This window comes from bacterium (assembly GCA_028821235.1).
Lineage (GTDB): Bacteria > Actinomycetota > Acidimicrobiia > Spongiisociales > Spongiisociaceae > Spongiisocius.
The window spans coordinates 56,429-113,552 of sequence record JAPPGV010000017.1 but is presented as its reverse complement, the minus strand read 5'-3'; the positions used below and the strand labels follow the sequence as shown (position 1 = coordinate 113,552).

The 57,124-nt window shown below is 67.5% G+C and carries 55 protein-coding genes and 1 tRNA gene (2 of these 56 cut by a window edge); 16 read left to right on the top strand and 40 right to left on the bottom strand.

Going from position 1 to position 57,124, the window contains the following annotated elements; translation table 11 throughout:
- The 13 genes from OXK16_02100 to cofG all read right to left on the bottom strand — a co-directional run.
- Nucleotides 1–1,112, bottom strand: the 5' portion of a protein-coding gene (locus OXK16_02100; GenBank protein MDE0374739.1) for an integrase arm-type DNA-binding domain-containing protein. 55 nt of this gene lie to the left of the window's left edge; only the first 1,112 of its 1,167 coding nucleotides appear in the window; the start codon lies at nt 1,110–1,112; the stop codon falls past the left edge of the window.
- Between the two features lie 273 nt (nt 1,113–1,385).
- Nucleotides 1,386–1,459, bottom strand: a tRNA-Lys gene (locus OXK16_02095).
- A 10-nt stretch (nt 1,460–1,469) separates the two neighbouring features.
- Nucleotides 1,470–2,090 (bottom strand): RdgB/HAM1 family non-canonical purine NTP pyrophosphatase, encoded by a 621-nt coding sequence (rdgB, locus tag OXK16_02090; protein ID MDE0374738.1) that lies wholly within the window; start codon nt 2,088–2,090, stop codon nt 1,470–1,472.
- Entirely contained in the window at nt 2,087–2,797 is a 711-nt protein-coding gene (gene rph, locus OXK16_02085; protein ID MDE0374737.1) for a ribonuclease PH, read from the bottom strand. Before rph ends, rdgB begins: the two co-directional genes overlap by 4 nt.
- A 19-nt stretch (nt 2,798–2,816) precedes the next feature.
- Nucleotides 2,817–3,560: an MBL fold metallo-hydrolase gene (locus OXK16_02080; GenBank protein ID MDE0374736.1), complete on the bottom strand. Its 744-nt coding sequence runs from the start codon at nt 3,558–3,560 to the stop codon at nt 2,817–2,819.
- Between the two features lie 29 nt (nt 3,561–3,589).
- Nucleotides 3,590–4,630: a DNA-processing protein DprA gene (dprA, locus tag OXK16_02075; GenBank protein ID MDE0374735.1), complete on the bottom strand. Its 1,041-nt coding sequence runs from the start codon at nt 4,628–4,630 to the stop codon at nt 3,590–3,592.
- Nucleotides 4,627–6,159: a YifB family Mg chelatase-like AAA ATPase gene (locus OXK16_02070; GenBank protein ID MDE0374734.1), complete on the bottom strand. Its 1,533-nt coding sequence runs from the start codon at nt 6,157–6,159 to the stop codon at nt 4,627–4,629. Before OXK16_02070 ends, dprA begins: the two co-directional genes overlap by 4 nt.
- A 348-nt stretch (nt 6,160–6,507) precedes the next feature.
- Nucleotides 6,508–6,855: a YraN family protein gene (locus tag OXK16_02065; GenBank protein MDE0374733.1), complete on the bottom strand. Its 348-nt coding sequence runs from the start codon at nt 6,853–6,855 to the stop codon at nt 6,508–6,510.
- Between the two features lie 113 nt (nt 6,856–6,968).
- Nucleotides 6,969–7,520, bottom strand: coding sequence for a signal peptidase I (gene lepB / locus OXK16_02060; GenBank protein MDE0374732.1), 552 nt, complete (start codon nt 7,518–7,520; stop codon nt 6,969–6,971).
- Nucleotides 7,521–7,674: 154 nt separating this feature from the next.
- Nucleotides 7,675–8,016 carry a 50S ribosomal protein L19 gene (gene rplS / locus OXK16_02055; protein MDE0374731.1) on the bottom strand — a complete coding sequence of 114 codons (342 nt, stop codon included), beginning with the start codon at nt 8,014–8,016 and terminating at the stop codon, nt 7,675–7,677.
- Nucleotides 8,017–8,363: 347 nt separating this feature from the next.
- Nucleotides 8,364–9,029 carry a tRNA (guanosine(37)-N1)-methyltransferase TrmD gene (gene trmD / locus OXK16_02050; protein ID MDE0374730.1) on the bottom strand — a complete coding sequence of 222 codons (666 nt, stop codon included), beginning with the start codon at nt 9,027–9,029 and terminating at the stop codon, nt 8,364–8,366.
- Nucleotides 9,030–9,083: 54 nt separating this feature from the next.
- Nucleotides 9,084–10,973 (bottom strand): 5-amino-6-(D-ribitylamino)uracil--L-tyrosine 4-hydroxyphenyl transferase CofH, encoded by a 1,890-nt coding sequence (cofH, locus tag OXK16_02045; GenBank protein ID MDE0374729.1) that lies wholly within the window; start codon nt 10,971–10,973, stop codon nt 9,084–9,086.
- Nucleotides 10,970–12,115: a 7,8-didemethyl-8-hydroxy-5-deazariboflavin synthase CofG gene (gene cofG, locus OXK16_02040; GenBank protein ID MDE0374728.1), complete on the bottom strand. Its 1,146-nt coding sequence runs from the start codon at nt 12,113–12,115 to the stop codon at nt 10,970–10,972. The genes cofH and cofG overlap by 4 nt, the downstream gene beginning before the upstream one ends.
- Nucleotides 12,116–12,190: 75 nt before the next feature.
- On the opposite strand from cofG, the gene OXK16_02035 reads away from it, so the two are divergent.
- A complete protein-coding gene (locus OXK16_02035; protein ID MDE0374727.1) occupies nt 12,191–13,837 on the top strand; it encodes a SulP family inorganic anion transporter in 1,647 nt (548 codons plus the stop codon).
- 62 nt (nt 13,838–13,899) lie between these two features.
- Here OXK16_02035 and rimM read toward each other — a convergent pair whose 3' ends face one another.
- From rimM to ffh, 4 genes are all read right to left on the bottom strand, one after another.
- Nucleotides 13,900–14,391 (bottom strand): ribosome maturation factor RimM, encoded by a 492-nt coding sequence (rimM, locus tag OXK16_02030; GenBank protein ID MDE0374726.1) that lies wholly within the window; start codon nt 14,389–14,391, stop codon nt 13,900–13,902.
- An 88-nt stretch (nt 14,392–14,479) separates the two neighbouring features.
- A complete protein-coding gene (locus tag OXK16_02025) occupies nt 14,480–14,728 on the bottom strand; it encodes a KH domain-containing protein (protein MDE0374725.1) in 249 nt (82 codons plus the stop codon).
- Nucleotides 14,725–15,147 (bottom strand): 30S ribosomal protein S16, encoded by a 423-nt coding sequence (rpsP, locus tag OXK16_02020; protein ID MDE0374724.1) that lies wholly within the window; start codon nt 15,145–15,147, stop codon nt 14,725–14,727. The genes OXK16_02025 and rpsP overlap by 4 nt, the downstream gene beginning before the upstream one ends.
- Nucleotides 15,148–15,150: 3 nt before the next feature.
- Nucleotides 15,151–16,620: a signal recognition particle protein gene (ffh, locus tag OXK16_02015; protein ID MDE0374723.1), complete on the bottom strand. Its 1,470-nt coding sequence runs from the start codon at nt 16,618–16,620 to the stop codon at nt 15,151–15,153.
- 136 nt (nt 16,621–16,756) lie between these two features.
- Here ffh and upp point away from each other — a divergent pair, with 136 nt between their 5' ends.
- The 7 genes from upp to OXK16_01980 all read left to right on the top strand — a co-directional run bounded on the left by upp (nt 16,757) and on the right by OXK16_01980 (nt 24,640).
- Nucleotides 16,757–17,377: a uracil phosphoribosyltransferase gene (gene upp / locus OXK16_02010; protein ID MDE0374722.1), complete on the top strand. Its 621-nt coding sequence runs from the start codon at nt 16,757–16,759 to the stop codon at nt 17,375–17,377.
- Nucleotides 17,374–17,685, top strand: coding sequence for an MGMT family protein (locus OXK16_02005; GenBank protein ID MDE0374721.1), 312 nt, complete (start codon nt 17,374–17,376; stop codon nt 17,683–17,685). The genes upp and OXK16_02005 overlap by 4 nt, the downstream gene beginning before the upstream one ends.
- Nucleotides 17,682–18,980, top strand: coding sequence for a thymidine phosphorylase (locus OXK16_02000; GenBank protein MDE0374720.1), 1,299 nt, complete (start codon nt 17,682–17,684; stop codon nt 18,978–18,980). The genes OXK16_02005 and OXK16_02000 overlap by 4 nt, the downstream gene beginning before the upstream one ends.
- A 113-nt stretch (nt 18,981–19,093) precedes the next feature.
- Nucleotides 19,094–19,852 carry an electron transfer flavoprotein subunit beta/FixA family protein gene (locus OXK16_01995; GenBank protein MDE0374719.1) on the top strand — a complete coding sequence of 253 codons (759 nt, stop codon included), beginning with the start codon at nt 19,094–19,096 and terminating at the stop codon, nt 19,850–19,852.
- Nucleotides 19,853–20,803, top strand: a complete 951-nt coding sequence (locus OXK16_01990; protein ID MDE0374718.1) for an electron transfer flavoprotein subunit alpha/FixB family protein — start codon at nt 19,853–19,855, stop codon at nt 20,801–20,803.
- Nucleotides 20,804–20,844: 41 nt separating this feature from the next.
- Entirely contained in the window at nt 20,845–21,843 is a 999-nt protein-coding gene (locus tag OXK16_01985; protein ID MDE0374717.1) for an ATP-dependent DNA ligase, read from the top strand.
- A gap of 190 nt (nt 21,844–22,033) precedes the next feature.
- Nucleotides 22,034–24,640 (top strand): MMPL family transporter, encoded by a 2,607-nt coding sequence (locus tag OXK16_01980; protein ID MDE0374716.1) that lies wholly within the window; start codon nt 22,034–22,036, stop codon nt 24,638–24,640.
- Here OXK16_01980 and OXK16_01975 read toward each other — a convergent pair whose 3' ends face one another.
- Both OXK16_01975 and OXK16_01970 read right to left on the bottom strand, forming a co-directional pair.
- Entirely contained in the window at nt 24,641–25,669 is a 1,029-nt protein-coding gene (locus OXK16_01975; protein MDE0374715.1) for an iron-sulfur cluster-binding domain-containing protein, read from the bottom strand.
- Nucleotides 25,666–26,721 carry an ATP-dependent DNA ligase gene (locus tag OXK16_01970; protein ID MDE0374714.1) on the bottom strand — a complete coding sequence of 352 codons (1,056 nt, stop codon included), beginning with the start codon at nt 26,719–26,721 and terminating at the stop codon, nt 25,666–25,668. The genes OXK16_01975 and OXK16_01970 overlap by 4 nt, the downstream gene beginning before the upstream one ends.
- Nucleotides 26,722–26,932: 211 nt before the next feature.
- Here OXK16_01970 and OXK16_01965 point away from each other — a divergent pair, with 211 nt between their 5' ends.
- Nucleotides 26,933–27,580, top strand: a complete 648-nt coding sequence (locus OXK16_01965; GenBank protein MDE0374713.1) for a hypothetical protein — start codon at nt 26,933–26,935, stop codon at nt 27,578–27,580.
- Nucleotides 27,581–27,606: 26 nt separating this feature from the next.
- Entirely contained in the window at nt 27,607–28,197 is a 591-nt protein-coding gene (locus OXK16_01960) for a MarR family transcriptional regulator (GenBank protein MDE0374712.1), read from the top strand.
- Between the two features lie 9 nt (nt 28,198–28,206).
- Here the strand turns inward: OXK16_01960 and cdd are convergent, their stop codons facing one another.
- The 12 genes from cdd to recG all read right to left on the bottom strand — a co-directional run bounded on the left by cdd (nt 28,207) and on the right by recG (nt 40,646).
- Nucleotides 28,207–28,602, bottom strand: coding sequence for a cytidine deaminase (gene cdd, locus OXK16_01955; GenBank protein ID MDE0374711.1), 396 nt, complete (start codon nt 28,600–28,602; stop codon nt 28,207–28,209).
- On the bottom strand, nt 28,599–29,642 hold the full coding sequence (gene ftsY / locus OXK16_01950) for a signal recognition particle-docking protein FtsY (GenBank protein ID MDE0374710.1): 1,044 nt from the start codon (nt 29,640–29,642) through the stop codon (nt 28,599–28,601). The genes cdd and ftsY overlap by 4 nt, the downstream gene beginning before the upstream one ends.
- A gap of 292 nt (nt 29,643–29,934) precedes the next feature.
- A complete protein-coding gene (gene smc, locus OXK16_01945; protein ID MDE0374709.1) occupies nt 29,935–33,387 on the bottom strand; it encodes a chromosome segregation protein SMC in 3,453 nt (1,150 codons plus the stop codon).
- 104 nt (nt 33,388–33,491) lie between these two features.
- Nucleotides 33,492–34,322 carry a bifunctional DNA-formamidopyrimidine glycosylase/DNA-(apurinic or apyrimidinic site) lyase gene (mutM, locus tag OXK16_01940; GenBank protein ID MDE0374708.1) on the bottom strand — a complete coding sequence of 277 codons (831 nt, stop codon included), beginning with the start codon at nt 34,320–34,322 and terminating at the stop codon, nt 33,492–33,494.
- A complete protein-coding gene (gene rnc / locus OXK16_01935; protein ID MDE0374707.1) occupies nt 34,315–35,001 on the bottom strand; it encodes a ribonuclease III in 687 nt (228 codons plus the stop codon). Before rnc ends, mutM begins: the two co-directional genes overlap by 8 nt.
- Entirely contained in the window at nt 34,998–35,978 is a 981-nt protein-coding gene (gene plsX, locus OXK16_01930) for a phosphate acyltransferase PlsX (protein ID MDE0374706.1), read from the bottom strand. The genes rnc and plsX overlap by 4 nt, the downstream gene beginning before the upstream one ends.
- Nucleotides 35,979–36,024: 46 nt before the next feature.
- A complete protein-coding gene (gene rpmF / locus OXK16_01925; GenBank protein ID MDE0374705.1) occupies nt 36,025–36,216 on the bottom strand; it encodes a 50S ribosomal protein L32 in 192 nt (63 codons plus the stop codon).
- A gap of 46 nt (nt 36,217–36,262) precedes the next feature.
- Complete coding sequence (locus OXK16_01920; GenBank protein MDE0374704.1) at nt 36,263–36,778, bottom strand: DUF177 domain-containing protein; 516 nt, start codon at nt 36,776–36,778, stop codon at nt 36,263–36,265.
- 27 nt (nt 36,779–36,805) lie between these two features.
- Nucleotides 36,806–37,342 carry a hypothetical protein gene (locus tag OXK16_01915; protein MDE0374703.1) on the bottom strand — a complete coding sequence of 179 codons (537 nt, stop codon included), beginning with the start codon at nt 37,340–37,342 and terminating at the stop codon, nt 36,806–36,808.
- On the bottom strand, nt 37,330–37,806 hold the full coding sequence (coaD, locus tag OXK16_01910; protein ID MDE0374702.1) for a pantetheine-phosphate adenylyltransferase: 477 nt from the start codon (nt 37,804–37,806) through the stop codon (nt 37,330–37,332). The genes OXK16_01915 and coaD overlap by 13 nt, the downstream gene beginning before the upstream one ends.
- 40 nt (nt 37,807–37,846) lie before the next feature.
- Nucleotides 37,847–38,419, bottom strand: a complete 573-nt coding sequence (rsmD, locus tag OXK16_01905) for a 16S rRNA (guanine(966)-N(2))-methyltransferase RsmD (protein ID MDE0374701.1) — start codon at nt 38,417–38,419, stop codon at nt 37,847–37,849.
- A gap of 13 nt (nt 38,420–38,432) precedes the next feature.
- On the bottom strand, nt 38,433–40,646 hold the full coding sequence (gene recG / locus OXK16_01900; GenBank protein MDE0374700.1) for an ATP-dependent DNA helicase RecG: 2,214 nt from the start codon (nt 40,644–40,646) through the stop codon (nt 38,433–38,435).
- A gap of 78 nt (nt 40,647–40,724) precedes the next feature.
- On the opposite strand from recG, the gene OXK16_01895 reads away from it, so the two are divergent.
- The gene (locus OXK16_01895) at nt 40,725–40,937 is read left to right on the top strand and encodes a cold shock domain-containing protein (protein MDE0374699.1); all 213 of its coding nucleotides are present in this window, start codon (nt 40,725–40,727) and stop codon (nt 40,935–40,937) included.
- Between the two features lie 61 nt (nt 40,938–40,998).
- Nucleotides 40,999–41,232 carry an Lrp/AsnC ligand binding domain-containing protein gene (locus OXK16_01890; GenBank protein MDE0374698.1) on the top strand — a complete coding sequence of 78 codons (234 nt, stop codon included), beginning with the start codon at nt 40,999–41,001 and terminating at the stop codon, nt 41,230–41,232.
- 31 nt (nt 41,233–41,263) lie between these two features.
- Here OXK16_01890 and OXK16_01885 read toward each other — a convergent pair whose 3' ends face one another.
- Nucleotides 41,264–42,463, bottom strand: a complete 1,200-nt coding sequence (locus OXK16_01885; GenBank protein ID MDE0374697.1) for a hypothetical protein — start codon at nt 42,461–42,463, stop codon at nt 41,264–41,266.
- A 142-nt stretch (nt 42,464–42,605) separates the two neighbouring features.
- Here OXK16_01885 and OXK16_01880 point away from each other — a divergent pair, with 142 nt between their 5' ends.
- Nucleotides 42,606–43,859, top strand: a complete 1,254-nt coding sequence (locus OXK16_01880) for an aspartate aminotransferase family protein (GenBank protein ID MDE0374696.1) — start codon at nt 42,606–42,608, stop codon at nt 43,857–43,859.
- A gap of 48 nt (nt 43,860–43,907) precedes the next feature.
- Here the strand turns inward: OXK16_01880 and OXK16_01875 are convergent, their stop codons facing one another.
- The 5 genes from OXK16_01875 to OXK16_01855 form a co-directional block, all read right to left on the bottom strand.
- Nucleotides 43,908–44,792, bottom strand: a complete 885-nt coding sequence (locus OXK16_01875) for an EamA family transporter (GenBank protein MDE0374695.1) — start codon at nt 44,790–44,792, stop codon at nt 43,908–43,910.
- A 79-nt stretch (nt 44,793–44,871) separates the two neighbouring features.
- Entirely contained in the window at nt 44,872–47,229 is a 2,358-nt protein-coding gene (gene ppsA / locus OXK16_01870; GenBank protein MDE0374694.1) for a phosphoenolpyruvate synthase, read from the bottom strand.
- 66 nt (nt 47,230–47,295) lie between these two features.
- On the bottom strand, nt 47,296–50,178 hold the full coding sequence (locus tag OXK16_01865) for a UPF0182 family protein (protein ID MDE0374693.1): 2,883 nt from the start codon (nt 50,176–50,178) through the stop codon (nt 47,296–47,298).
- 42 nt (nt 50,179–50,220) lie between these two features.
- The gene (locus OXK16_01860) at nt 50,221–51,417 is read right to left on the bottom strand and encodes a hypothetical protein (protein ID MDE0374692.1); all 1,197 of its coding nucleotides are present in this window, start codon (nt 51,415–51,417) and stop codon (nt 50,221–50,223) included.
- Nucleotides 51,418–51,492: 75 nt separating this feature from the next.
- Nucleotides 51,493–52,542 carry a PDZ domain-containing protein gene (locus OXK16_01855; GenBank protein MDE0374691.1) on the bottom strand — a complete coding sequence of 350 codons (1,050 nt, stop codon included), beginning with the start codon at nt 52,540–52,542 and terminating at the stop codon, nt 51,493–51,495.
- A gap of 204 nt (nt 52,543–52,746) precedes the next feature.
- Between OXK16_01855 and OXK16_01850 the strand changes: the two genes are divergently transcribed.
- Nucleotides 52,747–53,334: a biotin transporter BioY gene (locus OXK16_01850; GenBank protein ID MDE0374690.1), complete on the top strand. Its 588-nt coding sequence runs from the start codon at nt 52,747–52,749 to the stop codon at nt 53,332–53,334.
- A gap of 8 nt (nt 53,335–53,342) precedes the next feature.
- Here OXK16_01850 and OXK16_01845 read toward each other — a convergent pair whose 3' ends face one another.
- Nucleotides 53,343–53,789, bottom strand: coding sequence for a molybdenum cofactor biosynthesis protein MoaE (locus tag OXK16_01845; protein MDE0374689.1), 447 nt, complete (start codon nt 53,787–53,789; stop codon nt 53,343–53,345).
- 115 nt (nt 53,790–53,904) lie between these two features.
- Between OXK16_01845 and OXK16_01840 the strand changes: the two genes are divergently transcribed.
- Together OXK16_01840 and OXK16_01835 are read left to right on the top strand one after the other, a co-directional pair.
- The gene (locus OXK16_01840) at nt 53,905–54,999 is read left to right on the top strand and encodes a zinc-dependent metalloprotease (protein MDE0374688.1); all 1,095 of its coding nucleotides are present in this window, start codon (nt 53,905–53,907) and stop codon (nt 54,997–54,999) included.
- A gap of 54 nt (nt 55,000–55,053) precedes the next feature.
- Nucleotides 55,054–55,509, top strand: coding sequence for a redoxin domain-containing protein (locus OXK16_01835; protein MDE0374687.1), 456 nt, complete (start codon nt 55,054–55,056; stop codon nt 55,507–55,509).
- 188 nt (nt 55,510–55,697) lie between these two features.
- Here the strand turns inward: OXK16_01835 and tatA are convergent, their stop codons facing one another.
- Nucleotides 55,698–55,919: a twin-arginine translocase TatA/TatE family subunit gene (tatA, locus tag OXK16_01830; GenBank protein MDE0374686.1), complete on the bottom strand. Its 222-nt coding sequence runs from the start codon at nt 55,917–55,919 to the stop codon at nt 55,698–55,700.
- Between the two features lie 87 nt (nt 55,920–56,006).
- A protein-coding gene (locus OXK16_01825; protein MDE0374685.1) for a hypothetical protein crosses the window boundary here: on the bottom strand, nt 56,007–57,124 show its 3' portion. The gene runs 199 nt beyond the window's last position; only the last 1,118 of its 1,317 coding nucleotides appear in the window; the start codon falls outside the window, past its right edge; it ends in the stop codon at nt 56,007–56,009.

Below are 57,124 nucleotides of genomic sequence, written 5' to 3'. Positions count from 1 at the left end.
ACGTCCCCTCGCGCGTAGGCTTGCTCGGCAGCCGACCCGATCCGATGAGCCAAGCACAACTCTGCGATCTCCCTGGGCACCGACTGGTCAGCGGCCCAATCTCGGAACGTGCTGCGGAATCCGTGCAATGTACCGCCGAGATCGAGACCGGACACTAGCTTCGACAGCTGCCAGGGTCCGAGTTCGCCGCCCTTGGCGCTCGGGAACACGAACGCCGCGGGGTCGGACGGGTCTCCGTACTCCGCAGCCTCGGAAAGGACGCTGAGAGCCACAGAGACAAGCGGAACGCGGTGCTCACGGCCCGCCTTCATCCGTTCGGCCGGAATGATCCATATAGCCGCCTGCTGGTCTATCTCCGTCCAGTGAGCACCCCGTACCTCCCCGGAGCGAACTGCGGTTAGGATCGCAAACTCTGTCGCCATCCGCACCGGCGGATGCCCCGCCGCCGCACGGATCCTCCGCAGCGCTACGGAGGCCTTACGGTGAGGAACAGATGCGAGATTCTTCCTCGGGCCGTTAGTCTTTGGAAGTGCCTTGGTGATGGTGGACCCTGCCGGATCGTCTCCGCGGTGGCCCTCCGCTATGGCCCATGCCATCACGGCCGAGATGCGTTGCCGTACCCGCTTGGCCGTGGTCGGTTTGGTTGCCCAGATCGGTGTGAGGATCGCCATCACATCAGCGGTGGTGATCTGGTCGACGCGCTTCGATCCCAATGCCTGATACACATAGTCATTGAGTGACTGGCGCCACTGGTCAGCTGATCGACTGCCGGGCTTCCACTTCGCCCCGTAGAGTCCGATCACCACCTCGGCGGCGGTTTCGAATGTGGGAATCTGCTGCAGGTTACGCTCGTATCTCGGGTCCCCACCCTGCCTTGCGACCTTGCGATACTCGAACGCAATACGCCGCGCTTCGGCCAGGCTCGTGTAGCGGACAGCTCCGAGTCCGTAATCACGTCTTCGACCCTGAACAGTCCCCCGCCACACCCATTGCTTCGACCCTCCGGGGGCAACTCTCAGAACGAGACCGTCGCCGCGTCCGTCGTAGTACTTGCCCGGCTTGATGACAGACCTCACGAACTGTGCCGTGAGTGCCTTCCTGTTCCTGGTCATGTTCCGTTCCATTTCTGTTGCCTCGGTCCGTTGCCAGGCAAGTCGTGGGACAATACGAGGGATTGAGAGAGTCCGCGCGACTCAAAGATCCTGGAGAATTGCCAAGGATTGTACCTCATCTTGTCCCTCATACAGATGAGACTACCCGCAACATCCGGAAACCTCAAGCAACGAGGTGAATGAGTGGTGCAGTCCGTGTATCTCTATACCAAACCACCCTCTGACCTGGGACGTTGCAACTAACTGCTACATGATGAAACAGAGAGAAACGAGTGGGTCGCCCGGGACTCGAACCCGGAACCTGCGGATTAAGAGTCCGTTGCTCTGCCAGATTGAGCTAGCGACCCACGGGCCACTCTAGCGATGTGTCTGTGAAACAACCAGGCGTTCTCCGGCCGCCAGGGCATCCGTGAGGGCCTGGATGGCCCGAGCCCGGTGGCTGATCTGGTCCTTCTCCTGCTGATCCATCTCGGCCAGGGTGCGGCCGCCCACGTCGAAGACCGGGTCGTATCCGAAGCCTGCGGATCCGCGCCGCTGCAGGGCGATCTCACCGACCAGCTCTCCCTCCGCGACAACTTCGGCGCCGTCCGCCAGGATTGCCACCACCACGGTGCGGAAGCGGGCGGTCCGATCCTCCACGCCCCGCAGGGCTGCCAGGAGTGCGTCCACGTTCGATCGGTAGGTGGCATCCGGCCCCGAATACCGGGCCGTGTGGACTCCCGGCGCTCCGCCCAGAGCGTCCACTTCGAGACCCGTGTCGTCAGCGATCGAGGGCAGGCCGGTGCTCCGCGCCACCTGGCGGGCCTTGAGGAGGGCGTTGCCCTCCAGCGTGGGTGCGTCCTCCACCACATCGGGCCACTCCAGCCCGCGGACCACCTCGCCGACCAGGCCGCGGCGGGTCAGCAACGCCTCCAGTTCGGTGATCTTGTCCGGGTTCTTGGACGCCACCACGGCGCGGTCTATGACCGGATGGCTCACCCGGCCACCAACTCCGCCTGGAGGTCTGCGATCCGGGAGATCCCCGCCGCGGCCAGGTCCAGGAGCTCATCCAGCTCGGCCCGGCTGAACGGGAGTTGTTCTGCGGTGCCCTGGACCTCCACCAGCAGGCCACGCCCGGTCATGACCACGTTGAGGTCCACCGAGGCCGCCACGTCGTCCTCGTATTCCAGGTCGAGCAACGCCACGCCTCCCACCAACCCCACCGAGATGGCGGCCACCCGATCGAGCAGCGGGTTGGCTGCCAGGCGCCCCTCGGATACAGCCCATTCCAAGGCGTCGTGAAGGGCGATCCATCCGGCGTTGACCGCCGCCGTGCGCGTTCCCCCGTCGGCCTGGATCACATCGCAGTCCACCACGACCATGGTGTCGGCCATCTTCCCCAGGGCCACCACCGCGCGAAGGGAACGACCGATGAGGCGGGAGATCTCCTTGGGCCGCCCTGATGTATAGGAACCCCGCGAGATGCGCTGGTTACCGGATCCCGGGAGCATGGCGTACTCGGCCTTCACCCATCCCCGGTTGGTATTCCGCATCCAGGGCGGCACCTTGTCCGCGATCGAAGCGGTGGCCAGCACCACCGTCCGACCCATCTCGATCAACACCGAGCCGGGGGTCATCTCCGTGTAGCCCCGGGTGATCCTGATCGGCCGCAACTCGTCGGCCGGTCTCCCTCTCGAGCCGGTCATATGCACACCACCCGGCCCATCACACCGTCATGCGAGCGCCGGGCACGGCCAGCGCCACCCGGCCATCGAACTCGGACTCCGCTTCCGACAGGATCCGGTCGGGGTCCTCATGGGCGGGGATGTGTGTGAGCACGAGACACCCCACTCCGGCTGCCGCGGCCATGGCCCCGGCTTCGGCGCCGGTCATGTGATGGGGGTAGGAGTCGGGGCCCCTCCGGCCGGTCATGGTGGCCTCGGCCAGCAACATCTCGGATCCCGCCGCGTGCGAGGCGACTGCGTCGCTCGGGCCGGTGTCGGCGGTGTAGGTGACGGAACGGTCTCCCGCCGAAACGCGCGGGGCCAGGGTGGGCGGAGGATGGTTGGTCCGCACCATCGAGACGTCCATCGATCCCAACCGGACCGAGTCGCCGTCGCCCGCGGTGACGAACTCGAAGGCGCTGTCCAACGCGGCCGGGTGCTGCAGGAACGCGGCCAGCGCTTCCGGCAGGCCATCCGGGCAGACCACCCGGATCCGGCCTCGCCGGCCCGGACCGTAGGCGATCGAGTGGTACATGGCGAAGATGTCGGAACAGTGGTCAGGATGACGATGGGATAGGAACACGGCGTCGATCTCCATCGGGTCCAGCTCCCTGCACAGGGCCAGGTAGGTGCCCGGCCCTGCGTCCATCCAGAGATTCGTCTCGCCGTCCGAAACCAGGTAACCGGAGGCGGGACGCCCGGCGGTCGGATAGGTGCCGTTGGCGCCCAGCACCGTCAATAGCATGGCTCCAGCGTAGCCAAGCGGACGGGGCCCTACTCGCGGCGCCCAAGTGCCACCACCATCCCGTCGCCGTCGATCGTCACCGCCCCCTGAGCCATCAGGCGCCCTAGCTCGGCCATGCCTGCGACAGGGTCTTCGCCCAGCGTCGCAAGGAACTCGGCCACGGGAAGGCCCGGGTCACCGACTGCGGAAGATGCCTCGGCCGGCGTGGCGCCGGGTGCCGGCCCGATGGCCAGCTCCAGGCCCTCCACCAGGTCGTCGGCGTCTAGGACGGGAACGGCGCCGTCCCTGATCAACAGATTGCATCCCAGCGAGCTGAGCCTTCCTACATCACCCGGAGTGGCGAAGATGTCGCGGCCCTGCTCGAGGGCCATGCGGGCGGTGACCAAGGCACCGCCCTTGGCGCCGGCCTCCACCACCACCACCGCATGGGCGATCCCCGATATGAGCCGGTTCCGGGGCGGGAAGCGCCAGCCCAGCGGGCGGGCGCCCGGAGGCGCCTCGCTCCACACCGCACCGCCAACCTCAAGAAGCGACATCCCGAGGTCGCGATGCAGGCGCGGGTACCACACGTCCACCCCCGAGCCCAGCACGGCGATACCCGGCGTGGGACCGCGCAGCGAACCGCGGTGGGCGGCGCCGTCGATGCCCTTGGCCAGCCCGCTCACCACCCACCAGCCGGCTCGGGACACCGCCTCTCCGTATCTCTCCGCCAGACGTCTCCCGTAGGTGGTGCAGGCGCGGGTGCCGACGATCGCCACCGCCTTGCCCCGGAACGGCGCTCCCTTCCGGAAGAGGAACAGCGGGGCGTCCTCCAGGTCGGCTAGTCGGCCGGGAAAGCCCTCACCGCCTGGAACGAGAAAGTCGATCCCGGCCCGGCCGAGTTGCTCCCTCCGCTCGTCCGCAGGGACGGCCGCCGCTTCCCTGGCGAAGGCCGGGACCGACAACTCGCCGATCTCGATCTTCCTGAGCACCCGCGTCGGGGTCCCGGCCTTGCTCACGAGGTTGCGAAGCCGATCGGGGTGCATGCCGACATGGGCCAGCCTGATGAGGGCGTCGGGGTCGTAGGTCATACCAGCCCCCTCAGGGCCAGCGCCTCGGCGGCATGGGGTTCCTCGACGGCGACAGATCCGGCGAGATCCGCGATCGTTCGGGACAGGCGCCGGACCCGGTCGAAGCCCCGCCCCGTGAGGCTGCCGTGCCGGAGGGCGCCCTCGACCAACCGCTGGGCGCCGACGGCCACCTCGAGCGAGTCGAGGCCGGTCCGGCTCAGGCTGCGGTTGCTGGCACCGCGTAGCTCCTGTGCCTCACGGGCCGATGCGATCCGCTTGGCCACCTCGCTGGAGGGCTCCTCGGGCGGGCCGATCATGGCGTCCGGATCCACCCTGTTCACCTTGATGCGGATATCGAAGCGGTCCATCAGGGGCCCCGACAGGCGCCGCCTGTAGCGCTGCTTCATGCGGTCCGAACACGAGCACCCATGCCGGTTGTCACCGTCGTACCCGCAGGGGCACGGGTTGGTAGCAGCCACCAACTGGACCATGGACGGGAACGTGACCGAGACACCCTTGCGGGCGATGGTGACCTGACCCTCCTCCAGCGGCTGGCGAAGTGCGTCCAGCAAGCTGGGCGGGAACTCCCCGAGCTCATCCAGGAAGAGCACGCCGCGGTGCGCCATGCTGACCTCACCCGGCACCGGTATGCCCGATCCTCCGCCGATCACGGCTGCCGTGGTGGCCGTGTGGTGCGGCGAGCGGATAGGAGGCTGGAACAACGCCGGCCTCGGCCGCCCCGCTGACGACCAGACCTGCGCCACCTCCAGGGCGGTGCGCTCGTCGAGCGCCGGCAACACGCCCGGCAGGCATCGGGCCAGCATGGTCTTGCCTGATCCCGGCGCGCCCGACAGGAGCAGATGATGACCTCCCGCGGCCGCCACTTCGAGCGCCCGCTTGGCCAGCGGCTGGCCTCGAACCTCCGAGAGGTCGGGCATGGACACGGTGGGCGGCTCGGCCGGCGGCAGCGGCGGCCGGAATTCACCCTCTCCCAGCGCGGCCGCAATCGCGGCTCCCAGGGATCCCACCATCCGGACCTCGGCTGACGAGACAGTGCTCGCCTCCTCGGCTGCGCCCGGGGGTAGGAGGCACGGAACTCCCATGTCCGACGCCACGATGGCCGCTCCGAGCCCGCCCCGAGCAGGCCGGATACTCCCATCGAGAGCCAGCTCGCCCAGGGCGACCACCTGGCAGGCACCCCTAGGGATCTCGCCGGCGGCGGCCAGCAATGCCAGCGCTATGGGGAGGTCGTACGCGCTCCCCGACTTGGGAAGGTCGGCCGGCGCCAGGTTCACCGTCACCGTCTTCGGCGGGAATCGGTAGCCGGCCACCGACATGGCCGCCATGACCCGGTCCTTGGCCTCCCGAACCGCGGTATCGGGCAAGCCCACCACGTTCAGACGGCCCTTCTCTCCTCCTCCGACATGAGCCTCCACCTTGACGGCGCGCGCCTCTACGCCGACCAGGGCTACGGAGTTGGTTGATGCGAACATGACCCGAAGCATGGGGAGGGGCTGTGACAGGATTCTCCAGAACGCGAAAAGTTCCATCTCAGGCGCGGGGACCGACGTGAGGCGAACGCCGGGATAACATCGCGGCATGGGATTCAACCCCTTCCGCAAGCAGGAACGTCGGGCGGCCGATGTGGTGATGGTGGTGGGAGCCATCGCTGTGACGGCCGCCCTGGTGGCATGGGCCTTCCTGGGCGGCTGAGCGTCCGTCCGGTCCAGCCCTCCTCGGCTCTCAAGCCCTACGAATGCGGGGGTTGCGGGCAGACGATCCCGAAGGGGAGGTACCACGTCGTGGTGGTACCCGAAGAGGCCCCGGACCTGCGCCGGCACTGGCACCGGGGATGCTGGAACAAGGAGCGGCGCCGCGTCGGAGGCCGAAGAGCGCTCCTAGGCGACCCGTGGGTGCCACTCGACCCCCACACCGTCGTCCCCGACCACGACAGTGACCAGATCGACCCGGCGGATTCCTAGCGAACGAGCCATCCGCACCACCTGCCGCGCCTTGCGGTCGGTGAAGTTCCACCGGGGATGCTCGCCCGGCACCTCCGTGCCGCTCTTCACCTCCACCACGAACCGCCCGCTCCGGTCCGCCGCAACCAGATCGACCTCTCCCCGGCCGATCCGGATGTTCCTCTCGAGCACCCGGACGCCGTTCCGCTCGAGGAACGAGGCCGCCAACCGCTCCCCGAACGCGCCCAGGCGGCGCCCGTGAGTGCTGAAATCGCTGTCGCTCATATGAGTCGAGCCTCGGTCCGGCAGTACGGCCAACCTAAGGCACGCCAGTGACAGGTAGTAGTCGATAGTCAATATAACTAGCAACTAGCAACTAGCAACTAGCAACTAGCAAGTTACAGGCCTTCCAGACGAGACACGGGCCAGAACCGGATGAAGGCGCGGCCCACGATGGTGTCAACCGGGACCGGCCCGAAACTCCGGCTGTCGCGGCTGTTGTCGCGGTTGTCGCCCATCACCCACACATGCCCGTCGGGTATGTAGATCGGGCCGAGGTCGGCCATCCGCGCCCCGGGCGGCACGTAGGGCTCGTCCAGCACCAGCCCGTTGACTACCACCCGGTTGTCCCGGACCTCCAGCCGGTCCCCGCCTACCGCGATCACCCGCTTGATCAGGTCCTCCACGCGCGCCACCCGGATGCCGACCGCCTCGACAACGTGGCGAACCATGCTCTCCCAGATCGGCTCGGGCGGATCCTCGTACTCCATCGGCATGTCGAAGACGATCACCTCGCCCCTGTCAGGGCCATCGAGAACGTAGGCGATCCTGCTCACCAAGACCCGATCATCGATCTCCAGCGTGGGGATCATGGACTCGGAGGGGATGAAGAAGGCCTGGACGAGGAAGACCTTGACCAGTACCGCCACGACCACGGCCAGGAACAGCACGCCTGCGGCCTCGCGCGCGAAACGGCCGCCGTAGCGACGCCCCGGTGAGGGTGCGGGCGGGGCGTGTGCCCGTGATGGGGCAGGCTCCGTGCCGGGCCCGCTGTCCGCTTGCACGGGGTCTCGCACTTCAGGCCGCGGGCGGGCGGGATGTCTCCTAGCGCTTCTCCTTGATGCGCGCCGCCCTGCCTACCCGGCCTCTCAGGTAGTAGAGCTTGGCGCGGCGGACCTGCCCGCGGCGGGTCACCTCGATCTTCTGGACGATGGGGGCGTGAACCGGGAAGATACGCTCCACTCCGATACCGAAGCTGATCTTGCGAACGGTGAAGGTCTCCGAAAGGCCGCCGCCGTCCCGGGCGATCACCACTCCTTCGAATATCTGGATGCGCTCCCGACCGCCCTCGACCACGCGAACGTGTACCTTGACCGTGTCGCCGGGACGGAAATCCGGTACTTCTTCGCGCAGATGGGCGCGCTCGACATACTGGAGGTCGTTCATCGAGGTCTCCTTACGATCGCGATCCTGCCGGACCCGCGACCCGGCTGCTTCGTGAGATCGTGGGTCTGCCGGACAGGGTAAGCAGCCCGGGCAGTTTACCCGGTTCCGAGAGCCGATTCCAACAGGGACCGGCCGGAGCGTTCCTAACCCCAATCATTCATGGTGGGGGTCTGTCCAGGTGACGAGAATGGATGCTACGTACTCCTGGCCTGGGGTTACAACCATCTGACAGCCCCGTCTTGCAGTTGGTGCGGAATCAACCACAGGGTGAGGTGTGGCCGCTTGCGAATGATGTGGTTGAAGTGGCCCGATCCGCGTTGGTTTGCTGGGGACATGAATAATCAGGGTTAAAGGAGCAGGTCGGGGCGCCGTTCCCGGGTTCGGCTCTCCCGTTGTGCCTCTCTCCAGGCCTCGATCCGGCCGTGGTCGCCCGATACGAGGACCTCCGGAACGGCTCGACCCCTGAAGACCGCTGGTCGGGTGTACTGCGGTTCCTCGAGCAGGCCATGGCGGAACGACTCGTTCTCCAACGACCGGGGATTGCCGAGCACGCTTGGGAGCAGGCGGGCCACCCCTTCGATGACGGCCAGCGCGGCGGCGTCTCCTCCGGCCAGCACGAAATCACCCAGCGAGACCTCCTCGTCGATGAACTCCTCGACGAATCGCTCGTCCACCCCCTCGTAGCGGCCGCATACCAAGGTCAAGGCCCCGTACCCCGCCAGCCGGTCGAGCGTGCTCTGGCGGAGCGGCCGCCCGGCCGGCGTCAGCAGCACCTTGTGGGTGTGGAGCCGGCTCTCGATGGCATCAGCCAGCGGCCCGGGCATGAGCACCATGCCGGCGCCACCGCCGAAGGGAGCATCGTCGACCTGGCGATGAACGCCGACCCCGTACTCGCGGAGGTTGATGAGGCTCAGCTCCATGGCGCCGGATTGCACGGCCTTGGCGACCACGCCCACCCCGGTCGGGCCGGTGAAGAACCCGGGGAACAGGGTTATGACCGCCACGTCGATCATGGTTCCCTCACTCCGTCTCGATCCCGAAGAGACCGGCCGGGTGACCGTCCGTCCTCAGATGCGAGGCCGGACCCGGCCCTCGACCGCCTGGTAAAGGGTATCGCGCCGGACCGGGCTACGTCCGGCCCCCTCGATCACCGCCTCGAGTTCCGCCGCACCGACCTCCTGGCCGTGTGACGCCCCTGCGGCGCGCGAGATCGTCTCGTTCATCAACGTGCCGCCCAGGTCATTGCAGCCGGCCGAGAGCAGCCGGGCGGCGCCGTCCGTGCCCAGCTTCACCCACGACGCCTGGATGTTGGGTACCAGGCCATCCAGGGCCAGGCGGGCAACCGCGTGAACCAGGACCACCTCGTCCCAGGTCGGGCCCGGCCGCGCCCGTCCCCGGAGGTAGATCGGGGCTCCCATGTGGACGAACGGGAGCGGCACCAGTTCCGTGAAGCCACCGGTACGCCGCTGGATCTCCCGGATGACCTCCAGGTGGTTGGCCCAGGACACGGGGTCGTCGATGTGGCCGAACATGATGGTGGAGGTAGACCTGAGACCCAGCTCGTGGGCGGTGAGCATCACCTCGGCCCACTGTGACGTGCGGATCTTGTCAGGGCACAGGTGTTTGCGGACCCGGTCGTCGAGAATCTCAGCTGCAGTCCCCGGCAACGTGCCGAGACCGGCCTCCTTGAGCATCTCCAGGAACGCCCGGATCGGCATGCCGAGGGTGTCCGCCCCCTGCCACACCTCCAGTGGCGTGAAGCCGTGGACATGCATCTCCGGCACCGCCGCCTTGATCGACGACAAGACGTCCACGTAGAACCGGCCGGTGAACTCAGGATGTATCCCCCCCTGGAGGCACACCTCGGTGGCGCCGCGCGCCGCCGCCTCGGTGGTGCGGTTCACCACCTCCTCGATGGACATCAGATAGGGGTCGCCGCGCAGGTTCAGGCTGCGGGGACCCTTCGAGAAGGCGCAGAAGCCGCAGCGGAAGTAGCAGACGTTGGTGTAGTTGATGTTGCGGTTCACCACGTAGGTGACGGTCTCCCCCACCCGTTCCCGCCGGAGGACATCCGCCACGGCGGCTATCGCGTCCACGTCATCGCCGCGAGCCGACAGGAGGGTGACCATCTCGGGCACCGTGGGCGGCGTCGCCTCGATAGACCGGTCGAGTATGGCCCGAACCTCCGGCGATGCCGCCGCCATCCCGGGCCAGGCTCCGTCCGCCCACAGGGCGTCCGGCCAGGCCGCCGAGACACGCCGCGGGCTGAGAGGAGGCGAGGTCGCCATACCGGGCGCCCACTCGTATCGAGGCCGGGCGTACCCGCCTCCGTCGATCAGGTCCAGGTACGCCCTGAACAGATCGCGCGCCAGCGAGTCCCGAGCCTCGTCCACCGTGATCCCGCCTGGCACGGCCACCCGCTCGATCAGGCGACCGCCCAGCGCCACCCTGAGCTCACCGATCCGCTCGGTGTCCCAGTCACGCAGCAGAAGGTCGCGGGCGCCTTCATCGACGGCGGTGACGGCTTCCACAACGGAGTCGGCGAACACGGAAGGTCTGGCATCGATGGCAGGAAGGCCGCAGATGTCGGCAGCCTCGCCCACCCGACTCCGACCGGTGCGGAGGAAGGCGGCGCCCGTTCTCGCCAGGGCGTCGATCACCTCCGACCGGTCGTCCGTGTGGACCACCGTGAGCCGCCAGCCGGCAACCCCCTGATCCGACAGCTCCAGGGCCTCACCCGGTGGCAGGATCCAGGAGATGACCTCCTCTTCGGTTACCCCTACGGACACCGGCAGCAGTCCTCCGGACAGGCAGCCCGCCACCGACTCGGCGCCCGGGCTCCGCAGCTCGAGGGAGGTGGTGCCCTCGGCGCGGCGGGTGGCCGCCGCTGCCTCGGTGACCTGGTGGGCCGGTCGAAGGCGGCAGAACGTGATGTCGGTGTTGACCCGAGGTGTCATAGGGGCGCCTCCAAGCGACTTGAAGCATGCCTAGCGTACCCGTGATCATCGGTCGCGGCGCTCGCCCGGCCGATCATGCCCCGGTCGATCCAGGTCTCGCCGATGAACTCGGGATAGACGGGCAGGCGGGGCCTCAACTCGAAGCCGTGGGCCTCCGTCCGGGCTCGTAGCTCGTCCAGATGCGGCCAAGGCGCCTCCGGGTTCACCCAGTCGATCGTGAGCGGTGACACGCCTCCCCAATCGTTGATCCCGGCCTCCAGGTAGATCTCGTACCGCTCCGTGAGGTTGGGGGGCACCTGCAGGTTCATCTCCGGTCCGAGGATCCAGCGAGCCACTGCCACGACCCTGGCGAACCAAGCCGGTATCGGCTCGGCCGACCTCCGCATCAGGGTGTCGGCCTTGGCCCGGAAATTCTGGACGATGACCTCCTGGATGTGGCCCCGGCGGGCGTGGACCTCCCGGATGGCGAACAGGCTGTCGACGATCTCAGGGGTGTTCTCGCCGATCCCGACCAGGATTCCGGTTGTGAACGGGACGCGCGCCGCGCCGGCCGCCTCGATCGTCCTCATCCGGACGGCCGGGTCCTTGTCGGGACAGTTGTGGTGAGGCATCCCGGGCTCCATCAGGCGCGGAGAGATGTTCTCGAGCATCAGGCCCATCGAGACGTTGGTCGGGCGCAGGGCCTCGATCTCGGTCACGGTCATGATCCCGGGATTGGCGTGGGGGAAGAGACCCGTGCTCTCCACGATCAACTCGCTCATGGCCCGGACGTACCCGATCGTGGTGCTATGACCCTGGGTAGCCAGGAACTCTCGTGCCTGGGGCCACCGTTCCTCGGGACGGTCCCCCAGCGTGAGGAGCGCCTCGGAGCACCCGGCCGCATCACCGGCCTCGGCGATCGCCAGCACGTCATCGGGTGTCAGGTACTCCCCTCCCGCACCGGGTGGCTTGGCGAAGGTGCAGTACGTGCACACGTCCCGGCAGAGGGTGGTGATCGGGACGAACACCTTGGGGCTGTACGTGATCGTGCGTCCGCGCCCTTCGTCCCGCATCCGGCCCGCCAGCTCGAACAGCGGGCCATTGGCCAGCTTCCCGTCTATGTAGTCGACAGCAAGCTGGTGGTCGGGAGGTGGGTAACCCATTCGAGTCACGGATCTTAGAGGGGGCGCGGGCGGGTCGGTACGCGCGCGGCAGACCGGGGGTAGAGTGGACGAAGCGTGAAACTCACCCTGGGCACCTTCCGGGAATACACCCCGAGCAACTTCCGGGATGATGCTTTCGGAGGCATCACCGCGGCGGTGGTTGCTCTGCCCCTGTCGTTGGCATTCGGGGTGGCATCGGGACTCGGTGCCATCGCCGGACTTTACGGTGCCATCGCGGTCGGCTTCTTCGCCGCGGTCTTCGGAGGCACGAACACCCAGATCTCCGGTCCGACCGCGCCGCTTGCCGTGGCCATCTCCGTGGTGTTCATCTCCACCGGCGAGAGCCTGACCCAGACCCTCACGGTGGCGGTCCTGGCGGGCATATTCCAGATCCTCATCGGAGCGCTGCGGCTCGGTAGCTACATCGCTTACACGCCTTACCCCGTCGTGTCCGGATTCACGACCGGCGTCGGCGGCATCATCCTGTTCGTGACCACACTGCCGCTGCTCGGCGCCGAGCACGCGTTGGGAGGTCCGCTGGCGGCGGTGCGGGGCTGGCCCGCCGCGCTTGCCGACATCAACCTCGGCGCCGTGGTTCTCGGCGCGACGGCCATCGGCGTGAGCATCATCTGGCCGCAACGGCTCCGAACGGTCCTACCGACCTCGGTGGTGGCGCTGGTGGCGGGCACGGTGCTGGGCTTCACGGTCTTCACAGGCGCTCCCACCATCGGTGAGGTGCCCACCGGGCTGCCTGCTATCGCCCTGCCCTCGCTCACCCTCGGCATCCTGGCCGACTCCGCCCTCCCGGCGCTGACGATCGCTCTCATCGCCTCGATCAACAGCCTCCTCACCGCCCTGGTTGCGGACTCGATGACGGGCGACGATCACAACCCCAACCGGGAGTTGATCGGGGTGGGCATGGGCAACGTCGTCGCCGGGCTGATCGGCGCCATCCCGGGCGCCGGCGCCACCACGGCCACCGCGGCCAACATCCGCGCCGGCGGCCGCACTCGGGTCTCGGGCGTGTTATGCGCCGCCCTCATCCTGGCCCTGGTCCTGGGACTCGGGCGCTACATCGACCGGATCCCCCACGCCGTCCTGGCCGGCATCCTGGCGAAGGTGGGCTTCGACATCATCGACTGGCGCTTCTTCGCCCGGTTCCGTTTCATCCAGCGGGAGCACTTCCTGGTCATGCTGATCACGCTGGGGTTCGCCGTGTTCGTGGACCTGGTGACGGCGGTGGGCATCGGCCTGATCGCGGCCGCCCTGACGAGCGCCCGGCAGTTCGAACTGCTGGAGCTCGAGAGCATCGTGTCCGTTCCCCTGCTCGATGCCAGCTTCCTCGGCAGCCTCGACCTAGACGGGGACGATGACGATTTCGACATGTTCTCCGCCCGGGTGGGCCTGATCAAGCTGCGAGGAACGTTCACGGTCGCCTCGGCCAAACGGATGACCAGGTTGATCGGTCTCGACATTCGAGAACACGAGGTGGTGATCCTCGACTTCTCCGAGACCCTGTACGTGGACCCGAGTGCGGCCCAGGTGGTGGGGAGGCTGATCGACACCGCTCTTGCGGAGCAAACCGAGTGCATCGTGATGGGCCTGGATGGAAATGCCAAGACCAGCCTGGAAGCGTTCGACGTCCTGCGCCGCGTGCCGCAAGATCGCTACACCGAGAACCTCGACGAAGCGAGAGAGCTTGCCAGGTCCTTGCTGGGCTAGTTGCTAGTTGTGAGTTGCTAGATTATATCAGAATATATTGTTTACCAACTATGGACGGACGACTACTGCGGGGCGAGTAGGCCATCGGGAGGGTCCACCCGCAGCCACCCACCGGCCACATCGACTTCCGTAACGAGGGCCTCCACGAAGGGGATCTCGGCCTCCGAGCCGTCATGGCACTTGACCAGGAGCCGGTCCTGGGGGGCCTCGATCAGGTCGTCCACCACGCCGACGGTCTCGGATCCGATCCGCACATCCAGCCCGATCAACTGATCGGGCCAGTACTCGCCGGGCCGAAGCGCCCTCCTGTGTGCCTCGTCGATGAGGAGGTCGGCCCCCACCAGCTGCTCCGCCTTCTCTGCGGAGGTGATCCCGGCGAACTCTGCAACAGGACCCCCGGAGTGGGTGTGGAAAGCTCTCAGAACCAGGAGCGGGGCGTCCGGTAACCCGGTGCGAAACCGGGCCGGAGCGACGAAGCGTTGCGGATAGTCGGACTCGACCCGTACGCGCACAGCGCCGCCGAGCCCATGGACCCCGACGATCCGCCCGACCACCACCGGTACCCCGGTGGGTTGGCCGGCGCCCCGGGCCGGAGGCCTCGCTACCGCGCCCGCCTCCTGCCGCCGGACCGGTCCCGAGCGCTCAATCGACGAATTCGACCCCTACGGTGAGGCCTTCCTCTTCGGCCGCCGCCTGAGCGACGGTCCGGATGGCCCGCGCCACCCTTCCGCCCCGGCCGATCACCCGACCCATCTCGCCGGGCGCCGTCTTCACTTCGGCGAGCATCCTGTCCTCGCCCTGGTCGATCATCGTGACCTGTACGGCCTCGGTGTCGTCGACGATCGATGTAACGACATACCGGATCACGCGTTCTACGATCGCGCCGCTCATGCTTCACCGTCCTGCTGGTCGTCTGCGGGGGTTTGGTCCTCCTCCGGAGCGGCAGCCGGTCCCTCGGCAGCCGAGTCCTCGGCGGCCTCAGGAGACTCCGTCACATCCGGATCGGGGGGTGAGCTCTGCGGGGGGTCGTCGAGACGGTAGACGCCCGCCCGGGACACCTTCGGTTGCGCGACCGCCCCGGAGATCTCGAGCAGCTTCTGCACCCGGTCGGTCGGCTGTGCGCCGGTGCCCAGCCAGTACCGGGCCCGGTCGTTGTCGATCTCGACCAGCGAAGGATCCCGCCGGGGGTCGTAGCGACCGATCGACTCGATGATGCGACCGTCCCTGGGGGATCGTGCATCAGCCACCACCACCCGGTAGGTCGGCTGCTTCTTCTTACCCATACGCCTGAGGCGGATCTTCACCGCCATTCGTCACCTCTTTTTCTTCTTCTGGAGCTTCTTCGGAGTTCTTGGCTTCTTCTTAGGCCGGCCGGCCGGGCGGCGGCGACCCCCACCACGCGGGCGTTCCATCACCGTACCCATAAGGCCGCCAGGCAAGGCGCCTTCCACGCTTCCCGGGAACCCGCCGCGCATGCCGGGGAATCCCATCCTGGTCTTACCCCGCGACAGCGACTGGAACATGCCGCGCATCTGGTTGAACTGCCGCACCAGACCGGCCACATCCTGAACGGAGGTTCCCGAGCCCAGGGCGATCCTTCGCCTGCGACTGCCGTCGATGACCTTGGGGTTAGCTCGTTCGGCGCGGGTCATCGAGCAGATGATCGCCTCCGAGCGGCGAACCTCACGATCAACCGCCTGCGCATCCGCCATAGCGGGGCGCGCACCGGGGATCATACCAAGTAGCTCCCCCACCGACCCCATCCGGCGCAGGCTCTTCACCTGCTCGATGTAGTCGTCAAGGGTGAACTCCGCCCGTAGCAGGCGCTGGGCCATGTCGGCCGCCTGCTGCTGGTCGACTGCCTCCTCGGCCCTCTCGATGAGGGTCAGGACGTCGCCCATGCCCAGTATGCGGGATGCCATCCGCTCGGGATGGAATACCTCCAGATCCCGATGCCCCTCACCGGTACCCACCAACTTGACCGGGAAACCGGTCGCCTCCCGAACCGAGATGGCCGCGCCGCCCCGAGCGTCGCTGTCGAGCTTCGAGAGCACCACACCGGTCAGATCGATGTGCTTCGAGAAGCCTCTGGCCACCGCCACGGACTCCTGCCCCGTCATGGCGTCCAGCACGAGCAGCACCTCGTCGGGCGAGGCGGTGCGAGCCATGGCGCCCAGTTCGGTCATGAGGTCCTGGTCGATCTGGAGACGGCCGGCGGTGTCCACCACCACCACATCGAGACCCTCCCGATCGGCCTGCCGGAGGGCACTCCTCACCACGGATACCGGGTTTCTCCCACCGCCCTCGAACACCGGGACGCCGATCCGTTCACCCAGCTGTTGCAGCTGTTCCACCGCTCCGGGACGTACCAGATCGCCCGCAACCATCAGCACGCTCTTCCCGCAACGCCGGTAGTGGTCGGCCAGCTTGGCGGCGGTGGTGGTCTTACCCGAGCCCTGCAGCCCGACCACCAGCGTGGTAAGCGGCTTCCCACCGGTGGTCACCAGCGGTACGGCCTCGCTACCCAACGTCTCCAGGAGGGACTCGTGGACGATCTTGACCACCTGATGGCCCGGCGTGATGCTCCCGATCACCTCGGCGCCCACCGCTCGAACCCTGATCCGGTCGAGCAGCCGGTCGGCCACCTCCTGGTTCACATCGGCCTCGAGCAGAGCCAGCCGCACCTCGCGCAGGGTCTCGTCGACCTGGCGCTCGCTCAGACGACCCCGGCCCCGGATGCGATCGAACGCCGTCTCGAAACGGGCTGTGAGGGTTTCGAACACCGACGGGACTCCTCGCGGGCTGCTGGAGACAAGCTAGCGGGTTTCCGGCAACTACCGACTGACACCTGACCGTCCCGGGGTATTCTCCGGCCAGCAGAAACAACGTTGCCCGGGCAACATAACGGAGGGAATCCACTTGGGAATCACCGTCGTAGACCACCCGCTGAGCCGCCATTACCTCAGCAATCTCCGCGACCGGACGACCGATCCGGCCGAGTTCCGCCGCGCCACCCGCCGCCTCTCCTACATCCTCACCCTGGAGGCGACATCGAGGTTGGCCGAGACCGAGTACCGCCTGGAAACGCCGCTCGCGCCGGCGACCGGGTACCGCCCGGGCCCGCCGCTGGTGGCTGTCGCGGTACTCCGGGCCGGATTGGGGTTGATCGATGCGGTGGTGGACCTGTTACCCGAAGTGGCGATCGGCTACGTGGGAGTCCAGCGCGATGAGGAGACGGCCCGGCCGATGGCCTACTACACCAAGTTCCCCGAGATGAGGGAACGCACCGTCCTGGTCCTGGAACCCATGCTCGCCACCGGGGGCTCGCTGGGCTGGGCGGTGGAGCAGGTCAAGCAGGCCGGAGCGGCGCACGTGGTCGCCGTGTGCGTGGTGGCCGCGCCGGAGGGCGCCGCCCGGATGGAGCGCGAGCATCCGGATGTGGAGGTGGTGGCGGCGGCCATGGACTCCCACCTGAACGACAGCTTCTTCATCGTGCCCGGGCTGGGCGACATGGGCGACCGGCTCTTCGACACTCCGTGAGCAGCGTTCCCGTCGACGAGGGCGGGCGAACATTCACCGAGCGGGTGTACTCCACGATCGAGAGCCTCGCCGAGGGCGAGGTGGCCACGTACGGCGAGATCGCGGCCGATGCCGGCCGGCCGGGCGCCGCCCGGGCTGTCGGACGGATACTGGCGAACTCGGACGGCCTGCCATGGTGGCGGGTGGTGACGAGGGAGGGCCGGCTCGTGCCGGGTTTGGAGGACGAACATGCTCTCCGGCTGGCCCGCGAAGGGTTGGCGGTCCGGCACAACCGGGTCGTGCGGTCGTCCGGGGCAAAGCCGGAATGAGCGCTCGGAGCATCCGGGAGGCGATCCGGCACAAGCGCAACGGCGGGCAACTGGGTACCGACGACATCCGGACCTTCGTAGCCGGCGTGGTGAGGCGCTCGATCCCGGACTACCAGGCGGCCGCCATGCTCATGGCCATCTACTTCCGCGGGATGTCGGATGCCGAACTGGCCACGCTGACCGCTGCCATGATCGAATCCGGAGAACGGCTTGCCATTCCCTCCACCGTACCGAAGGTCGACAAGCACTCGACCGGCGGCGTAGGCGACAAGGTCAGCATTGCCCTGGCCCCCCTGGTGGCATCCTGCGGCGTGACCGTGCCGATGATGTCGGGGCGGGGCCTGGGACACACCGGAGGAACCCTCGACAAGCTGGAGTCGATCAGGGGCTTTCGGACCGCCCTCAGTACCAAGGAGTTCGGGCGGATAGCCACCCGTCACGGCGTGATCATCGCCGGCCAGTCCGACCAGATCGTCCCGGCCGACCGGATCCTGTACGCCCTCCGGGACAGCACCGCCACGGTGTCCTCGGTGCCACTCATCAGTTCCTCGATCATGTCCAAGAAGCTGGTCGAGGGCCTCGACGCGCTGGTGCTGGACATCAAGGTGGGGTCGGGCGCCTTCATGGAGACCGTGGAGGACGCTCGCCGCCTCGCCACGACCATGGTCGGGGTCGGCAAGTCCCACGGCGTCGCCACCAGGGCGCTGCTCACCGCCATGGACCAGCCACTCGGGCGGGAGGTGGGCAATGCCAACGAGGTCGTCGAGGCGATCGCCGTGCTGCGCGGCAAGGGTCCTGCCGACCTCTCCCTCCTCGTGAGGTCACTTGGTATCCACATGCTGGAGGCGGCAGGAGTGGACGGCGCCGCCCAGCGGATCGACCGGAGCCTGGAGTCCGGAGCCGGCGTGGCCAAGCTGGCCGAGATGATCAAGGCCCAGGGAGGCGACCCGAGGGTGGTGGAACAACCCGAGAGGCTTCCCGGCGCCGCTCATGCCCGGAGGATCCGGACTACCGGGCAAGGTTACGTGACGTCCATCGACGCCCGGGCCATCGGGCTGGCGGCCATGAGCCTCGGCGCCGGCCGCCAGACCATGGAGGATCGGATAGATCACGGGGTGGGCATCACGCTCTCCGCCAAGGTGGGTGACGAGGTGCGGAGGGGCGACGTGCTGGCCACCCTCCGCTTCAACGATCCCGGCCTTGCCGACCAGGCCTCGGCTCTCGTCGAGCGTGCCTACGTGATCGGCGCCCTCGAACCGGACCGGCGACCCCTCATCCTGGAGACGGTCGCCTGAAGGGCGGCGTCTCCCGGCAGCGCGGCCGGGCGGGCCGTCGACACCCACTCGGGGCCCGCGCAGACCGCTAGAATCGGCGCTTCCGAAGCAGGGTCGTCAGGAGTTCAAACGCAATGCAGGTGCTGGTGTGCGTGAAGCAGATACCCGATCCCGCCTCCCCCTCGTCGCTCGATCCGGACACCGACCGCCTGGTGAGACCACCGGAGCAGGTGCTGGACGACACGGATCGGTACGGCATCGAGGTGGGGCTCCAGCTGGCCGAACAGACGGACGGTGCGGTGACCCTCCTCTCCATGGGCCCGACGGGCACCATGCAGGGAATCCGCCAAGCCCTCGCCATGGGCGCCGACAAGGCCGTTCTCGTGGACGACCCCGCCCTGGAGGACAGCGATGCCCTGACCACCGCCAAGGTTCTGGCCGCTGCCGCCCACCGTGAAGGATTCGACGTCCTCGTGACGGGGGTCGAGTCCACCGACGGCTACTCCGGCGTGGTTCCCCAGATGATGGCCGAACTGCTGGTGGTACCGGCGCTCACCTTCGCCCGGAGGGTGGAGATGGACGGAGCGGACCTCCGGATCGAGCGCCAGACGGCATCGGGTTTCGATGTGGTGCTCTCGCCCCTCCCGGCCGTGCTGTCGGTCACCGCGGGGGCCGTAGAGCCCCGCTATCCCACCTTCAGGGGAATCATGGCGGCCAGGAACAAGCCGGTCGACAGCCTGACCGCGGCCGACCTGTCCGTAACGGATGGCCCTGGTCAAAGGGTGGTATCCGTGGCGCCGGCGCCCGAGCGAGAGGCCGGTGAGGTGGTGGAGGACGGCGGTTCCGGCCACCTCCGCATCGTCGAGTTCCTCGAGTCGGCAAGGGTTTTGTAGATGGCGACCTGGGTTTTCGCGGAAGCAACGGAACGAGGGCCGGGCGAGCCGGCCCTGGAGGTGCTGTCCGAGGTCGCCTCCCACGGTGAGGCAGTGGCCGTCTACCTGGGTGAGGCTTCCAGCGAGGCGCTTGGCGTCCTGGGCACCTACGGCGCGTCCACCGTGTACAACCTGACCGGTGGGGGCGACCTGCCTGCGGCGGCCGCCGCGGCGGCCCTGGCCGATCTGGTCGAGCGGGAGGCGCCCGGGGCGGTGCTGTTCGCCCAGACCTACACATCGCGGGACGTGGCGGGCCGGCTGGCAGCCCGGATCGACCGGCCGGTGATTTCCAACGCGGTCGACGTGGCGATCGGTGACGGCTGCACCGTCACCAGCGAGATCTTCGGGGGCACGCAACTGGTCCGGACAGCCTTCACCGGGCCGGGCCCGCACCTGGTGCTGGTCCGACCCAAGTCCTTCTCCGCCGAGGAGCGGGGGGGCGCTGTGAACCGGGTCGAGGAATACCCGCTCCCCGACGCCGGGCACGCCGGATCGCCGCAGGTGGTCGACACGACCGTTGAGCAGGCGGAGGGCCCGCAGCTGGGCAGCGCCAAGGTCATCATCAGCGGGGGCCGGGGGCTGGGCAGCGCCGAGGCGTACGCTCTGATCGAGGACGTCGCCGAACCGTTGAGCGCCGCCACCGGAGCCACTCGGGCGATCGTGGACGCGGGCTGGGTTCCCTACGCCAAACAGGTGGGGCAGACCGGCAAGACCGTGAAGCCCGAGGTCTACATCGCCTGCGGGGTATCGGGCGCCATGCAGCATCTGGTCGGGATGAAGGACTCGAAACGGATCGTGGCGGTCAACAAGGACCCGGAGGCGCCGATCTTCTCGGTTGCCGACCTGGGGATCGTGGGCGATGTACACGACGTCCTGCCCAAGCTCGCCGAAACACTCCGCGCCCGCGACTGACCATGGAGGGCCGCTCCGGCCGCATCCGGTAGCGTGACCTCATGGCAGGCCCCACCCTGGTTGAAATCGCCGGCGAGGAAGTCCGGATAACGTCACCGGACCGGCTGGTATTTCCCCGGCAGGGATGGACGAAACTCGACGTGGCCCTCTACTTCCGTACCGTGGCCGAGGGCTGCCTGCGCGGCGTGTTCGGCCGCCCCACCATGATGAAGCGGTACATGAAGGATGTCGACACGGCGCCGATCTACCACAAACGGGCGTCCAAGAACACGCCCTTCGAGACCGCACCCATACGCTTCCCGTCCCAGCGTCCCGGCCGGATGAACGTGGCTCGCTCCCGGGCCGACATCCTCAGGTTCGTCCAACTGGGCTGTCTGGACCTGCATCCGTGGCCGGTCCGAGCCGAGGACCTGGATCATCCGGACGAGCTCCGGCTCGACCTCGACCCCACGGAGGGGTTCGCGTTCGCCGATGTCAAGCGGGCCGCGCTGGCGACCAGGGAACTCCTCGAGGAGGTGGGCCTGGTGGGCTGGCCCAAGACCACCGGAAGCCGGGGTGTCCACGTCTACGTGCGCATCGCGCCGGAGTGGGACTTCTACCAGGCCCGCCGGGCGGTGCTGGCGTTCGGCCGCGAGCTGGAACGCCGCCATCCTGACCTGATCACCACCCGATGGTGGAAGGAGGAGCGGCGGGGAGTGTTCATCGACTACAACCAGAACGCGCGCGACAAGACCGTGTCCTCCGCCTACGGGGTCCGTCCCACCGGATACGTGTCGGCCCCGGTCACATGGGACGAGCTACCCGATGTCGAGATCGAGGACTTCCCGATGGATCGCTTCCACCGCCGGTACGCGGCGGTCGGCGATCTGACCGAAGGGATCGACGACCACCCCGGCCGGATCGAACGCCTGCTCGAGTGGGTGGAGAGGGACGAGGCCGACGGCGCGGGCGACGCGCCCTGGCCGCCGAACTACCCCAAGATGCCGGGAGAACCACCCCGGGTGCAACCCTCCAAGATGGTGAAGGCCAACTGGAAATAGTTGCTAGTTGATGGTTCTTAGTTGCTAGTTAGATCGACGACTACTGATTAGCAACTACCGGCCATAGCTCACAGGCTGGTAGCCCTGGGGCCCGACCGATTCTCGATAGTGCCGTGGTGTAATTAGCCTGCCCGACGGAAGTAGCGGATTCCCCCTCCTCCACCACCGAACTGTCCAGAGAGGAATCTGTGTGAAGACGTTCGTCAGAGCCTTCGCGTTCTTGGTGTCAAGGGCCCCCTGGGCAGTGGTCATAACCACGCTGGTCCTCTTCGGCGTCTTCGGCGCCCTGTCCACCCAGGTCGAGATAGGCCAGGGCAACGAGGGCCTCTCTCCGGACAACCCGGAACTGCTGGCCCAGGACCGGATCAGCGACCTGTTCGGCAGCGACGACACCCAGGAGAGCGTCATCCAGGTGATCGTTCGCAACGAGGGAGGCGACGTCTTCACCAGGGACGCCTACGACGTGGTGACCGCCATCAACTCCGTCCTGGCGAGCGATGCCCTGTCCGACAACCTCTCATCCGTTCCCGGACGGGGCGCGTCCTTCAGCTATCTCGACCCGGCGATCGACATGGCCGGAGAGAACGGCACCCTCGTAGACACCGATCAGGACGTCAAGGACCTGTACATCCAGGCCACCACGGGTCCGGAGGCCAACCCACAGTTCGCCTCGCTGGTCAGCCAGAACGGGGACCCATCCACAGCCACGGCCCAGGCGGGTCTGGTACTGATATTCACCGAGGTGCCGGTAGGGCTCGAGGAGGAGGCATTCGACGAGGCTGTCGAGAACGACTCTGTGGTGGCGGACGCCCTGCGGACCATACCCACCCCCGAAGGGTTGGAGGTCATACCCTTCAGCTTCACCCTGCTCTTCGAGGACAGCGGTGACGCCGGGAGCGAGATCGGGCGCCTCTTCGGGATGGCCGCCCTCATCATCCTCGTCATTCTCTTCTTCGTGTACTGGCTCAAGCCGCCGGGGCGGGGCGCCCTCGTCCAGTCCGGGCGCCGGACCCTGGCCGACACCCTGCTGACTCTCTTCACCATCTTTGCCGCCATCACCTTCATGCAGGGGATCGGGGTGCTGCTGGAACGGGCCGGGGTGATCGCCTCGTTCAACACCATCACCCAGATCATCCCCATCCTGCTCATCGGGCTGGGCGTCGACTACGGGATCCACATCACCTCCCGCTATCGCGAGGAGATCGGCCGGGGACAGGACGTGGACGGCGCCGCCCGCACCGCCATCGGCACGGTGGGAATAGCCCTGGTCCTGGCCACCGTCACCACCGCCATCGGCTTCCTCACCAACATCTTCAACCCCGTGCCGGCGCTGAAGGACTTCGGGATCCTGGCAGCGGTAGGGATAGTCGCCTCGTTCGTCCTGACCCTCACCTTCTTCCCGGCGGCCCGCAAGATCCTGGATCGCCGGACCGAGCGGCGGGGCAGGTTCTCATGGGCGTTCCTGCGGCTGCTGATCGTGGCTCGGAAGGTGGACCGCCACGTGGAATCCAAGGGCTCCCTGCCCGTGGCGGGCATGAGAGCCTCTTCGGAACGCCTCCTGCCCTCCCTGATAGCCCGTACCTCGTGGCTGGCGGAGAAGATCCCCGTAGTGATGGTCATGGCAGCCATGGTGCTGGGAGGCCTGGGAGTGTGGGGACTCGCCCAGCTGGAAACCCGCTTCTCGGTCACCGACTTCCTTCCCAGCGACGCTCCCGGGATCCGGGCGCTGGAGATCCTGCAGGAGGAGTTCGGAGGAGGCCTGGGGGAGTCCACCCAGATCCTGATCGAAGGCGAGGACCTCGCCACGCCGGCGGTCCACAACGCCCTGGTCTCGGCCGGTTCGCGACTGAACGAGGTCGAGAACGTGCTGGTGTTCGAGACTCCGAGGGGGCCGATCGCTTCCGCCAACTCACCGATCTCGATACTCAACTCCCTGAACCGCGGCGGCCCGCAGGGTCCGCCCTCCGAACCGGTCACCGCCGCGGCCCGGGCCGCAGGCGCAAGCCAGGATCTCCGGGTTCCCGCCGGCGCCGACGTCACCCCTCTCTGGGACGCCATGTTCGAGGTGGCCCCCCAGCGAGCGGCGGACGTCCTTCACCAAAGCGGGTCGGGCTACGACGCACTGCGTTTCGACATCGGCACCCAGGCGGGAGAGACCGGAGCACTGCAGCTGCGACAGGACCTCCTGGACAACTTCTCGGAAGTCTCCGACCTGGGGGTCAGCGTGATAGCCACCTCCACCGGGATCATCACCAACCTGATCGTCAAAGAGTTGGCGGAATCGCAGACCACTTCGCTGCTCATCACCCTGGTGGTCGCCACCGTGGTGCTGATGGTCAGCTTCTGGTTCGAGAACCGCCGACCCTTCCTGGGTGTGCTCACCATGGTCCCCGTGGCGCTGGTGGTGTTCTGGACCTACGGATTGATGTACGCGACGGGCATTCCTTTCGGACCGGTTACCGCCACCCTGTCGGCACTGTCGATAGGAATCGGGGTCCCCTACACCATCCACATCGCCCGCCGTTTCGGCGAGGACCGGGTCCGCATGGAGAGTCTGGACGAGGCCCTCCGCTCGACGTCCCGCCATACGGGCGGCGCGTTGGCGGGGTCGGCCTTCACCACCATGGCCGGGTTCGGGATCCTGATCACCTCAAGGCTCGTTCCCTTCCAGCAGATGGGACAGGTCACGGTGTACGCCGTAGGACTCTCCCTGGTGGCAGCCATCCTGGTGCTTCCGTCCCTGCTCGCACTCTGGGAAAGGTGGCACCGCCGGAGGGAAGCGACCAGAGCCACTTGATCAGGGCAGCGAGCGCAGCACCACCTCGGCGCTGAGGGGCCGGGCCACGCAGGTGAGCACCACCCCGGCGGCCTGCTCCGCCTCGGTCAGGGCGAACGGGACGCCGGGATCCACCTCTCCGTCCACCAGGAGGGCGCGACAGGTGCCGCACACCCCGGAGCGGCAGGCGTAGTGGAGCGGCGAGGACGGCCCGCCCAGTGCGTCCAGCAGCACGTCTCCGGCGGCAGCCCTTCCTTCGCGGTCGTGATCCTGAAGGCGCACCAGCGCGCCCTCGTACGGTACGGGCGCTCCCTCCCGGTGCGGCGGTTGGTAGCGCTCCACCAGCAACCGGTCGTCTGGTGCCCCGAGCGACCGGAGCCGGGCTTCGACGGTGCGGTTCATTCCCTGCGGGCCGCATATCAAGTACCACACGTCCGCGGTGGTCGGTGGGCGGGATGTCAGGAACCGATCCACCGCCCGGTGGTCGATGCGGGCTCCCCGGCTGCTGAACAGACAGGAGAGGCGGAACCGGTCCGGGTGATCTGCGGCCATGGTCGCCAACTCCCCCGCGGAGATGGCATCACGCGGCGCCCGGTTGCCGTAGAGGAGATGCACCACCGAGCCCCCCTCGAGTGCCAGGACTCCCCGGATGACGCCAACGATCGGCGCGATGCCGCTTCCGGCCGCGAAGCAGTAGAGGGTGCGGCGCCCCGCAGTGCTGATCCGCACGTCGAAGCCCCCGGCTGCGGCAGGCTCCACCCCCACCACATCTCCTTCCCGGGCACTTTCGACCAGGTGCCTCGACACCAGGCCGCCGGGGTGACGCTTCACGGTTATGGCCGGTGGCTGGGCCAACTCCGGTGTGGAACTGAGCGAGAATGCCCGGCGGTGCTCCTCCCCCTCCAACATGACGCGGACTATCACGTACCAACCGGCCGACCCCCCGACAACGTGGCCGGGATCATCGAAGGTCACGGTGACCGCGTCGGCGGTCACCGGGCGGATCCGGGCGATGCGAAGGGGATGGGCGGTCCGGTCCTCCGGACTCACCCTACGATCTCCGAGAAACCCATCCCCTCGGGCCGGACCAACTGGTCCATGGTGCAGTCGAGGGGCCTCTTGTCGGTCCGCCACCGCTCCAGCCGGGTGGCATGGCGGAACCTGCCCCCCTCCAGCTGGTCATAGCTGATCTGGACCACCAGGGTGGGCCGGATCGGGATCCACGCCATCGAGCGCTGCCCCGTCCACCGGTTCACGGATCCCGGAGCCCGGGCGCCCTCGCCGCCGAAGCTCGCCTCCGTACGCAACTGCTCCAGCACCGGCAGCAGGTCGATCCGTTCCTGGTCGGACAACCCGGATGTATGCCCGATGAAATGCAGGTCGCCCTCCGCGTTGTAGAGACCCAGGAGCAACGAACCGACCCGGTCGCCCTCCTTGTGGATGCGGTAACCGCCGACCACGCAGTCGGCGTCGCGGCGATGCTTCCACTTGATCCACTCCCGCTTACCGGGCCGATACGTCCCGCCGGCTCGCTTGGCGATGATCCCGTCACATCCGGCCGGCTCGAACTCGTGGAACCAGCGGGAGGCCTCCTCGAAGTCTCCGGTGGCGGGGGTCAGGTGCCAGGGGGCCCCCAAGGGGCCTACCAGCTCCTCCAAGCGATCACGGCGGGTCCGGTAGGGAGTATCCAGCAGGCTCTCGCCGGCGTCGGCCAGCAGATCGAAGGCCGCCAGGCGGGCCGGAAGCTCCTCCGCCAGCCGGCTGATACGCGACTCCGCAGGGTGGATGCGCATCTGGAGGAGGTCGAACTGGGTCATGTCGTCCACCACCATGAGGATCTCGCCGTCGACCACCGTACCCGGCGCCAGGCGCTCGAGGGCGGGCCGGAGTTCCGGGAAGTAACGCAACAGGGTCTTGCCGTTGCGGGAGTCCAGGCGCGGCGGGTCGCCGCCATAGGCGATCATGCGGAACCCGTCCCACTTGGGTTCGTAGACCCAACCCTCTCCCCGGGGCGGCGTCTCCCTTACCCGAGCCATCATGGGTTTGATAGGAGGGCGGATCCCGTAAGCGGAAGGGGTTCGGGAACCGTTGCGAGGCGTCATCCTGCGATCCTTCCCTGCGATCCTGAAGTTCACGCATAGTGGACACTGCCCCGGTTTCCTCGGGACGCCCGCGATGATAGGGGTACGGACCTTCGGCCTGGCGTCCACCCCCGAGCGAGACTTACATCAGTGCCGTGCTACTCGTTGCAATATAATTCAGGCTCTAGTAATCTTGAGGTGCATCACCACGAACCGGTGGGGGAGACTGAAGGTGGGCCGACGGCCGCACAAGGTGGGAATACTCGGAGCAGCAGCTGTCGCTCTGATAACCGCAGTAGTAGCGGCAACGCTGCTACAGGAGGATGACGACGCCGGTGTCGTGTACATGGCGGCCAGCGGCGTCGTCTACCAGTCATTGGAGGAGTTGGCCACCATCGCGGACCTCATAGTCGTCGGGACCGTGACCGGAGTGGCGGCCCGAGCCGATGACTACCGCACCAACGACCCGGACCTGCTCGCCGCCTACGAGCGGGCCGGCGTGCGCCCACGCCCGATCGTGTTCTACGAGATCGCCGTCGGGGAAACCCTCAAAGGGCAAGCCGGCGAATCGGTCTACGTAGGGCGCATCGACCCGGAGCGGGCAATCGTCCTCGATGTGACGCCGCTCCGCCCGCGCCAGGAGGTTCTGCTCTTCCTCCGCGGCCGTGAGACGCCCCCCGGTCTCCACTTCACGGGCGCCGGCCTCCCGGTCGGCCAGACCTCTTACATGCTGCTGGGTATGGACAACGGGGTCTTCGATGTCTCGAGAACCGGATCGGTCACCCCGCGGATGCCCGCCAGATTCACCATGGGCACCGTGCCGAGCGACCTCTACGGCGTGAGGACACGACTGCAAGCCGGCGGGAACACCCCGGCCTGAGGAACGGCTAACAGAGAGGACCGACCGTGATCGCATTCGACCGGAACCGGAGGGCGAGTACTGGCGCGCGAGTATCGGAACACGAGACTCGAGACCAGACCGAGGACATCATCGACCGGAAGATCCGCAGATGGGAACGAACGCTTCGGGACAACTCCCTGTGGGGAATAGAGCCGGCAGCCCGCATCGAGCAACTCGCTGCCGACCTGGCGGGCGACATGGATCGGATAGCGATCACCGAAGGCCTCGCCAACCAGGGGGACTACCAGGTACTGGCACTCCTGCGGAACGCTCAGCACCGGGAAGAGTCCGTGACCCCGACCGACGCGGCGCAGCAGCTGGGGATGACCACCGCCACCATGGTCAGCCGGGTCGATCGCCTCGAACAGAACGGTTACGCGCGGCGCGTCCGCCACCCGGCCGACCGTCGAGCCGTCAACCTGGTCATCACCCCCGACGGCATAGCCAGCGCCGAACGCATGGTGCGGAGGCGCACCGAAGACCGCAGGAGGCGCCTGGCAGTGCTCACGTCGGACGAGCGGAATGACTTGACAGTGCTGCTGCGCAAGCTGGCCGAGTGTTGGTCGGTTACGGACGAGCCTCCCCAACCGGCTTGAGGAAATGATTCAGGCTTCGAGAGAGAACCCATAGGGATGGAGATCGGACAGGTGGTGGCGCCGGACCTCGCTGCCCTCCCCGGCCGCCACCACAACCCACTCCACACCGAACTCGTTCATCAGTTGCCGGCAGTTCCCGCACGGATAGGCGTTGTCGACGCCGTCGGCGTCGACACAGGCCACGGCCACACCTTCGATCCTCCGCACGCCCCGGGCCACCGCGCCGCTGATGGCGGTCGCTTCCGCGCAGATGGACGAACCGTAGGCGGCATTCTCCACGTTGGAACCGGTATGGCGCCGGCCTTCGGAATCCACCACCACCGCGCCCACCCGGAACCGCGAGTAGGGCGAATAGGACCGTAGAGCCGCCCGGCGGGCCTCCGCAGCCAGATCGTCGGTGTTCACGCCGCGCCGCCTCCCACCAGGGCGTCCACAAAGGACGGGCCGTCGAACGGGAGGAGGTCACCACTCCCCTCACCCACACCCACGAACTTCACCGGCAGCGAGAGTTCATCCTCGATCGCCAGCACCACTCCCCCCTTGGCCGTACCGTCCAGCTTGGTCAGGACAACGCCGGTGACACCGACCCGGGCGAACCGGCGCGCCTGAGCGAGCCCGCTCTGGCCGGTGGTGGCGTCCATGACCAGCAGCACCTCCGACACCCGATCACCGTCCCGGCCGAGCACGCGGACGATCTTGGCCAGTTCCTCCATCAGGTTGTGGCTGGTGTGGAGGCGACCGGCCGTATCGACGATCAGCACGTCGGCGCCCCGGGCACGGGCCGCCCCGAGAGCGTCGTAGGCCACCGACGCCGGGTCGGCGCCCCGGGCGCCCGAGACCATCGGGACGCCCAGGCGCTCGGCCCAGACCTTGAGCTGCGAATCGGCCGCAGGACGGAATGTGTCGGCGCCCCCGACGAGAGGGCTCTTGCCGGCCGCGGCGAGGCGGTGCGCCAACTTGGCCACGGTTGTGGTCTTACCCGCCCCGTTGACGCCCACCAGGACGATGATCGAAGGATCTCCTTCCAGGTGGAGATCGCGGTCGTACCCGGCGAGGCTGCGGTTCAACTCGGCGCGGACCACGGCTCTTATCTCATCGGCCCCGGACAGACCGGCTTGGCGAGCTGCTTCGACGATCCGCCGAGCCGCCTTGACTCCCATGTCGGCGGCAATCAGATCCTCCTCCATCTGCTCCCACGGTGCGGCCGATCCCGGAGGGCGGGTCCAGACGGACTCGAGGTGACCCCGGACCCTGGAAAGGGCAGCACCCATGGCGGTTTCCTGCGGGTGCGGCGCCGGCGGCCGTGCTCTCCGGCGGCGTTTCCGCGCCCGGGCGACAACGACACCCAGCACCACGAGGAGAACAAGCCAGACGGCTAAGGAGGCCATCGACTCCGGCAGCTCGATCCCCAGGAAGGCAACCGGCCATGGGACTACGGGAGCCATCGGATCGGACCTCTCGATCGCGGATCACCGGTTGGCGACCTCACTAGTGGTCTGTCTGGGTAATGGCGGTGTGGTATGGCCAGGCAGCGGTGTTCCTCGCAAGGCCCGCTGACGAAGGCGTACCCGCAGCGGTACGTTGAGGAAGCGGAACGCAGCGACGGGACGCCGATGGCCGCCAGAGCACCCGGTTGTTTCGCAGACAGACCACTGCTGATGATTCTATCCGGCCGGGTAGGCGACTGCCCATCGGCGACCGGTTGCCGGTGATCGGAATCCCCGGGACCGCTCGTCTCTAGGCGGCCGTTACGGTGCCGGCCGGGATCCGTTTCATGTCTCGTACCAGCGCCCTCGAGGATCCGCCCGGCGCCATGGTCACCCCGTACAGCGTGTCGGCCACCCGTACGGTGGCCTGCTGGTGGGTGATCAGCACCAGCTGGGAGCAGGCCGAGAAATCCTCGACCAACCTCAGGAAACGTCCCAGGTTGGCTTCGTCCAGGGCCGCATCCACCTCGTCGAGGATGTGGAAGGGACCGGGCCGGGCCTTGAAGACCGCGAACAGGAAGGCCAGCGCCGCCAGCGACCGCTCCCCTCCGGACAGCAGCGCGAGCTTGCCGACCTTCTTCCCGAACGGCTGGGCTCGTATCTCCACGCCCGCCTCCAGCGGGTCGGTCGACCCGCTCAGGATCAACTCCCCGCTGCCACCGGGGAAGAGAACGGAGAAGCAGCTGCGGTAGTGGCGCGCCGTGTCGTCGAAGGTCTTCCTGAAGAGCTCGTGCATCTCGGCGTCCAGCGCGTCGATCGCCTTCCTGATCTCCGACCTTGCGTGCTCGATGTCGGCCATCTGGTCGGTCAGGCGCCGGTATCGCTGGTCCAGTTCCCGGTACTCCTCGGCGGCCAGCCGGTTTACGGGACCCATGCGGGCCAGTGCCCTGGTGAGCTCCTCCACCCGCGGCTCGGCGCCGGGTCGCTGTTCCGGTGGCACGGTGGCGGCCAGAGCCGCTTCCTTCGTGGAGTCCGCGTCCCTCCGCAACCGTTCCGCCACCGACTCCTCGCGCACTCCGACCTCGGCCACCGCGACCTCGAGCCTGCCCATTCGACTCCGGGCGGACTCCTGCTCCCGGTCGACGGCCGCCTTCCGGGTGCGAAGCGCGTTCACCTCGCCGGCGGAAGCCGTGGCCATCGCCCTCGACCGCTCACGGCGCTCGACGAGCTCTCCCAGCCTGTGGTGGGCTACCTCGGCCACCCGCAGCGTCCAGTGCTCGATGTTGCGGGCATGCTCCAGACCTGCCTGCTCGGTCGTGGTGTCGATTCCATCCGCCAGCTGCAGGGTGACCGAGTCGACCCGGTCAGCCAGCAAGCGGCGCCTCTCGGCCGCCGCTCCGAGCGCGCGGACCGATTCCTCGCGCGCCGCTCGCGCCTCCGCCAAGCGGCTCTCGGCGGAGGACCGCTGCTCGGCCAGTATCTCGGTCGAGTCACGGCCGGCCGCCTCACCGCTCTCCGCCTCGGCCACCAGATCCCGCAGTTCTTCGAGGCGGCGCTCGTTCCGCTCCGCCGATCGGCGGGCTGCTGCCGTACGCGCTTCCAGGCCGGCAATCTCCTCGGCCGATGCGGTCTGTGCCCGGCGATTGTGCTCGAGAGCGCCGGTCAGGTCCTCATGCCGGGAGCGCAGCGCGGCGACCTCCGCCCGGGCGGACTCGTCATCACGGCGAGCCGCCTCCATCCGGACCCTGGCCTGCGCCTCGGCCTCTCGGGCGGCCTCCATCTCCCGACCCGCCTTCCCGGCAGCCCGCCGCGCCGCAGCGATCATGTCCGGCGAACCCGAGTCCGGATCGGTCGGGTAGATGCCGAACCGGGTAATCAGGTCACCTTCGGCGGTGACCGCCCGGACTTCCGGCACGTTGCGGACGATCTTCCACCCCTGGCTCCAGCTGTCCACCAGCAGGACGTCCCCGAGCAGGCCGGCGCCCACGCCCGATCGGGCTACCGGCCCGAGTTCGTCACGGAGCCTTGTCGCGCCCCACCGGTCTGCCACTGATCGGGCCACCGACGCGTCCGGACCGGATTCCGGCACCACCAGGGGAACGGACCCCTTCCCCCCGGTCTTGATCCCGTCAACCACCGTCCCGACCGCCTCGGGGCCGTCCACCACCAGAGCCTCGGCCCACGCGCCCAGGGCCGCCGCTACCGGGCGCACCAGCCGCTCGGGCACGTCGAGGAGCTCGATCAACTCACCGAGCACTCCATCCGACATCTTGATCCGGTCCCGGGTGCGGGATGACGCCCCGCCGGCGGCCTCCAGCGCATCCAGCCGGGCTCGCGCCGCCGCCTGAAGGGTCTCGACCGACCTCAGACGCTCCTCGCATCGGGCCCATTCCGACTCTGTCCTCTGACGATCCTCGCTGCGCTCCCGACCCAGCCGTCCGGAAGAGTCCAGGCGCTCCTCTGCCGACGCCACCTCCCGGGCGAGCTGGTCGGCCAGCCGGGACTGCTGCGCGAGGCGGGTGCGAGCCTCGTCAGCAGCCCGCAGGTACTCCGTGATACGGTCGGCGTCCTTGCGGGCCGCAACCTCGCTCTTCCTGAGTTCCGCCCTCACGATCGCGGGCCGGTTACCGGCCCGGAGATCTGCATCGGCGGGGATGTCCCGTAGCCGCTCCTCGGCCACATGCAGCTCGGCCCTGCAGCGTTCCGCATCCTGACGAGCCTGCTCCTCCCGGTTGGTTGCCGCGTCCAGCCGGGCGGACAGCTCGACGGCCTGGTCGGTGAAGCGCCGGTAGGCGGCCTCCATCCGGCTGATCTGCTCGGCCCGCCCGCGGGCCCGCTCGTGCGACACCCGGGCGACGCCGGCCAGCCGGGCGGCCACGGTCCGCAGATCGGCAATCTGCTCCCCGGACCGGTCCAACTCGGCCGCCAACTTCTCCGATCGGTGCTCGGTGGCTTCGATCAGTTCCCGGATCCGGCCCTGTTCGGACTCGCTGCGGGCGACCCGGCGCTCGATGTCGGTTCGCTCCCGGTCCAGTTCCTGTCTCTTGCGGGCCAGGGCGCGCAATTCCTCCCCACCGAGCCATAGGCGGAGCGAGCCCAACTCGGAGCGCATCTCCTCGTACCGTTCGGCGTCGCGGGCCTGTCTCCGCAACGGTCGTTTCCGGCGCTCCATCTCACCGGCGATGTCCCGTAGACGTACCGCATCCGCATCCGACTGTTCGAGCCGGCGGATGGCCTTCGCCTTCCGGATGCGGTGCTTGCGGATCCCGGCCGCATCCTCGATGATCTCCCTCCGCTGTGCCGGGCTGCCTCCCAGGACGGTGTCAAGTCTGCCCTGGCCCACGATCAGGTGCTGGCGCCTACCCAACCCGCTATCCGAGAGCAGTTCCTGGATGTCGAGCAGGCGGCAGGGGGCTCCGTTTATCTCGTACTCCGACGTGCCTCCCTTGAACAGCCGGCGGGTGACGGCGACCTCGTCGAGGTTCAGGGGCACGGACCGGTCGGAGTTGTCCATCACCAGCGTGACTTCGGCACGCGAGTGGGCAGGTCGGTCCGCCGTGCCCGCGAACACCACGTCGTCCATCTGGTCGGCGCGCAGCGCCCTGGTGAACTGGGTGCCCAGCACCCAAGACACCGCGTCCACGATGTTCGACTTGCCGGTCCCGTTGGGTCCGACCACCACCGAAACGCCGGTCCCGAACTCCATGAGGGTCCGGTCGGCGAACGACTTGAAACCGAGCAGCCTTATCGATTTGAGACGCAAGTCACATCCATGTGATTCCGGCCCGGCGAGTCTAGCCGTGTTCTCCGGGAATCTGTGGTTCCAGCTACATCACCAGAGCCGCGGGTTCTCCGCGTGGCGGGTTGTCAGGCCTGGCAGGCCGGGCATCGGTGCGAGGACCGGCCGTTGATCCTTGCTTTCACTATCGGGGCGCCACAGCGCCGGCATGGCTTGCCTTCCCGCCCGTACACCGACAGATACTCGAGGTGCCGCCCGGCCCTTCCGTCCGGAAGCAGGTAGGCGAGGTCGTCGAGGGATGTCCCCCCGTGCTCGAGACCATCCGCCAGCACCCGCCCGATGGCAGTGCGTATGGCGCCCACCTCGGCCAGGCTGAGCGAGCCGGCCGGACGATCGCCGGCGATGGCGGCCGCGAACAACACCTCGTCGGCGTAGATGTTGCCCAGTCCGGCCAGGTAGCGCTGGTCCAGGAGCAAGGTCTTGGTGGCCACGCGACGGCCCGCCGCCCCCGATGCCAACTCGCGGGCCGAGGGGAGCGCGGTCAGGGCGTCGGGCCCGAGACGGGCGATGCTCGACGCGGCCAACTCGTCCGCGGTGAGCGCGGCGGTGAAGCCGAAGGTACGCGGGTCGACCATCCTGACCTCCTGGCCGGCATCCGTCCGCACCACCACCCGCGTGTGAGGGTGCCGGGGTGCCTCGCGAGCGGTGACCGACATCCGGCCCGACATGCCCAGGTGAAAGACCCAGGTGAGGCCCTCCCCCACCTCGATGAGCAGGAACTTGCCCTTGCGGCGCAGCTCACCCACCACCTGGCCCGACAACCTGGGCACGAAGTCCACCGGATCCGGTTGGCGCCGCAGCATCCGGGGATGGAGAGCCTCCACCGCCACGACAGTGCGCCTGGCCAGGACCGGCACGAGCCCGCGACGGGTGGTCTCGACCTCGGGAAGTTCAGGCACCCTCGTGGCGCAGTTTGCTCAGGGCCTGGCGAGCGGCCGACTGCTCGGCCTCTCGCTTGGACCGGCCGGATCCCGACCCCAACTGGTCGTCCCCGACCGAGACCCGGGCGGTGAACAGCCTCTCGTGGTCGGGTCCGGCGCCTATGACGGTGTACCGCACCTCGTGCGCGGCACTACCCAGCTCCACGTTGAGACGGCTCTTGTAATCACTCCTACCCGGTGATTCCGCTTCGGTCGTGATGCGCTCCTCCCAGATACGCATGACCAGATCACGGGCCACGTCCAGTCCGCCATCGAGATACACGGCGCCGATGACAGCCTCCATCGCATCGGCCAGGATGGAGGGCTTGCTCCGGCCACCGGTTGCCTCCTCGCCCTTGTCGAGAGCGAGGAACCGGCCCAGTCCCAAGCCGTCGGCCATCCGGTGAAGCACGTCCCGGTTGACCACCGATGCCCGGAGCTTGGCCATCTGCCCCTCTGACAGGCATGCGTATTCGTGGAAGATGAAGTCGGTCACCACCAGCTGCAGGATGGTGTCGCCCAGGAACTCCAGTCGCTCGTTGGAAGGCCCCTCGCCGGTCTCGGCCACCCATGACCGGTGACGCAGGGCCTGGTCCAGATGGCCTGGATCGCGGAAGCGGTACCCGAGGGCCGACTCGAGGCCTCCGCTTCCGGTCACGAGCGGGCCAGCCCCCGCTCCATCCGTTCGGACAGACCGCCCTTGACACCTTCGGCCGCCAGCCCGACGGCGTTGAAGACGGCGTTTCGTGACGATGACCCATGGCCGATCACCACGCCGGACCTGGTCCCGAGGAGATAGGCCCCGCCGGCGCACAACTCGGGATCGATCAGCATCCGGACCTCTTCGACGACCCTCAACATCTCTCCGGGAATGCCGCCCGGGCGACGCCCGAAGGCATCGCTGACCAGCGCGAGGACCAGCCCGGCCGTCCCTTCCATCGTCTTCAGCACCACGTTGCCGGTGAAGCCGTCGGTGACCACCACGTCGGCGACGTCGCCCGGAATGTCCCCTCCCTCGATGTTGCCCACGAAGTTCACCGGGGCCTCCTCCAACAGGCCGAAGGCGGATCGCTCCACCTCACGACCCTTGGAAGGCTCCTCCCCGATATTGAGCAAGCCCACCCGAGGCCGGTCGATCCCGTAGACGATCTCGGCCACCAGCGCGCCCATCACCGCGAACCGGACCAGATGAGCGGGCTTCACCTCCAGGTTCGCCCCCGCGTCGAGTACCAGGGTCGGGATCCCGGTCGCGCGAGGGATCGGTGTGGCGATGGCAGGACGCTGGATGCCTTCGAGACGCCCGATGACGATGGAAGCCGCGGTCATGGCCGCCCCGGTCGATCCGGCCGACACCAGGGCGTCGGCGTCCCCGGAAGCCACCAATCGGGCAGCCACCATGATCGAGGAGCGCGGCTTGTCCCGCACCGCCCTGGCCGGATCCTCCCCCATCCCCACCACATCCGGCGCGTGGACCACATCGAGGTCGGCACCGGTCGCCGTCAACTCGGGCTCGATGACCTCCCTGTCCCCCACCAGCACCAGTTCGTTTCCCGCGCCGGCGGCCATGATCGCTCCGGCCACGATCTCGGCAGGGCCGCGATCCGTTCCCATGACGTCAAGAGCTATCCGTGCCAAGAGGGTCTTCCGCCGCCCAGGACTATCGGCGCCAGCCGTGCCGGATTCAGCTGTAGGTTTCCACCACCGTTCGATCGCGATAGGTCCCGCAACCCCCCGGACCGGTGCAGGCGCGGTGCGGCAGTTTCGGGTTCCCGCACCGTCCGCAGGTGACGGTGCGAACCGGGCGCATCCTCATAGCCTCCGCCTTCCGGCGGCGGGTCCGCGAGCGCGACATTCTCTTCTTTGGTACTGCCATCACACACCTCTCGGATCACTTGCGGGAGCATCCGCCCCTCTACCGATCACGCCGTCTCGAGCGGGACCTCCAGCAGGGCTTCCAGCGTGGCGAACGGAGAATCCCGAGACTCGGAGTGCCCCTGGCAGGAACCCTCGTTCAGATCGACGCCGCATACCGGACAAAGGCCCCGGCAGGACTCAGAGCATAGCGGTACCAGCGGCACCGACAGGCACAGCTCATCGTGGAGGACGCCGGAAAGGTCGATGTCTCCCTCCTGGCCGATCGCCGGCATGTCGTCGCGGGCTTCCTCACCGTAGGCCTGCCGTACCGGAGCCTCGGCATCGAAGCCGACCGGGTCCAGGCACCGGTTGCAACGGAGCACCATCTCCGCCCTGGCAGCGCCGCGCACCCATACCCCGCCCGCCATCGCCTCGAGACGCAGGTCCGCCGTGACCGGACCGCAATCCTCGACCTGGTCCAGCACCGGCTCCACCTGCCCGGTAAGGGTGACCTGCCGGGTGGATCCGGGGCGGTTGACCAGACCGGAGACGTTGACCACGAAGGTGTTCACAGGCTTCATCGGAAAGCTGTCCCGGTGAAGGGACTCCTACCCGATCGAGCGGGTCTGGTGGAGTTCGGACCGCATGGAGCGCACCTGGTCGAGCACTCTCATCAGCACGTCCTCGAGCCGGGACAGACGATCCTCCGCGTAGTCCTCCGCCTCCAGCCGGATCCGATGGGACGTGTCCTCGGCGCGGCGGACCAGGATGTTGGCCTCCTCGGTGGCCTCAGCGATGATGTTGGTGTTCGACACCATTTCCTTGGCCCGCTGGCGAGATCGCTCGATGACCTCCCGGGCCTTCTCGTTGGTACGGGCGATGAAGGTATCCCGCTCCCGCACCATCCATCGGGCCTGCCGCATCTCATCCGGCAGCCGATCCGCCAGGAGCCCGAGAACGGTGAGCATCTGCTCCCGATCTATCAGAACCTTGCCCGATCCGGGAATGGCCTTGGCTTCGGACATCGCCATCACCATCTCCGAGATCAGGTCGTTCAACTCTCCCACCGTGGCGGGGGGCGAAGTGGGGGCGGCCACCTCTTGCGTGCCCACCTCGGGCTCATGATCACCGATCATTCTGACCACCGTTCTTTCATCAGCTCTGCTACGCGTCCGGGAACCAGGCCGGATACCGAACCGCCCAGGCTCCCAACTTCTTTCACCAACGAGGAGGAGAGGTAGGCGTGTTCCGGGCTGGTGGGGATGAACACCGTATCGATGCCCGACAGCCCGTGGTTCATCTGGGCCATCTGGAGCTCGTAGTCGAAGTCCGAAACGGCCCGGAGTCCTTTGACGATCACGTTCACCCCTCGGGCCTTGGCAAGGTCGACCAGCAAGCCGTCAAACGCGACCACCTCAACTCTGGGCTCCGCGGCAAGCAGGTCGCGGAGCATCTCCACCCGTTCCTCGGACGAGAACATGGGTCTCTTGGACAGGTTGCGGATGACCGCCACCAACACCGTATCGAACAGGGACAGGCTTCGCCGGATCACGTCCATGTGGCCGTTGGTGGGCGGATCGAAGCTACCGGGGCAGACCGCCTTTGCCACCCTCATCACCTCGCCGTTTCTCGCGGTTTCGGGGGTAAATCTAACCGGAAACCGGCCGGACCTGTTGATAGCGCCAAATCCGGGCGGTTCCGTAGGTACGCGTCCGGGCCAGCCGGAGTCCCACCGTTTGGGGCGGGCGCTCGCCCAGCCGCCGATGGAGTACCAATGATCCCCGGTCACGAAGCAGCCGCGCCGCTGCGGCGAGTTGCTCCTCCACGCGTGTGATCGGAAGCTCGTAGGGAGGATCCACGAACACCAGCGTGAACCGGGCGGGCGGACCGTTCGGATGGCGGGCGGCCGCCGAGGTGAGATAGTCGCCAACCCTTCCGGCCACCACCTCGCCCCCGAGTCCCAGCGCTCCGATGTTGGTCCGCAGGGCCCGCAGGGCAGCTCGATCCCGCTCCACGAACACCGCTGTGGCCGCGCCCCGGCTGAGTGCCTCCAGCCCCAGGGAACCGGTCCCGGCGTACAGGTCGAGCACATCGGCACCGGGGATGGCGGAGGCGATGGACGAGAAGACAGCCTCGCGGGCGCGTCCGGTCATCGGACGGGTACCCGAGCCGGAAGGCGCCTTGAGGATCCTTCCTTTCGCGACACCGGCGATGATCCTCATGGCCGGAGCGAGCTCACGACTTGAACAGCCATTCCACCTCGTCCCCCAGGAGCACCCTCACCTCCTCCCGGACATCGGGATACCCTTCCAGCCCCGGATCCGCCTTCACCAGGTCGAACGCCTCCTTTCGCGCCGCCGACAACTCCGCGACGTCGGCCAGGATGTCGGCGATCCGCAGGTCCGAGAAGCCCGACTGCCGGGCCCCGAACACGGTACCGTGGCCGCGGATCCTGAGGTCCTCCTCGGCAAGCCGGTAGCCGTCCGACATGCGCTCCATCGCACTGATGCGCGCCGCTCCCTCCTTCGTGGTGGGATCGGCCAGCAACACGCACTGGGCCGGTTGGGCGCCTCGCCCCACCCGACCCCGCAGCTGGTGGAGCTGGCTCAGACCGAACCGGTCCGCGTCCCTGATCACCATGATGGTCGCGTTGGGCACGTCCACGCCGACCTCGATCACGGTCGTCGAGACGAGCACGTCCAGGTCCCCGGACCGGAACCCGTCCATCACGCTCCGCTTCTCCTCGGACCGCATCTGGCCGTGGAGCAGGCCCAGGCGGAGGTCCGGGAACACCCGGCCCAGCCGCCGGTGCTCGGCGATCGCCGACGCGGCCTCCACCCGGTCGGAATCCTCCACGAGCGGGCAGACCACGAAGGCCTGGCGCCCCTTCTCCACCTCGTCCCGGATGGCCTGGTGCGCCCTCTCCAGTTCCTCGCCCGTCGCGGAAACGGCCCACGTCTTGATCCGCTTGCGACCCGCCGGCATCTCGTCCAGCGCCGAGACGTCGAGAGCGCCGTACAGGGTCATCGACAGCGTCCGGGGAATGGGGGTGGCGGTCATGATCAGCAGATCGGGATCAGCCCCCTGCGCCTTCTCCTTGAGCTTCACCCGTTGGTGAACCCCGAACCTGTGCTGCTCGTCCACCACGGCCGCACCCAGCCTCGCGAAACGCACCCCCTCCTGGATCAAGGCGTGGGTGCCGATCACGACGTCGACCTCCCCGGCCGCTATGCCCGCGAGCAGACCGGCGCGGCCTGGCCGCTCCCGTACGTTGGCATCGGCGCGACTTCCGGTCAGAAGCGCCACCCGGATCCGGGGACGGTCCGGATCGTCGTGGGCGGGGTCGAAGAGGGACCGCGGACCGGAGAAGCGCGGGGCCATGCGCGCCTCGGAGAGGAGCCGGGTGACACCCTCGTAGTGCTGCTCGGCCAGCACCTCGGTGGGCGCCATGATGGCCGCCTGGTACCCGCTCTGGACACCCACCAGCAACGCCGCGACCGCCACGACGGTCTTGCCCGAACCGACTTCGCCGTGGAGCAGCCGGTGCATCGGCACCGGCGCCGCCATGTCCGCACCGATCTCGTCGATCACCCGCCGCTGGGCGCCCGTGGGCCGGAACGGCAGGCCATCGATGAAACGCTCCACCAGATCGGGCTCCGGGTGAAGCCGGTGCGCTATGCCGACCGAGTCGCTCTCCTTGCGCTTCCTCGTCATCGCCAGCGCCACCTCATGCCGGAAGAACTCGTCGAACACCAGCCGGCGCCGGGCAGCGCCCACCTCTGCCAGCGACTCCGGGAAGTGGATGGAATTGATCGCCTCCTCCCGGGGAAGGAGATCATGACGCTCGATGACGTCAGCCGGTAGCGGATCGAGAATCGGCCGGGAACGTAGCAGAGCATTGTGAACGGCCAGCCGGAGGACTCCTGTACCGATCGAGCCGACGGTCCGGTAGACCGGTACCACCCGCCCCACCGCCAGGTTGTCGGGCCCGGAGTCCAGCACGTCCACCGCCGGCGAGTTGATCTGCAACCGGCCGCGGTAGCGGTCGATCCTTCCCGACAGCGCTACCTCGATCCCGCGGTCCAGGCGCCGGGCCTGGTATTCCTGGTTGAACCACACCGCCTTGATCGACCCGTGACCGTCGGTGACGGTGGCCTCCACGATGGCCATCCGCGGGCGGGGCCGCCGCACCACGACCCGTTCCACCCTCCCGATGACAGTGGCTTCCTGGCCGACCGCCAACTCGTCGATGGCCAGCCGGCGGGATCGGTCGATGTGGCGGCGCGGCGCATGCAGGAGCAGGTCGGTGACCGATCGTATGCCCGAGTTCTTCAGCGCGGCGGCCCGCTTGCCCCTGATCCACTTGACGCGGCCCACGTCGACGGCGTGCAGGTAGGCGAGGCTCCTGGCGGGTACTCCTGGGGAGAGCTGGTCGGGCGTGGGCACCATGCCGGCCAAGAATACGGCAAGGAGGGCTCATTCCACACGTTCCGGACCCTCCGGTGCCGCCGGGTAGAATGCCGCCCCATGCAAGGCGTGGTCAAGATCTACGACCCGAACACCGGCTCCGGAGTGGTGGTACTGGACCACGACCGGAGCGAGGTCTATCTCAGGGCCGGATCGCTGGCGGGCAGCGTCTTCCGTTTGCTCCGCCAGGGCCAGCGGATCATCTTCGACCTCGAGGAATCGGACGGTCTCCGATTCGTACACTCCGTGCGCATGGGCTCGGACGGCCGCTAGTCCCCTATCCGGACGGGCGCCGACTCGCTAGAGTTCCTTCCCCCAGACCGAGAGGAGCGCAGTGGTCGAGGCATACGTCCTCATCCAGACCGAAGTCGGCAAGGCCAAGCAGGTCGTGGAAGAGGTCCGCATGATCGAGGGAGTTTCCCAGGCCGACGACGTGACCGGACCTTACGACATCGTGGTCAGGGCCGGAGCGGAAGATGTGGATGGGCTGGGGAGGCTGGTGGTTGCCCGGATCCAGTCGATCGCCGGCATCACCCGGACCCTGACCTGCCCGGTCATAAACCTATAGTTGCTAGTTGCTAGTTATCACTAACTAAGGATCAGCCAAGCTTCTTGGAGATGGCGGCCGCACCCCGCAGGGCGGTTCCATCAGCCCCGGCCACCGAGAATCGGCGAGGGGCGGCAGCCTCCAGTTCGGCCACCAGGTCGACTACTAGTTGCCGGCGGCTGATGGGAGGGTCCACCCACAGGTAGAGGGAGAGGCTGCCGGGGATGGTGTTCACCTCGTTGATCCACAGCTCCCCGTCCCTCTCCAGGAAGTCGATCCGGGCCATCGACCGGATCCCGGTCAACTCGGTGACCCGCCGGGCCATCGACCGGAGCCGTTCCTCGACCTCGCCGGGAAGGCTCGCCGGCAGCTCCCGGGCCGAGCCTTCGATGCCTCCTCCCGACAGGTACTTCTCGCGGTAGTCGTAGAACTGCTCGCTGACCGGCGCTTCGATGGCGGACAACTCCAACTGCGGGTACGTCCGCACCGCCACGTTGAGATCCCGCCCACCTTCGAGGTAAGGCTCGATCACCGCTCCCCTGTCCAGATGCGGTGACGACCCGAGCAGCGCTACCGCGGTCTCGTAATCGCTCACCACCTCGATGCCGATCGACGACCCGCCGAAGCGGGGCTTGACGATGTAGGGGGAAGGGAAGTCGGGAGTGCCGCCGGTACCCACCGGAACCCGAGGCAGGCAGGGGAAACCCGAGGCTGCCATTAATGCCCCGAAGGTCAGCTTGTCCATCAGCAGGTTGGAGCCCGCCGCATCCGGGCCCGAGTAGCGGATGCCGGCCAGGTCCATGGCACCCTGCAGGGTCCCGTCCTCGCCCGGGCCGCCGTGACAGCACACCAGTACCGTGTCCACCTCCAGGCGGCGCCGCTTCAGGAACCATCCGGCCTGCGGGCGAGCCTCGAAGCGCAACTCCCGTGCCTTCGGAGGGATCCCGGCCGCGTAGTCATCGGCCTCGCCCTCCGCCGCCACCAGGTACCAACCACCCGTCTTCGACCAGTAGAGGACCGCGGGGTCGGCACCGGCCTCCGCCAGGAGCCGGGCAGCCTGCAGCCCGGTCAGCACGCTGATGTCATGCTCTGGCGACGGGCCTCCGAATACCACCGCCGGCTTGGCCATGGCCTTCACCTCCCGGACCGTAAACTGGCGTAGCCCTCCCAATGGGTAGGACCGTCCCAGGCTAATGAGCGGGTGCGAGACACCGGGGTACTTCCGGTCGCCTCCCCGGATCTCTCGGAGCATTGGCACCGTCTCGGGCAACCTCCATGGTCCCCGCACCGGTCCCCCGGGCTGGTTCCCTACGGCACGCATGAGTCTCGCTATCATTCTCGGCGGCCCTGCTACCGGGCATAACCGACCGCGGCGACAGTTGGGGGGCGTACCCATGGCTACCAAGTTCTGGCATCCGTTCGCGGACATGCGCGCAGTGCTCAAGAGCGAGTTGGTGATCGCGCGCGGCGAGGGATGCTACGTGTGGGACGACTCAGGAAAGCGGTACCTCGACGCGGCCGCCAGCCTGTGGTACTGTAATATCGGGCACGGACGCTCCGAGATCGCAACCGCGGTCGCCGACCAGATGCGCACCCTGGAGACCTACTCCACATTCGGGGACCTCACCTCGCCACCGGTCAACGAGTTGACCGATAGGCTCTCGATGATCGCGCCGATCCCGGACAGCGTGAGCTTCCTGACCAGCGGCGGCTCCGACTCCGTCGACACCGCCGTCAAGCTCGCCCGCCGTTACCACACCGCCATGGGCCGGCCCGACCGGACCTTCGTGCTCAGCCGGTCGCGGGCCTATCACGGGATGCACACCGCCGGCACCAGCATCGCCGGCATCTCCGCCAACAACGACGGATACGGCAAGCTGCTGACCGATACGGCCCTGGTCGAGTGGGACTCGCACGACTCCCTGCTGGACGCCATCGAACGGATCGGCGCCGAACGCATCGCAGCGTTCATCTGCGAGCCGATCATCGGCGCGGGCGGCGTTCTCGCTCCCCCGCCCGGCTACCTCGAGAAGGTGCGGGGCATCTGCAGGGACACCGGCATCCTGTTCATCGCCGACGAGGTCATCACCGGCTTCGGGCGCACCGGGATGTGGTTCGCCAGCGACCGCTGGAACCTGCAGCCCGACCTGGTCACGTGCGCCAAGGGCATAACCTCGGGCTACCTTCCGCTGGGCGCGGTGATCGCGGCGCCTCACGTGGCCGAGCCTTGGTTCGTGGGTGACGCCGGGATGTGGCGGCACGGCTATACCTACACGGGCCACACCACCGTCGCGGCGGCCGCCATCGCCAACCTCGACATAATCCAGCGTGAGAACCTGCTGGCGGAGGCGAGCCGCCTGGAGGCTCAACTTGCGGCCGGGCTGGGCCCGCTGGCCGCCCATGACCTTGTCACCGAGGTGAGGTGCGGGGTCGGTGCTCTGGCAGCCGTCCAGCTGGCGCCCGAGGCAACCGCCGAGAACCCGCAGCTACCGGATCGCATGAACGGCGCCCTGCGCGAGCACGGGGTTCTGAGCAGGATACTGTTCGGCAACGCCGTTCAGATCTCGCCGCCCTTCGTGATGACGGAGAGCCAGGTGACCGACCTGGCCGATGCCGTGCGGGCAAGTCTCGACGAGCTAGTTGATTAGTTGCTAGTTGTTAGTTGCTAGCTATATCTAGAGACTAACAACCAGAGACTAGAAACTGGATATGGTTACCAGCCCGAGGACGGTCAAGGCAGCGCCGGCCACAACCTTGCTGTTCAGTTTCTCCAGGTCCCTCAGGAACAGCGCCGAGAACAACACCACCATCAGGGGCTGGGACATGATGATCGGACCTACCACCGACACGTCTCCGGACTCCAGCGCCCGGAAAACCGCCAGCACGCCGAGACCGGCCAGAAGCCCGGTGGGTATGAACCATTGCCACCCGGGTTCCAGGCTGACCGTGGCGCGTATGCGGGGCGCCAGCGCCAGGATCACGACCCAGAGCAAGATGATCGTGATGGTCCCGCTCACCGCGCCGAAGGCGGGATGGGGTGTCTCTTCCAGGCCCAGCTTGCGCAGCAGATCCGAGGCCGCGAACGAGATTCCGCCCAGTACCGGTAGGAGATAGGCCCACCGCCCGCCCTTGACGGGCTCCCGGAGGCCACCGGCCGCGCCGGAGGCGGGCTGTCCCCTCACCAGCACCGTGATGCCTGCCGCTATGGCCACTGCTCCGGCGACGCGCCAGACAGTGACCGGCTCGGCCAGCAGGATCCATCCCCCCACCAGGGCCAGCGCCGGGTAGGTGGCGGTCTGGAGGGGCGTGGCGGTGGAAGGCCCGAGCAGCCTGACCGCGAAGATGAAGGCCGTCCGGCCCACCCCCTCTCCCACGATCCCTCCGACCACGAAGAACAGGATCGCCCGGAGCGTCAGGCCGGTCGGGGGATCGGCCAGGGTCAAGACGCCGGTCACGAGGGCTCCGACCGGCAGCGACACCATCAGGCCGGTCATAAGGCTGTTGTTGCGAAAACCCCGGGTGACCGTGATGGCGAGGGCCGAGAAGCTCGCCGCCGCCAGCAGGGCGAAGACTACGGGCATGAAAGATCAGGAGCCGGCGCGGGCATGCGCTCCCGGCCGCCGGATGATCCCGGCGGCATCAGAGATGCCGGGCGCGACGTCATGCCTCCTGGCCGGACAGGTACATCCAGGTCTCGACCACCGTGTCGGGATTCAACGAAACACTCTCGAGCCCCACGTCCACCAGCCAGGCCGCGAAGTCCGGATAGTCGGAAGGGGCCTGGCCGCAGATGCCGATGTACTTACCGCCATCATTGCACGCCTTCACCGCCAGACGGATCAGCTCCTTCACAGCCGGGTTACGCTCGTCGAAGAGGTCGGCTACCAGGGCGGAGTCACGATCCAATGCCAGGGAGAGCTGGGCGAGGTCGTTCGATCCGATCGAGAAGCCGTCGAAGAACTCCAGGAACTCCGAGGCGAGCAGAGCGTTGGAGGGTATCTCGCACATCATGATGATCCTCAGCCCGTCCTGCCCGCGACGCAGGCCGTTGCGAGCCAGCACCTCCACCACGCTGGAAGCCTCCTCTACGGTACGGACGAAAGGAACCATGACCTCGATGTTGTCGAGGCCGAGTCCGGTCCGCACCCGCCGCAGCGCCTCGCACTCGAGCGCGAACACGTCGGCGAACTCCGTGGAACGGTACCGGGAAGCTCCCCGGAACCCGAGCATCGGGTTCTCCTCGGTGGGCTCGTACCGGCTCCCGCCCAGCAGGTGGGCGTACTCGTTCGACTTGAAGTCTGATAGGCGCACGATCACCGGCTTGGGGTGGAAGCCGAGAGCCAGCGTCGCGATCCCCTCCACCAGCTTGGTGATGAAGAACGACCGGGGATCCTCGTATCCGGCGATGCGCTCCTCGATGCCCTGCCTCACGTCAGCGGGGACGTCCGGGTAGTCGAGCAAGGCCTTCGGGTGGACTCCGATGGCGTTGTTGATGATGAACTCCATCCTGGCCAGGCCCACACCGTGGTTGGGAATCCGGCTGAATCCGAAGGCGCGGGAGGGATTTCCGACGTTCATCATCACCTTGGTGGGAGGTTCCGGCATGCGATCCAGTTGGATCACCTCGGTCCGGAACGGCACGGCGCCTTCGTAGACCCTCCCGATCTCACCCTGCGCGCACGAGACCGTCACGTCGGCGCCATCCTCCAGGCGCCGGGTGGCGTTCCCCGACCCCACCACGGCCGGAACTCCCAGTTCTCGGGCGATTATGGCGGCGTGGCAGGTGCGGCCGCCACGGTTGGTGACGATGGCCGCGGCCCGCTGCATCACGGGCTCCCAGTCCGGATCCGTCATGTCCGCGACCAGGACATCACCCTCCTCGACCCGGTTCATGTCCCGGGGAGAGTGGACGACCCTCACCGCGCCGGTCCCGATCCGCTGGCCCACGCTGCGGCCGGTCACCAGGACTGCCCCGCTCCCCTCAAGCCGGAACCGGGTGAGGATCGCCTGACTCTCCCGGCTCCGCACTGTCTCCGGGCGCGCCTGAACGATGTAGAGGCGACCGTCGTCGGTGTCCTTCGCCCATTCGATGTCCATCGGGCGTCCGTAGTAGTCCTCGATGGCCACCGCCTGGCGAGCCAGTTCCTCTATCTCCGGATCGCTGAGGCAGAACCGCCGCTGGTCGGCGAGCGGCAGATCCTCCACCTCGATCTCGGAGCCCCCCAACTCGCCGAACACCATCTGCTGCGTCTTGGTCCCGAGCGTCCGGGAGATCACCGCCGGCCGCCCGGCGGCCAGGTTGCGCTTTGCCACGTAGAACTCGTCGGGGTTGATGCCTCCCTGGACCAGGAGCTCACCCAGCCCGTAGGCGCCGGTGATGAATACGACCCCGTCGAACCCGCTCTCGGTGTCGATGGTGAACACGACTCCGGACGCGGCACTGCGAACCATCCTCTGCACGCCCGCGGAGATGGCGACCCGGCCCTCGTCGTATCCGCTCCGGATCCGGTAGCTGAGCGCCCGGTGGCTGAAGAGGGAGGCGAAGACATCCCGAACCGCCCGGACCACCCGGTCCGCGCCCTGTACCCCGAGGTAGGTGTCCTGCAGGCCGGCGAAGGAGGCGTCCGGCAGGTCCTCGGCAGTGGCGGACGACCGTACCGCCACGACGGACCCGCCCGGCTCGGCGCCCAGGCTCTCGTAGGCGGTGCCGATCTCATCTATCAGCCGCTCGGGAACCGGCGCACCGGCCACCCAGCGCCGGATGTCCTCTCCGGCGTCGCGCAGCGCGGCCGGACCATCCGTGCCGGCCTCGAGCAGGCGCCGGTCGACGCGGTCCTGCAGTCCCGACTCGGTCATGAACAGCCGGAACGCATCCACGGTGGTCGCGAAGCCGTTGGGCACGATCACGCCCAGCGACCCCAGGTTGGAGTACATTTCCCCGAGCGAGGCGTTCTTACCCCCCACCAGCGAGATGTCCTTGAGAGAGACATCCCCGAACCACCTGATCAGGCCGGTCATCCACCGCCTCCCATGGTCGCGGGCCGTCCATCATAGGATCGGCGGGCTTGGCGTCCGGTCAGTTGCTCACCCTTCCAGCAACCCGAGCAGGCGGTCGGTCAGCCGGGCAACCTCGTCGACCTTCGCCTGGTATTCGCCCAGGTCACCGGAGCGGAGGGCCTGATCGGCCTCGGTCAGGAGACGGTCGATCCGAAGGACCGTGGCTTGAACTTCGTCGCTCCCGTCACCTGGAGCGGTAACGGCATCCTCGGACGCGGTGTCGGCGTCGGGGCGCACGACGGCCCGCGCCGAGCCGAAGATCTCCGCCAGGGCAGCATCCAGCGACTCGCTCATGATCGGGGTGGTCTGGTCACCGAACACCACCACAACCCGCTTGAACTCGGGCAGCAGGACCCCCTCCGCCCTGAGATAGATGGGCTGGATGAACAGGAGGGACTCCTCGACCGGCACCACCAGCATGTTGCCCCGGATGATCTCCGATCCCTGCTGGCCCAGCAGGGTGAACTGCTGGGAGATGACCGGATCCTGGTCGATCCGAGCGCTCACCTGCTCGAGCCCGTTGGTGAGCACTCCCCTGGGCAGGCGGTAGTCGATGATCTTCCCGTAGTCGGCGGGACCGCTCTTCGCCACCAGGAAGGCGGTCATGTTGTTCCGGCTGGCCGGGTTGAAGCTCTGGAAGATGAGGTAGGACAGATCCTCCTCATCCGGCAGCCTCATCAGCATGTAGTAGGGCAGGCTCTGGCGAAGGTCCTTTCGGACCCGGCCGGCTTGATCGAAGGCGTCGCCACGAAGCAGTTCCCGGTCGGATGTGGCCGGATCGCCCGGGATGTCCCATTTGTCCTCGTCCTGGAAGAAGTCCTGCGGGTCCAACTGGTGATAGGTGGCGTACATCTCGGACTGGACCCGGAACATGTCCTCCGGGTAGCGCAGGTGGCCCCGTAGCTCCTCGCTCATCTCGGAAGCGTCCGTGAACACTTCGGGGAACACGTTCCGGTAGGCCTGGGTGAGCGGATCGGTGGGTTCGAGGACATAGAGCGTCATGGTGCCGTCCTCGGCGTCGACCACCGCCTTCACCGAATTACGGATGTAGTTGAAATCACGCGACAGATCCGAGGTGATCCCGAGGCGCTCGTCGATGACCGGCGCCGAGTACGGGTAGCGGTCGGTGGTCGCGTAGAGGTCGACGATCCACACCAGGCGCCCGTCGATGAGCGCTAGGTACGGATCGTTGTCGGCTTGCATGAAGGGCGCCACGCGGGCGAGCCGATCGACCACGTTGCGCACCATCAACACCCGGGATTCCGCGGTGAGCTCGGGCGAGATGAGCGTGTTGAGGTCACCGAACCGCAAGGCCATCGCGAACCGGACCGCGAAGTTGGATATCTGCACTCCACCCTCGCCCTCGTAGGTGTTGCGAACCACTGTGTCGTCCTCGCCGGAGGGGAAGTCCACCTCCTGCTGCTTGGTCCTGGTGACCACATAGCTACCCGTTCTGGCCGCCTCGCCGAAGTAGATGCGGGGCTGGAGGGTCTGCAGCTCGGGCACGCTCGACTCGGGTGGAACGTCCCGCACCAGGAAGTCCGGCTCGCCCGTGGTCGGGTTTACATCGTTGGCCCGGGAGATCACCTCCCCGAACCCGTGCGTGTACACCAGCTTCTCGTTGACCCATCCCTCCGCCGGCAGGTCCTCCGAGTCCAGCTCCCGGGCGGCGATCATCACCTGGGTCAGTTCCCCGTCGATCACGTACCGGTCGGTATCGACGTTGGAGATCTGGTAGTAGGGGCGGATCGCCTGCAGCTGGGAGTACGCCGGCTCCAGCACGCCGGGGTCCCAGAGCTTCACGTTGCTGATGGTCGCCTGGTTACCGGCGATGTCCTCGCTGGTCAGGTCCGGCGAGGCCGCGAAGTCGCGAGTCTCCACCTGCCCCTCCCCCAGGCCGTAGGCATCCAGGGTGTACTCGATGTGATGCTCGATGTAGGGGCGCTCGAGGTTGAACTGGTTGGGCTGGACACGGAACCGCTCGATGGCCGCCGGGATGACGCCGCCTACCACCACCGAGACGATGAGCCACAGCCCGCCCGCAACCGCCGGCAGTAACCAGCCTGCCTGGCGCATATTCCACAGGAGCAAGCCCGCGCCCAGTATCGAGATGGCCATCAGCAAGGTGAGGGCCGGGCGATGGGCGGTGACGTCTGTGTAGGAAGCGCCGAAGATGGCGCCCCGGGTGGAGTACAGGAGTTCGTAGGCGTCGAGCCGGTAGGCGACCGCCTTGAGTAGCGCCAAAGCCGCCAGCAGAACCGACAGGTGAGACTTGACCCCTCTCGAGACGAGCGGAAACCGGTTCGGCAGCCGCTGGATGCCGCCGCTCAAGTAGTGGTATGCCAGCGAGACCAGCGCGGATGCGACCACTAGCTGGATCGCCCACCCAACGATGTTCCGGTAGACGGGTAGGTGGAACACGTAGAAGGACACATCGACCCCGAAGATCGGGTCAGCCTTCCCGAACGGGACTTCGTTGAGCCAGACCAGCACGTCCCGCCACCAAGACGCTATGGCCACGCCGAGCAGGAGTCCGAGAAGCGTCGCCCCGGCCAGGTGGGCGCGGATCCGGCGCGCGCCTATCCACTGCCGGAAGCGGCGGATCACCTCGTCATCCGGGCCTCCGCTCACCAGCGGGTCAACTTTGCAGCGGGAGACCACCTCCAGGTTGATCCAGACGACGAGGGCGGCAACCGTGAAACCGATCAGCGCCAGCAGGATCCGCGACACCAGGGTGGTGACCCAGACCGACGTGGCACCGACCGAACTGAACCAGAGATAGTCGGTCCATGCGGTGGCCAGCCCGCTCAGCGCCATCAGCAGCAGGAAGGCCGCCACCGCCACGAGGATCAGCCAGCGACTGGGACGGCGGCGAGGCCGCCGGAAAGAACCCGGCTCCATTCTGATCATGATCCAGGAGGGTAGCGGGCTAAATCAGGGTAGCGGACTACCTCACACAGGGGCGTTGGAGCGGCCAACCCGGTTCCGTAGGCGAGAGAAGAGCACCGACAGTTCGTCATCAGGCGGCGCCGTGACGCCAGGATCGGCGCCGTTGCCACGGGCGGTGACGGGCGCCCTGCCACGACCCGGACGGGATCCGGCCCCGGCCGGGACCGAAGGCCCAGCAGGGCGGTCGGGTAGTTCCCCGGCCGCGGGTCGTCCGTTCTCCGCCTCGATACCGGTATCTGGCCCCGCGCGGAGACGAGCCACCTCTCGGGCCACCTCAACGGCATCCACCTCGACCCGGGCTCGCGTTGCGGGGGTACCGACCAACCGGACGCTCCGCGTCCCGTCGGCCCAGCCGAGGCGGATGGCGGACTCGCCGAGCTCCGCTCCCTCGTCATGGTCGCTGCCGGGGGTCTTCGCCGGCTTACCCTTCGTCGGCGCCTCGGCCGGAGTGGAGGTGGCCGGGATCACCCGGATGGTGCCATAGACCTCGGATGGAGCCGGCGATTCCGACTCCTCGACATGTTCGTCCTCCGCCGGGACCTCGACCACGAGGCGCTTGGTCGGCGAGGTAGCCGGCTCGGAGTCCTCGCCATCCGGCACCTGCCCGTCCACTCCCCCATCGGCGCCTGCCTCCGGGCTCGCCGCGCTCGCCAATTCGACCAGCCGGTCGTACTCGACTCTCGCCGTCTGCAGGACGTTCTCGGAGTCCCGGCGGGCTGCGGCCAGATTCCGTATCGCCCGGCGCTCCGCGTCATCGATGATGCGGAGGGCATCACCCTCAGCATCGGCCCGCAGTTCGGCCACCTCCGAACTAGCTGTCTCCAGCATCTCCGTGGCCGCCTCCCACGCAACCTGGCGCAGGGTGAAGGCTTCGTCCTCCGCCTCGGCCACGATCTGCCGGGCCTGCTCCTGAGCCGATTCCACGCTGTCCGAGACATCGATCTCGGCAGTGCTACGGATGCGCTGGGCTGCCAAACGGGCCGATTCCAGTACCTCGTCTATCTCCCGCACTGCCGAGGCGATGGCGCCACCCAACTCCGGCTCGGTCCCGGCCCCACTCTCGTCCGGGCTCCGAGCGCCAGGGGAGGAGAGCCGGGCAATACGCTGGTTCGCCTCCCGGACGAATGCCCGCACCTCGAGTGGGTCATAGCCGAGGAACGTGCGGCTGAAGGTCAGCTGCTCGGTGTCCGCGCCTGTCAACTCTCTGTTCATATGTGGATAACTCTACCCCGCGATCCGCATCTTGGGGATAAGTTCCGCGTGGCGGGGGTGAAATCAGACCGGCAGCGCCCTCACCGCCTCCACCGCCTCCTCGATCGAGGAGACAGCCAGAATCTCGACACCATCCCACCCGGCCGCCACCGCATCCGGGTAGTTCTGCTGCGGCACCAGGATGTAACGGGCCCCGGCGTTCTGGGCGGCGATGACCTTCTGGCGGACGCCTCCTACCGGCCCCACATGCCCGTCGGACGAGATGGTGCCGGTACCGGCGATGATGTTCCCCCGGACGAGATCCTCTTCCGTGAGCAGGTCGATCAAGCCCAGGGCATACATCATGCCCGCCGACGGACCACCCCCGGAGGTAGCCCGGTCGATGTCGATCTCGAAGGGTAACTCCGCGCGAGGTGTGTAGTCGCCCAGTCCGATCCCCACCATGGGCCGACCGGGCTCATCCGGATGTTCGCCCAGGGTGACCTCGAGGTCGTAACGCTCACCCTGCCTCAGGATGCTCAGCACCACGGCATCGCCGATCTTCCGGGAGCCGATCGCGTCCGTGGCCTCCTGGATGGTATCCACCGGCGCGTGCTCCACCCCCACGACCACATCACCGGCCTCGAGGATCCCGACCGCCGGCCCGCTCTCCAACACCGAGACGACCAGGACCCCGTCCTCGGCGCGCTCCACCGGAACCCCCAGGTAGTCGAGCGCGGCCAGGATGGCGCTGTCCACGGAGTCGTCCATCATCTGAAGGTTCCGCTCCCGATGCTCCTCGGGCGTGACACCCTCCGGGCGGATCAGAGCTCGCGGTACCACGTCAATACCGGGATCGAGCCAGCCCTCCATCAGGGCATACGCGTTCACCTCCTGGAGGCTCACCGTCAACAGGTAGAGATCCCCGTTCAACGGATGGACTGCGTGACCGTCCTCGACGGTCACGTAGTCGACGACCTCTCCGATCGGCCCGGGCCACATCGCGTAGTAGGGCACCGTGACGAACCACAGGAGTCCGGCTGCCACGGCCGTACAGACCAGCCCGACCGCTGCGGCCAACGGCCAGAAGCGGTCCGGGGGCTGCGGGGAGCCCTCGCGGCCGGCAGGAGCCACACGACTCGGGGAAGTCTCGGGAGGGTCTTGCATAGGACCTGATCGAGATTACCCACCGGCCTTGCATACCGGATCATCCACACCCGGTAGCCTGTCACCGCGCCCCGGTCCACACCGGTTACCCAACTGTCGTGTTCCGATGGTCATGAAACCCGGCCCGGCCCGACCGAGTCCAAAGCCCAGTCAACACCAAGGAGCCCATCAATGAGCTACCAGCCCGAGGTGCTTTCCGCCCGGATCATCCCGCTCGGGAACATGGACGCACGCGTCGCCACCGCCGTCCGGGTCGTGGCCTTCGCCCTGCTGACCGCGGCCTGTGCCCAGATCCGGATCCAACTGGGCTTCACACCCGTTCCGATCACGGGCCAGACATTCGCGGTGCTCCTGACCGGTGCGGTTCTCGGAGCTCGCGAGGGGGCCGCCAGCCAGTTGCTATACGTAGCTCTCGGGGCGATCGGGCTTCCCTTCTACGCCGGCGGGGCAGGCGGCTGGGAAGTGGCCACCGGAGCTACCGGCGGGTACCTGGTGGGGTTCATTCTGGCGGCCTACGTGACGGGTTACCTCGCCGAACAACACCACGATCGCCGCCTGGCCACCTCGGTCGGCACCTTCCTGACCGGCAACCTCATCATCTACGCCCTGGGCATAGCCTGGCTCATGTACACGTTCTCGTGGGGCCTCGTGGAGGGAGTCGAGAAGGGGATGGCCCCGTTCCTCATCGGCGACACCATCAAGATCCTGCTAGCCGCCGGTGCCACGCCCATCGCCTGGAAACTGGTGGGACGTCTCTAGAAACTAGACTACGAGCCCGGGGACCAGGCCTCTCCCCCTGGCCAGACCTCCTTCTTCCAGATGGGGGCGCGGGACTTGAGCTCGTCGATCAGGTAGCGGGCGGCTTCGAACGCCTCGGCGCGGTGCGCACAGGCGACGGCGACGGCCACCGATGCCTCGGCCAACTCCACTCGACCGACCCGGTGCTCGACCACCACCCCGTTGATGGGCCAGCGAGCCGTGGCCTCTTCCACGATCTCCTCGATCCGGCCGACGACATGGGCCTCGTAGGCCTCGTATTCCAGGTGGGTGATCCCCTGCCTGCCTGGGGAATGATCCCGCACGGTGCCCAGGAAGAGGGCGATGGCCCCGCTCTGCGGGCCGCTCACCTCGCCGACCAGGGCACGCGGATCGATAGGTCGGGCGGAGACCCTCACGCGGCACCGAACCCGCTCCCGCGGATGCATAGATTCCATGGGATGGATTCTATGGGAACGGCGGGCGACCGTGCTTTGACAGCGGACAGGCCATTATGCAGGGACACCGCTAGCCTCGGAGAGAGCGGCGGAGCCATCGTATAGGAGGGCGGCAATGACGGATCGCAACCTCCTCGACGAGCTCATGAAGCTGCTCAGCCGGCCGGGCCCCGTCAACTGGGCGCTGGCAGAGCAACTCGCCTGCCATGTCTCGGGCGACCCCGAGCCCATCGATCCCTGGATTGCAGACGAATACCTGGAGCTGGCCCGCCTGGTCCAGTTGAAGGTCCCCGCATCCACCGGCCTGGCCACCGATCCGACCCTCGAGCCCGTCCTGGTCGGTCGGAAGGAGTGGGCCCGCCTTCACCTCCGCTCCTTCCGCTACCTGGTCGATCCTATGGCGGACCGCCTGGACGGGATGGGATCCGGCCCGCTCGGCGGGCTGATGAAACCCCTCGGCCCGGCGCTACTGGGCATGAACGCGGGTGCCCTGGCAGGAATGCTCAGCACGCAGGCGCTCGGATCGTTCGATACCGGGCTGCCGGCAGCCGAGCCGGTCGGTATCACCTTCCATATCCCGAACACCGAAAGCTTCGCCTCGGAGCACGGACTCGATCCCCGCCAGGTCAGGTTGTGGGTGGCATTCCACGAGTCGGTCCACGAGGCCCTACTCGGCCAACCGTGGGTGCGGCCTCATCTGATCGATCTGTTCGGATCGGTGGTGAGTTCGATGGAGCTCGACGCCGGCGCGCTCGGCATCTGGCAGGAGGCCCTCACCGACCCGGCCCGTCTGGAGGAGGCCTTCGGCCAACCGGGCGGGATGAGCGCCCTGTTCGGAGGGGGGATGAACGAGACGCTGCTGGAGGAGGCTCATACCGCCATGACGATGGTAGAGGGGTACGGCGCCTACCTGGTCGAACAAGCCTCGGCCGGGTTGCTCCCGGACCTCACGAACATCCGATCCGCCATGGCAGAACATCTGGCGACCCGGGGAGATCGCTCCGAGTTCGCCGGAACCCTCCGGACCTCCCCGTCAGCAGGGGTCCACGGCAGGGGCGCCGAGTTCTGTGCCGAGGTGGCTACGCGCTGGGGCCCGGCAGCAGTGCGGAGGATCTGGCAAGGCGTTGACAACCTGCCCTCTCCGCAGGAACTCGATGACGTGACCGGATGGGCCGCAAGGGTCCTGCTGGACGACCCCTTCACCGGCTGAGGGCTCGTGCGCCGCCGATAGTATTGCCCGGATTCCAACCCAACGAGGAGTGACATGACCATCGAGATAGGACAGCCCGCACCGGCTTTCTCACTGCCGGACACCAACAACGAGCAGATCACCCTGGAGTCCCTGCGCGGCAACAAGACCCTGCTGGTGTTCATCCCGTTCCCGTTCACCTCGGTGTGCACGGGTGAGCTCTGCGAGCTGCAGGAGAGCCTCGGACAGCTGGAGGAACTCGGATCCAATGTGGTAGCCATCACCTGCGACACCCGGTTCGCCAACGACGCGTGGGCCAAGCAGGAAGGGATCGAGTACCCGGTGCTGAGCGACTACTGGCCACACGGGGAGACTTCCAAGGCCTACGGTGTCTTCAGCGACTCCTTGGGCGCTGCCATGCGCTCCACCTTCGTGCTGAACGCTCACGGGACCGTGACCGACGTGATCCGATCGGAGGAGATCCTGGTCGCCCGCCAATTCGAGGACTACCTGACCGCCCTTTCGAACTGATCCGGTGGTCAGCGGTCAGTGGATGTCGTAACTCAGGAATGACCCGGGAAACCCACCAGGCTCAACGGCTGCAGTAAATCTGATTGGCCCCGGTGACCGTCTGGCCACTGGAAAGCGGCCAGCGGCCCCTTCTGCGGGCGTCAGCAGCTGCTAGTCAGTGGAATCCAACAGCAACTAGCAACTAACAACTAAGTCTCGGTGCCGGAAGTGGTGGTGCTGGAGTCGGAGATCGTCGTGGTGGGTGCTGCCTCGTCCTGCTCCTCGGTGCGGCCCTCTTCGATTCCCTTACGGAACTCTCGAGCCGAGCTGCCGAGCGAACGCGCCAGTTCCGGAAGCTTCCTGGCGCCGAACAGGAGCAGGATTACCACGAGAATAACGATGATCTCGCCACCTTGGATCTTGGGAATCATCCGTAGTCTCCCTTCCCTTGGACCGCATGATAACAGCGAAGCCCGATCAACACCTTGGGCACTCCGGACGGCACACCAACGTGGTGGCTAATTCCCGACCCATGCCCTCCACGCGTCGATCGCCTCCTCAATGGCCGTCTCTTCGAGACCGAGCGCAGCAGCGGCCAGCGGGATCAACTCCGAGTTGGGTGGTGACACTTCGTTCTCGACCTGGTACGCGAGCCGGTAGTCTTGGTACCTACGGAAGACTTCCATCTGCTCGTCCGTGGGCAGCAGCGACCAGTCCTTCTCGATGGTCCTGTCAACCACCTCGTGGTTATCGTAATTGCCCCTGGTCACCTCGCCGGCCCGGTTCCAGTCGCCATAGGGCGCGTCGGTCCATCTGCCGAGCGGGGGGACGCTCTGGCCATGGCCCTCAGGGAAGCGAACGAAGTCGATCACCAGGGCTTGGTACTCGCGTGAGAGCCGGTACTCGGTGGCCAGCCGTATACCCAACTGCGCCAACTGATCCTTGGTCGTTCCGGTCTCTACGGAGACGGTCAGCCAGAGTTGGACCGGGTCGGTATCTTCTCCTCCGATGTCCACGATTGAGTGTTCGACAGCCGCCGGCAAGGTGGTCGTGGTGGTGGTCGTCGTGGCGTCGGTGGTAGTGGGAGCTGCGGAAGTAGTGCCAGTCGTCGCGGCGGCCGCGGTCGTAGTGGTCGTGGTGGTAGCCACCGTGGTCGCCACCGTGATGGTCGGAAGATCGATGGGGCCACCCACGTCGATGATGTCGACAATGCGGCTCACTGCTCCGTTGAAGCGCTCGAACGCGACGATGAAGTCGGAGAGCGCGGCCCGGCGCCGCTCCCCGGTATCGGGCGACCTCAGCCCGGCCAGCGCTTCCACCGCAGCATCAGCCATCTCGCCGGAGGCCTCCCAAGCCGTCTGATGCTCCACGGGAAGGCCGAACTCGGTGGGCGGCTCCACCAACCCGATAGCGTCCCGCAACTGGCGGGTCCGGTCCCTGACGGCCACGAGGGCCGCCTCCGTCTCGGGATACGTGACGCCCGTTACCGATCGATTGTCCCAGTCGTTGTTGGCCGCTCGCATGTCGAGCGCCACCTGGCCGGTGGCCACGGCGATGTTCCGGATCTCTTCGAGATAGGCGAGAACGGTCGGCCCAGGAAACTCCTCGTCGGGGACCGTGGTGGTCGTGGTCGGCG

What these genes read in the sequence shown, in the direction of transcription:
- rph (MDE0374737.1), bottom strand. Translation starts at nt 2,797, where the DNA reads ATGACCGGCTCGAGAGGGAGACCGGCCGACGAGTTGCGGCCGATCAGG.
- OXK16_02080 (MDE0374736.1), bottom strand. Translation starts at nt 3,560, where the DNA reads ATGCTATTGACGGTGCTGGGCGCCAACGGCACCTATCCGACCGCCGGG.
- dprA (MDE0374735.1), bottom strand. Translation starts at nt 4,630, where the DNA reads ATGACCTACGACCCCGACGCCCTCATCAGGCTGGCCCATGTCGGCATG.
- OXK16_02070 (MDE0374734.1), bottom strand. Translation starts at nt 6,159, where the DNA reads ATGGAACTTTTCGCGTTCTGGAGAATCCTGTCACAGCCCCTCCCCATG.
- OXK16_02065 (MDE0374733.1), bottom strand. Translation starts at nt 6,855, where the DNA reads ATGAGCGACAGCGATTTCAGCACTCACGGGCGCCGCCTGGGCGCGTTC.
- rplS (MDE0374731.1), bottom strand. Translation starts at nt 8,016, where the DNA reads ATGAACGACCTCCAGTATGTCGAGCGCGCCCATCTGCGCGAAGAAGTA.
- trmD (MDE0374730.1), bottom strand. Translation starts at nt 9,029, where the DNA reads ATGATCGACGTGGCGGTCATAACCCTGTTCCCCGGGTTCTTCACCGGC.
- cofH (MDE0374729.1), bottom strand. Translation starts at nt 10,973, where the DNA reads ATGACACCTCGGGTCAACACCGACATCACGTTCTGCCGCCTTCGACCG.
- cofG (MDE0374728.1), bottom strand. Translation starts at nt 12,115, where the DNA reads ATGGGTTACCCACCTCCCGACCACCAGCTTGCTGTCGACTACATAGAC.
- OXK16_02025 (MDE0374725.1), bottom strand. Translation starts at nt 14,728, where the DNA reads ATGAGCGGCGCGATCGTAGAACGCGTGATCCGGTATGTCGTTACATCG.
- rpsP (MDE0374724.1), bottom strand. Translation starts at nt 15,147, where the DNA reads ATGGCGGTGAAGATCCGCCTCAGGCGTATGGGTAAGAAGAAGCAGCCG.
- OXK16_02000 (MDE0374720.1), top strand. Translation starts at nt 17,682, where the DNA reads ATGAGCGCTCGGAGCATCCGGGAGGCGATCCGGCACAAGCGCAACGGC.
- OXK16_01995 (MDE0374719.1), top strand. Translation starts at nt 19,094, where the DNA reads ATGCAGGTGCTGGTGTGCGTGAAGCAGATACCCGATCCCGCCTCCCCC.
- OXK16_01990 (MDE0374718.1), top strand. Translation starts at nt 19,853, where the DNA reads ATGGCGACCTGGGTTTTCGCGGAAGCAACGGAACGAGGGCCGGGCGAG.
- OXK16_01985 (MDE0374717.1), top strand. Translation starts at nt 20,845, where the DNA reads ATGGCAGGCCCCACCCTGGTTGAAATCGCCGGCGAGGAAGTCCGGATA.
- OXK16_01970 (MDE0374714.1), bottom strand. Translation starts at nt 26,721, where the DNA reads ATGACGCCTCGCAACGGTTCCCGAACCCCTTCCGCTTACGGGATCCGC.
- ftsY (MDE0374710.1), bottom strand. Translation starts at nt 29,642, where the DNA reads ATGGCTCCCGTAGTCCCATGGCCGGTTGCCTTCCTGGGGATCGAGCTG.
- rpmF (MDE0374705.1), bottom strand. Translation starts at nt 36,216, where the DNA reads ATGGCAGTACCAAAGAAGAGAATGTCGCGCTCGCGGACCCGCCGCCGG.
- OXK16_01920 (MDE0374704.1), bottom strand. Translation starts at nt 36,778, where the DNA reads ATGAAGCCTGTGAACACCTTCGTGGTCAACGTCTCCGGTCTGGTCAAC.
- rsmD (MDE0374701.1), bottom strand. Translation starts at nt 38,419, where the DNA reads ATGAGGATCATCGCCGGTGTCGCGAAAGGAAGGATCCTCAAGGCGCCT.
- recG (MDE0374700.1), bottom strand. Translation starts at nt 40,646, where the DNA reads ATGGTGCCCACGCCCGACCAGCTCTCCCCAGGAGTACCCGCCAGGAGC.
- OXK16_01895 (MDE0374699.1), top strand. Translation starts at nt 40,725, where the DNA reads ATGCAAGGCGTGGTCAAGATCTACGACCCGAACACCGGCTCCGGAGTG.
- OXK16_01885 (MDE0374697.1), bottom strand. Translation starts at nt 42,463, where the DNA reads ATGCTCCGAGAGATCCGGGGAGGCGACCGGAAGTACCCCGGTGTCTCG.
- OXK16_01880 (MDE0374696.1), top strand. Translation starts at nt 42,606, where the DNA reads ATGGCTACCAAGTTCTGGCATCCGTTCGCGGACATGCGCGCAGTGCTC.
- OXK16_01875 (MDE0374695.1), bottom strand. Translation starts at nt 44,792, where the DNA reads ATGCCCGTAGTCTTCGCCCTGCTGGCGGCGGCGAGCTTCTCGGCCCTC.
- ppsA (MDE0374694.1), bottom strand. Translation starts at nt 47,229, where the DNA reads ATGACCGGCCTGATCAGGTGGTTCGGGGATGTCTCTCTCAAGGACATC.
- OXK16_01865 (MDE0374693.1), bottom strand. Translation starts at nt 50,178, where the DNA reads ATGATCAGAATGGAGCCGGGTTCTTTCCGGCGGCCTCGCCGCCGTCCC.
- OXK16_01850 (MDE0374690.1), top strand. Translation starts at nt 52,747, where the DNA reads ATGAGCTACCAGCCCGAGGTGCTTTCCGCCCGGATCATCCCGCTCGGG.
- OXK16_01845 (MDE0374689.1), bottom strand. Translation starts at nt 53,789, where the DNA reads ATGGAATCTATGCATCCGCGGGAGCGGGTTCGGTGCCGCGTGAGGGTC.
- OXK16_01840 (MDE0374688.1), top strand. Translation starts at nt 53,905, where the DNA reads ATGACGGATCGCAACCTCCTCGACGAGCTCATGAAGCTGCTCAGCCGG.
- OXK16_01835 (MDE0374687.1), top strand. Translation starts at nt 55,054, where the DNA reads ATGACCATCGAGATAGGACAGCCCGCACCGGCTTTCTCACTGCCGGAC.
- tatA (MDE0374686.1), bottom strand. Translation starts at nt 55,919, where the DNA reads ATGATTCCCAAGATCCAAGGTGGCGAGATCATCGTTATTCTCGTGGTA.